The sequence below is a fragment of the Achromobacter arsenitoxydans SY8 genome (genome assembly GCF_000236785.1).
Taxonomy (GTDB): domain Bacteria; phylum Pseudomonadota; class Gammaproteobacteria; order Burkholderiales; family Burkholderiaceae_B; genus Achromobacter; species Achromobacter arsenitoxydans.
On record NZ_AGUF01000038.1, the window covers coordinates 1 to 42,681 of the forward strand.

The window sequence follows — 42,681 nt, forward strand, 5'->3', positions numbered from 1 at the left end:
GTGCAGTCGCAGATCATCCTGATCGTTATTACTTGCGGCCTGGCGACGGTGTCCGTCGCCAGCGGGCTGGACAAGGGCATTCGCATCCTGTCGGAGACCAACCTCGCGCTGGCCGTGGTGCTGCTGTTGTTTGTGCTGATCGTGGGGCCGACGGTGTTCCTGTTCCAGACCTTTGTGCAGAACACGGGGGCCTACCTGTCAGACATCGTCAACAAAACCTTCAATCTCTATGCGTACGAACCCACCGACTGGATCGGGGGCTGGACGCTGTTCTACTGGGGCTGGTGGATCGCCTGGTCGCCTTTCGTCGGCCTGTTCATCGCGCGGATTTCGCGTGGACGCACCATCCGCGAATTCGTGACGGGCGTTTTGCTGGTGCCGGCCGGATTCACCCTGTTCTGGATGACCGTGTTCGGCGACACGGCGATCCACATGATCCTGGTCGACAACGTGCAGGACCTTGCGCAAGTGGTGGAAGCGGATTCCTCGCTGGCCTTGTTCGCATTTCTTGAAAAACTTCCCTGGAGCGGCGTGCTGTCGATTGTGGCGATCGTGATGGTCGCCGTGTTCTTCGTCACATCTGCGGACTCGGGTGCGCTGGTTGTGGACCTGCTGGCCTCGGGCGGACAGGATCGCACGCCGGTCTGGCAGCGCATTTTCTGGTCGCTCTTGATGGGCGCGGTGGCCATCGCCCTGTTGCTGGCCGACGGCCTGACCGCCTTGCAGACGGCCACCATCGCCAGCGCACTGCCGTTCTCCATCATTTTGCTGCTCTCGCTGTGGGGCCTGTTCAAGGCGCTCAGGCTGGATGCGACCAAGCGCGGCATACGCTATCAGTCGCTGACCCTGTCGCGTCCGGCGCGGGGCGGCCAATCCTGGGAGCGCCGGCTGCGCAACATGGTCATGATGCCGCGGCGCGCCCATGTGCAGCGCTTCATCGCCGACGTGGTGCGGCCGGCGTTCGAGGACGTCGCGGACGAACTGCGCAAACAGGGATATGCCGTCGAGGTGCGCGAAAGCGAAGGGGACGGCGGCGTGATCCTCGAGGTCTCGCATGGCGAGCACCTGGATTTCTCCTATGCCGTGCAGCCGCAGGCCTTCGTGCGGCCCAGCCTGACTCCTGACGAGGCCGCCGACGAAGAAGAGCGCAAGTACTTCCGCGCCGAGGTCCATCTGCGCGAAGGCGGGCAGGACTACGACATCATGGGCTGGAGCCGCGACGCCGTCATTGGCGACATCCTCGACCAATACGAAAGGCACCGCCACTATCTGCACATGGTCCGGGGCTGATCCCGCCAGCCGCCTCGAAATCGCCACGCGCCGCGTGGCGATTTTTTTTGCCATAGCGCTTTCCTATCCCGGCCATTGCTTATGCCGCTTTGACGAAAGCGGCCGGATCATGGATTATCCAAGCTTATTATTGGTTAAATAAAGAGATCGGAACATGAAGGCGAAATCAGGAGCATGGGCGGCGGGCGCCCTGGCGTTGGCGGCGGCGCTCGCGGGCGGGGCCCTCTACTGGAAATCCGGGGGCGCGCAGCAAGGCGGGGGCTGGACGATGGCCCCGGCGAAGGTGGCCGTGGCGGCCGCGGTCCAGGCCGATTTCCCGGTGGTCCTGGCCGGCATCGGGTCGCTGGAAGCCACGCGCCAGGTGCTGGTGCCGGCCGAAGTGGATGGCCGGGTGGCGCAGATCCTGTTCACACCGGGCGAACGGGTGAAGGCCGGCCAGTTGCTGGTGGTGCTGAACGACGCGCCTGAACAGGGCGAACTGGCGCGGCTCCAGGCGCAGGCCCGCAACGCGCGGGCCTTGCTTGAGCGCACCCGTCGTCTCGTGCCGCTGCGGGCCGCCACGCGCGAGCAGCTGGATCAGGCGCAGGCCGACTACGAGCAGGCCGCGGGCGACATCCGGCGCGTGCAGGCGCTGATCGACCAGAAGCGGATCAAGGCGCCGTTCGACGGGGTGCTTGGCGTGCGCCGTGTGAACCTGGGCCAGTTCGCGCGGGCGGGCGACCCGCTGGTGTCGCTGACTGATGGCGCTTCCATGTACGCCAACATCACGTTGCCGGAGCAGGCGCTGGGCGTGCTGCGCACGGGCCAGCCGGTCGCGGTCAGCGTGGACGCGCATGCCGGACGCGAGTTCCAGGGCCGGGTTACGACGGTTGAGCCGCAGGTGGATCCGGGCACGCGCACGGTGCGGGTGCAGGCCGTGCTGGACAACGCCGACGGCGCCCTTGCCGCCGGGATGTTCGCGCACGGACGGGTCAGCCTGCCGGACCGGCCCGGCGTGATTACTGTGCCGGAGACCGCCGTCAGCTACAGCGCCTATGGCGATTCCGTCTATGTGGTGGCGCAGCCCGGGCCGGGCGGGCAGGGGGCGGGTCCGACCGTCCGGCAGGCCTACGTGAAAACGGCCGAGCGCCAGCGCGGCAGGGTGGTCGTGACCGAAGGCCTGCAGGCCGGCGATCGCGTGGTGACCTCCGGCCAGCTGCGCCTGCACAACGGCGCGCCGGTCGAGATCCTGCCCGAAGACACCGTGGCGCTGGGCGATCCGCGGCAAGCCGTGGCGCAGGTCCGGTAAGGCGCGGAGGCAGACATGAAGTTCACCGATCTTTTCGTGCGCCGGCCGGTGCTGGCCCTGGTGGTCAGCACCCTGATCCTGCTGCTGGGCATCAAGGCCCTGAGCGGTTTGCCTGTCAGGCAGTACCCGCTGACCGAGAGCACCACCATCACCATCACCACCCAGTATCCGGGCGCCTCGCCCGACCTGATGCAGGGCTTCGTGACCCAGCCCATCGCCCAATCCGTCGCCACGGTCGAGGGCATCGACTACCTGTCCTCGTCGTCCACACAGGGCCGCAGCGTGATCACGGTGCGGATGAAGCTGAACGCCGACTCCAACAAGGCCATGACCGAGGTGATGGCCAAGGTCAACGAGGTCAAATACCGCCTGCCGCAGGACGTCTACGATCCCGTCCTGGTCAAGTCCGCGGGCGAGGCGACCGCCGTGGCCTATATGGGTTTTTCCAGCACGGACATGTCGCTGGCCGCCCTGACCGACTATTTGTCGCGGGTGGTGCAGCCCCAACTGTCGTCCATCGACGGCGTCGCCAATGTCGAGCTTTACGGCGGCCAGAAGCTGGCGATGCGGGTCTGGCTGGATCCGGACCGCATGGCGGCGCGCGGGATCTCGGCCGGCGAACTGGCCGCAGCGCTGCGCGACAACAACGTCCAGGCCGCGCCCGGGCAGGCCAAGGGCCTGTACGTGGTGTCCAACATCCAGGTCAATACCGATCTGGTCAACGTGGCGGAATTCCGCGACATGGTCGTCAAGCGCGACCGCGACGCCATCGTCCGGCTGGGCGACGTGGCCACGGTGGAACTGGGGGCGGCATCCACGGATTCCAGCGGCCTGATGGATGGCGAACCCGCTGTGTACTTTGGCCTGAACGCGACGCCGGTCGGCAATCCGCTGGTCATCGTGAAGCGCCTGAACGAGCTGCTGCCCAACATCAAGCAGAATCTGCCGCCCGGCACGAGCGTGCAGGTGCCGTTCGAACTGGCCCGCTTCATCAGCGCCTCCATCGACGGCGTGACGCGCACGCTGCTGGAGGCCATCGCCATCGTGGTGGCGGTGATCTTCCTGTGCCTGGGGTCGCTGCGCGCGGTGCTGATCCCGGTGGTGACCATCCCCCTGTCCATGCTGGGGGGCGCGGCCATCATGGCGCTGTTCGGGTTCAGTGTGAACCTGCTGACGCTCCTGGCCATGGTGCTGGCCATCGGCCTGGTGGTGGACGACGCCATCGTCGTGGTCGAAAACGTGCACCGCCATATCGAAGAGGGCAAGTCGCCCGTGCGCGCCGCCCTGGTCGGCGCCCGTGAAGTGGCCGGCCCGGTGATCGCCATGACCATCACGCTGGCTGCCGTCTATGCGCCGATCGGCCTGATGGGCGGGCTGACTGGCTCGCTGTTCAAGGAATTCGCCTTCACGCTGGCGGGCGCCGTGGTCGTGTCAGGCGTGATTGCGCTGACACTGTCGCCGGTGATGAGCTCTTTCCTGTTGAACGGCCGGGTCTCCGAGGGCTGGATGGCGCGCCGCGCAGAACATTTCTTTGGCCGCCTGGGCGACGCCTACGGCCGCGTGCTGGACGTGTCGCTGCATCATCGCTGGGTCACCGGCGCGCTCGCGGTGGCGGTGCTGGCCAGCCTGCCATTCCTGTACAACGCCGCCCAGCAGGAGCTGGCGCCGGTCGAAGACCAGTCCACGGTCCTGACGGCCATCAAGTCGCCGCAGCAGGCCAACATCGACTACGTCGAAAAGTTCGGCAAGAAGTGGGACGACGTCATGAAGACGCTGCCGGAACAGAAGGGCCGCTGGCTGATCAACGGATCCGACGGCGTGTCCAACAGCATCGGCGGCGTCGATTTCGTGGACTGGCAGGACCGCAAGCGCTCGGCCGACGAGATCCAGGCGGATATGCAGTCGATGGCGAACCAGATCGAAGGCAGCAATGTCTTCGCGTTCCAGCTGCCGTCCCTGCCGGGGTCCACCGGCGGCCTGCCCGTGCAGATGGTCCTGATGAGCGCGTCCGACTACGCCGTCGTCTACGAGGCCATGGAAGATCTGAAGAAAGCCGCGCGCGCCAGCGGCCTCTTCATGGTGGTGGACAGCGACCTGGACTACAACAATCCCGTCGTCCAGCTGAAGGTGGACCGCGCCAAGGCCAACAGCCTGGGCGTGACCATGAAATCCATCGGCGACACGCTGGCGGTGCTGGTGGGCGAGAACTACGTCAACCGCTTTGGCATGGACGGGCGCTCTTACGACGTCATCCCGCAGAGCCTGCGCGAACAGCGGATATCGCCGCAGGCGCTGGCGCAATTCCACGTCAAGAGCGCCAGCGGGGCGCAGGTGCCGCTGTCCAACCTGGTGACGGTGTCGATGGGGGTGGAGCCCAACAAGCTCACCCAGTTCAACCAGCTGAATGCCGCCACCTTCCAGGCCATCCCCATGCCGGGCGTCACCATGGGCGACGCCGTGCAGTTCCTGACGCGGCAGGCCCAGTCGCTGCCGGCGGGCTTCAGCTATGACTGGCAATCCGACGCGCGCCAGTTCAGCCAGGAAGGCTCGGCGCTGATGATCACTTTCATCTTCGCCATCATCGTCATCTACCTGGTGCTGGCCGCGCAGTACGAAAGCCTGCGCGACCCGTTCATCATCCTGGTGAGCGTGCCCATGTCGATCTGCGGCGCCCTGATTCCCCTGGCGCTGGGCATGGCCACCGTCAACATCTACACCCAGATCGGCCTGGTGACGCTGATCGGGCTGATCAGCAAGCACGGCATCCTGATGGTGGAGTTCGCCAACGAGATGCAGGTCAGCCACGGCCTGGACCGGCGCGCCGCCATGGAGCAGGCCGCGCGCATCCGCCTGCGTCCCATCCTGATGACCACGGCGGCCATGGTCATGGGGCTGATTCCCCTGTTGTTCGCCACGGGCGCCGGCGCCCATAGCCGCTACAGCCTGGGGCTGGTCATCGTGGTGGGCCTGCTGGTGGGCACGCTCTTCACGCTGTTCGTGCTGCCTACCGTCTACACCGTATTCGCCCGCGACCACCGGGCGGCCAATGACACGCCGCGCGCCCGCGAACTGGCGCAGGCCGATGCCGAGGACGTGCGCACAGCAGGCGCGTCCGCCTAGCCTGGAAGAACCGATCATGGAAAAACCTTACTTCTATTTGCTCTTGCGCCGCGGCGCCATGGCGCTGCTGGCCGCGCTGGCCGCCGGCTGCGCCGTCGGGCCCGACTACCAGCAGCCCCGGCCGGCGCCCGTCGCCCTGGCCAGCCCGGAGCAGGCGCTGTTTTCCACCGACCAGCTCCAGCGCGACTGGTGGAAGCAGCTGCAGGATCCCCAACTGGACCGGCTGATCGACCTGGCGCTGGCGCGCAACCTGGACATCCGCATCGCCCAGGCCCGGCTTGCCGAGTCCCGCGCGGTGCTGGACGAGAAGGAACTGGACAAGCTGCCGGCCGTCACGCTGAACGGCGGCTACGAGCGCAGCCTGTCGCAGGCCAACCCCGGCCCCGCCGGCCAACGCAATCTGGCGGAAAGCTATCGCGCGGGCTTCGACGCGACCTGGGAAGTGGACCTGTTTGGCAGGCTGCGCCGGGCGGCCGAAGGCGCCGCCGCCCGCAGCGAATCCCAGGCCGCCGACCTGGCCCAGGCCCGCATCGTGGTGGCGGCCGAAGTGGCGCGCAACTACTTCGAACTGCGGGGGGCGGAGCAGCGTCTGGCCGTGGCGCGCGCCAACCTCGCCAGCCAGCGCGACAGCCTGCGCGTGACCCAGGCCATGGTGTCTGCGGGGAGGGGGGACGAAGGCGACCTGGCCAGCGCGCGGGCCGAGCTGGAAACGGTGCTGGCCAGCGTGCCGGTGCAGGAGACCGCGCGGCGCCTGGCCCTCTACCGCATCGCGGTGCTGGCGGGCCTGAGGCCGGTGGAACTTGGCGAACTGGACGCGGGCAAGCCGCTTGCTCCCCTGGCTGCCAGGCTTCCCATCGGCGATGCCGGCGCCTTGCTGTCGCGGCGTCCGGACGTGCTGGCCGCCGAACGCAACATGGCCGCCGCCAACGCGGACCTGGGCGTGGCCACTGCCGAGCTCTATCCCAGGATCGACCTGGGCGGCTTCCTGGGCTTCATCGCGCTGCGGGGCGCGGACTTCGGCACGGCGGCCAGCCGGGGCTTCAGCGTGGCCGCCGCCGCGGACTGGCCCGCCTTCCACCTGCCCACGGCGCTGGCGCGCAAGCGCGGGGCGGCCGCGCGCCTGCAGGGCGAGGCGGCGCGCTACGAACAGGTGGTGCTGCGCGCGGTGCAGGAGCTGGAGTCGGCGTTGACGGAATATGGACAGACCCAGCAGCGCCTGGGCAACCTGGTCCAGGCCGCCGGGCACAGCGGGCGGGCCGCCGCCCTGGCCACGCTGCGTTACCGGGAAGGAAGCGCGCCGTATTTGACCGTGCTGGACGCGCAGCGTACGCTTTTGCGCGCCCAGGACGCGGTGGCGGTTGCCGAGACCGAGTCCTACACCCGCCTGATCGCGCTGTACAAGGCGCTGGGCGGGGGCTGGGAGGCGCCGCCGGCCGCCGCGGGCGAATCCCAGGCTGAAATCCGGACCGAAACCCGGACCGAAACCCGGGCCGCGGCCGGCGGGCCGCCTGGCGCCGGCTGACCGGCGGGTCCGTCCGTGGCACCATAGGAACTTCTTACCGAGCACCGTCATCGTCATGTCCGACAATCTGTCCCAACCCGTTGCTGCGGCGCCGCACCAGCCCGCCGACCGCGTGCTGATGACGCTGAAGACGCGCGGGCCGCAATCCATCGCGGTCATCGCGCGGGCCATGGACGTGACGGCCGAGGCCGTGCGCCAGCAGATGACGCGGCTGCACACTGAGGGGCTGGTCGATTTCGAAAGCCACAGCGCCGGGCGCGGCCGGCCCACCCAGATCTGGCGCCTGACCGACGCGGGGCATGGCCGCTTTCCGGACACCCATGCCGAAATGACGGTGCAGATGCTGGGCGCCGTGCGCCAGGTGTTTGGCGACGAGGGCATCGACAGGCTGATCCAGGTGCGAGAAGGCGCGATGCTCAACAGCTACGAGCAGGCCATGGCGGGCGCCAGCAGCCTTGAGGGGCGGCTCGAGCGGCTGGTGGACGTGCGCTGCGCGGAAGGCTACATGGCCGAATTGCGCCAGGACGGCGCCGATTTCGTCTTCATCGAGAACCACTGTCCCATCTGTTCGGCCGCGAAAGCCTGCATGGGCTTTTGCCGCAGCGAACTCGAACTGTTCCGCAAGGTCCTGGGCCCGCAGACGCGGGTAGAGCGGGAAGAGCACATTCTGGCGGGGGCGCGCCGCTGCGCCTACCGAGTCAGCGAGCGCCCATGACGCTCAAGCAGCTAGAAGCCTTCTACTGGGCCGCCACCTGCGCAAGTTTCGCCGTGGCCGCCGACCGCCTGCACCTGTCCGTTTCGTCGCTGTCCAAGCGCATCTCCGAACTCGAAGAAGCGCTGGGCCAGCCGTTGTTCGACCGCAGCGGCCACAAGGCCGCGCTGACCGACGCGGGCCAGCGCCTGGTGCCGCAGGCCCGCGCGCTGCTCGCCGCCGCCGACCAGGTCCGCGCGTCCATGGCCGAAGCGCCCGGGCTGCGCGGCCGCTGCCGCTTCGGCGTGGGCGAGCTCACCGCGCTGACCTGGCTGCCGCGCCTGATCGGCGTGGTGCGGGCCGCCTATCCCGAACTGGTGCTGGAGCCCTACGTGGATATCGGCCAGGTGCTGGAGCAGCGCGTGGCGGACGGCGAACTGGACTTCGCCGTGATCGCGGGGCGTTCGTCGCGCCCCGGCATCGCCTCCTCGCCCATCGGCGAGGCGCGCTTTTCCTGGGTTGCGGCGCCGTCCGTGCTGTCCGCGGGTGAAACCCGCATGACAATGGCGCTGCTGGCCCGCCTGCCACTGGTCACCCTGCCCGCCGGCGCGGGCACCACGCGCCTTATCGACGACTGGCTGGGCGGACGCGAAGCCGCGGGCGAACGCCTCTGCTGCAACAACTGGGGCGCCATCGCGGGGCTGCTGATCGAAGGCACCGGGGTGGGGCTGCTGCCCAGCCATTGGGCGGACGCGCTTCAGGCCGAAGGCAGCCTGCGCGTGCTGCCGGGCGAACCGGAGCTGGGCGTCTTGCCCTACACCTTCCAGTACCGGCGCGACGACGCGCGGCCGCTGGTCGCCCGGCTGCGCGACGCCGTTGCCGACGCCGCCGATTTTTCGGCGCCTTGCCGGCTGCCCTGACAAGCGCGTCCGCAAGACGGCCATCCCGGGCGTATAGTTGGCGGCGCGACAGCCGCCGGTCTATACAATCGCCGCGCGCCTGGCGCAGAATCCAACAAGAACGTGCGCAGCGGGGGGATGGGCCCGGCGATGCGGCACGGGTCGGGGTCTGTTTCACCTTGCCGGGCGACGCGCCACAGGCGCGGGTAGAAGCAGGCCCACCTGAATCACGGAGATCATTCATGCGTAAACTTTGCCTCGCCATGGCCATGGCGGGAATGCTGGCTTCCGGACTGGCGCAAGCCCAGTCCACCCTGCGTATCGGGCTGCAGGACGACCCGGACGTGCTGGATCCGGCGCGCGCCCGCACCTTTGTCGGCCGTATCGTGTTTGCGTCGCTGTGCGACAAGCTGGTCGACATCACGCCCGACCTGAAGATCGTGCCCCAGCTCGCGCAGTCCTGGACCATCGGCCCGGACAACAAGACCCTGACCTTCAAGCTGCGCACGGATGCCGTGTTCCATGACGGCACCCCCGTCGACGCCGCGGCCGTCAAGGCCAACCTGGACCGCGCCCGCACCCTGCCGGACAGCAACCGCAAGAGCGAGCTGGCCACCGTCGCCAGCGTCGACGCGCCGGACGCCCAGACCGTCGTGCTGAACCTGTCGGAGCCGGACGCCTCGCTGCTGTCGCAGCTGTCCGACCGCGCCGGCATGATGATTTCGCCCGCCAGCTTCGACAAGGATCCCGGCGGCAAGCCCGTGTGCTCGGGCCCGTACCAATTCAAGGAGCGCGTGCAGAACGACCGCATCGTGCTCGAGAAATTCCCCAAGTACTGGGACGCGGCCAACTACCACTTCGACCGCTTGGTCTATACGCCGATTCCGGACAACACCGTGCGCCTGAACAACCTGCGCGCCGGCGACCTGGACATCATCGAGCGCGTGGCGCCCAGCGACGCCAAGGCCGTCAAGGACGATCCCGCCCTGCGCCTGGCCCCGGTGACCGGCCTGGGCTTCCAGTCCATCTCCGTGAATCTGGCCAACGGCGCGCGCGCCGACAATCCGCTGGCCAAGGACAAGCGCGTGCGCCAGGCGCTGGACCTGGCGATCGACCGCGACGTGCTGAACCAGGTGATCGGCGAAGGCATGTTCCAGCCCGCCCACCAGCCGTTCCCGCCGGCCAGCTTTGCGTACAACAAGTCGTTCGACCGCCCGGGCCGCGACCCCAAGAAGGCGCAGGCGCTGCTGAAGGAAGCCGGCTATGACCGCGTGAAGTTCGAAATCACGTTCGGCAACAACACCACCATGCAGCAGGTCTTCGAACTGGTGCAGGCCATGGGCGCCGAAGCCGGTTTCGACATTACCCTGCGTCCGGTCGAATTCGCCTCCCTGCAATCGTCGCTTGCCCGCGGCGACTTCCAGGTCGGGCAGACCGGCTGGTCCGGCCGCGTCGATCCCAGCGGCAACATCCACCAGTACCTCAGCTGCAAGGGCAACCTGAACGACGGCAAGTTCTGCGACGCCGCCGTGGACAAGCTGCTCAACGACGCCCGCGCCGAAGCCGACACCGCCAAGCGCCGCGCCATGTACGACCAGGTGCTGACCGCCATGCAGGACCAGCGTCCCATCGTGTACCTCTTCTACCTGCCGTGGACGTTCGGCGTGCAGAAGAAGGTGGATGGCTTCGTGCCTTACCCGGATGGCCTGATCCGCCTGAAGGGTGTCACTGTCGCGAAGAAGTAGGGCCCACCCCCTACCCGCTGGTAGTAGGGCCCACCCCCTACCCGCTGGCGCGGGCCCCCTCAAGGGGGCGACGCCAGCGGACCGGCGGAGCCGGATCCGCGGCGTCCCCGATGGCGGCGTTTGCTGGTGTCGGGTGTTTCTGATTCCTCAGGTCTCTGACACTCGGACACGCCGCCCTTCCAAGGTGTCTGACACCCAAACGCGCCGTGCTCCGCCTGCCTCGATGCTTCAAGGGTGTCAGACACCCGCAAGAATATAGTTGTCCCCCGGTGTCATACCTCCCAAGAACCAGGACCCACCATGTTTACGACTCGCCCGGAAATCCTCGGCACCTTTGGTGTCGTGACGTCCACCCATTGGCTGGCCAGCGCGGCCGGCATGTCGCTGCTGGAGCGCGGCGGCAATGCGTTCGATGCCTGCGTGGCCTCGGCCTTCGTGCTGCAAGTGGTGGAGCCCCACCTGGTCGGCCCGGCCGGCGAGGTGCCCGCCGTGTTCTACTCTGCGCGCACCGGCAAGGTTGAAGTGCTGTGCGGGCAGGGCACGACGCCTGCCGCCGCCACGCTGGAACGCTATCGCGCCGAAGGCCTCAAGCTCATCCCCGGCAATGGCCTGCTCGCCACCGTGATCCCGGGCGCCTTCGACGCCTGGATGCTGCTGCTGCGCGACCATGGCACGATGCGCGTGCGCGACGTGCTCGAGCCCGCCATCTATTACGCCGAGCACGGCCACGCGCTGATGCCCCGTATCTCCAACACCATCGCCGGCCTGAAGGACTTCTTCGAAACGCACTGGCCCACGACCGCCCAGGTCTACGTGCCGGGCGGCCAGGTGCCGCAGGCGCGCAAGCTGTTCCGTAATCCGGCGCTGGCCCGCACCTGGACGCGGGTGCTCCAACAGGCCGAAAGCGCGGGCGCCGACCGCGAACGCCAGATCGAAGCCGCCCGCGACGCGTTCTATCGCGGCTTCATTGCCGAAGAGATCGACCGCTTCGCCCGCAACACCGACGTCATGGACGAAAGCGGAACAACCCACCGCGGCGTCATCACGGCGGACGACTTGGCCGGCTGGTCCGCCAGCTACGACACGCCGCTGACCTACGATTACCACGGCTACACCGTGGCCAAGGCCGGCGCCTGGAGCCAGGGCCCGGTGTTCCTGCAGACGCTCGCCATCCTGAAGGACATGGACCTGGCCGGCGTGGGCCCGTCCAGCGCCGAGTTCGTCCACCGCGTCACCGAGGCCATGAAACTGGCCTTCGCCGACCGCGAGGCCTACTACGGCGATCCCGCCTTCATCGACGTGCCGCTCGCCCATCTGCTGTCGGACGGCTATAACGCCGAGCGCCGCAAGCTGATCGGCGAGCTCGCGTCCCGGGAGCTGCTGCCCGGCCAGGTGCCTGGCTTCGAGGCCCAAGTGGCGCGCGTCATGGACACGCTCGAACGCCTGTCCCCAGTGACCGCGCCCGGCAGCGCCACCAACGAACCCACGCTTGCCGACATGCGCGCCTCCGCCAAGCGCGGGGACACCACCCATGTGGACGTCATCGACCGCTGGGGCAACATGATCTCGGCCACGCCGTCGGGCGGCTGGTTCCAGTCCTCGCCGGTCATTCCGGAACTGGGCTTCGGGCTGAACACCCGCGCCCAGATGTTCTGGCTGGAAGAGGGCCTGCCGGGCACGCTGGCGCCGGGCAAGCGCCCGCGCACCACGCTGACGCCTTCGCTGGCGCTGCGCGATGGCAAGCCCTACCTGGCCTTCGGCACGCCGGGCGGCGACCAGCAGGAGCAATGGCAGTTGCTGTTCTTCCTGCGCCATGTGCACCATGGCCTGAACCTGCAGGAAGCCATCGACCTGCCCATGTCGCACACCATGCATTTCCCCACGTCCTTCTATCCCCGGGACCGCAAGCCGGGCCACCTGGCGCTCGAGGCCAGCTTTGGCCGCGACGTCATCGACGCCTTGCGCCAGCGCGGGCACGAGATCGAAGAAGTGCCCGAATGGTCGGTGGGCCGCCTGACCGCCGCCTCGCGCGATCCGGACGGGCTGCTGCATGCGGCGGCCACGCCGCGCCTGATGCAGGCCTACGCCATCGGGCGCTGAGCCCCGCGGCGCACGGTCCCGGTCATGCGGGAGCCGTGCGCCGCGCGGCTTCTTGCGGCGTTTTGCCCGCATGGGGTATGTTTGTCGCATGACGCCATCCGAGCAGAGCCCGGCAACAGCGGCTCGATCCCTCACGGGAAAAGAACCCCTCTTCATTGTCCTCAACACAGGGTCGGGGCGCGGCGACGCCCAGGTCCTGCAGGACACCATCCGCCGCATCCTCGACGAGGCCGGCCGGCGTTACGAACTTCTGCCGGTGGACGATCCGTCCCGCCTGACCGACGTCGCCCGCCAGGCCGTCAGGCGCGCGCAGCAGGAGCAGGGCGCAGTCATCGCCGCCGGCGGAGACGGCACGCTCAATGCCGTGGCGGGCACGGTGCTGGGCCAGGGCGTGCCCTTCGGCATCCTCCCGCAAGGCACCTTCAATTACTTCGGCCGCACCTACGGCATTTCCCAGGACACGGAAGTTTCGCTGCGCGGTTTCCTGCAAGGCAGCCTGCGGCCCGTGCAGGTCGGCATGCTTAATGGCCGGCTGTTCCTGGTCAACGCCAGCCTCGGGCTCTATCCGCAACTGCTCGAAGATCGCGAGGCCTACAAGCAGCGGTTCGGCCGCAAGCGCTGGGTGGCCCTGTGGTCGGGGCTGGTCACGTTGCTGCGCGAGCCGCGTCACCTCGGCTTGCAGCTCGAATTCGAAGGGCAGGCGCGCAGCCTGCGTTCGCCGACACTGGTGGTGGGCAACAACAAGCTCCAGCTCGAGCACATCGGCATCGACTCCCAGGAACTCGACCGCAACCGCCTCGTCGCCATGGCGGCGCGGCCCGTCGGCACCCTGGCGCTGTATGGCCTGCTGGTGCGCGGACTGCTCAGCCGCCTGGGCGACGCCGAACACGTCGTCAGTTTCGCCTTCGACCGGCTGACGGTGCGCGTGCGCGGCCGCCGTCGCGTCAAGGTGGCGATGGATGGCGAGATCTCCTGGATGGACACGCCGCTTGAATTCAAGGTGGCGCAAGAGCGCCTGCCGCTTGTGGTGCCCTCGGACTCCCAATATCTGGACCGCTCATGACGCGGATCCTCCATATATCCGATACCCATTTCGGCACCGAACGCAAGGCGGTGGTCGAGGCCGTGCTGGACCTGGCCCGCTCCTTGGCGCCGGACCTGGTCGTCCTCAGCGGCGACATCACGCAGCGGGCCCGGCGCGGCCAGTTCGCCGCCGCCCGCCGCTTCATCGAACGCCTGTCGCTGCCGGTGCTGGCGGTGCCCGGCAATCACGACATTCCCCTGTTCAACGTGTTCGCGCGGGCGCTGAACCCTTACGGCAACTACAAGCGGGCGCTGGGTCCCATCCTGGAGCCTGTCTTCGAAAACGACGGCGTGCTGGCGATCGGCGTGAACACCACGCGTCCCAGGCGGCGCAAGGACGGCGAGATCTCCGACTCGCAGATCGCCCGCGTCGCCCAGCGCCTGCGCCAGGCGCGGCCAGGCCAGTTGCGGATCGTGGTGGCGCACCATCCGGTGCGCGCCAAGGTGGAGTCGGACCTCTCCAATCTGTTGATCGGCAGGGAGCGCGCGCTTGCGGCCTGGGCAGAAGCGGGAGTCGACCTTGTCCTGGGCGGTCACATACACTTGCCCTACGTGCTGCCCCTGGCATCCGCGTCGGGACCCGCCGGCTGGATCGTCCAGGCCGGAACGGCCTGCTCGCACCGCGTGCGGGGCAGCGTGCCCAATTCGCTCGGCGTGATCACCCGGCAGGAGCAGGATGGCGCCGTGGTGTGCCATGTCGAGCGTTGGGACTACGCCGCCGGGACGCACGCGTTTGCCCCCGTCGACCGGACCCTGATCACCCGATAGATAGCGTTTGGCGCGGCGCCGCCGCGCGTTTTTCTTCTTGATGGCGCATTCATGACCGACATCTATGCGGCATGGGCCGCTGCCCATGCCATGCAACTGTTCATTGTCCTGCCGCTCCTGTCGGGCGCGGCGGCGCTGCTGTTCATGCACTGCTATCGCCGGCTGTCCGGGGGCGGCCGAGCCGTGCTGTTCGGCTCGACCATCGGCGTTTCCCTGGCAATCTTCCTGCTGCTGGCCCTGGCGGTCGAGCGCCGCGGCCACGTGGTGGCGTTTGACGAGGCGCTGGCCAACGCGCTGAGCATGTCGATGTCGACCTCGATGCTGTGGCTGCTTTCCTGGTTCACCTACCTGGGCGACCGCACGCTCCTCACGGTGATCGGCGTGCTGATGACCGCCGGCCTGCTCTGGCGCCGCCTGTGGGGGCTGGCGCTGTTCTGCGCCGTCGCGACCGGCCTGGGCGGCGCGCTCAATTGGCTGCTCAAGCACACCTTCGAACGTGTTCGGCCCGTACATGACCACGGCTATTCCGCAGCGACCGGCTGGAGCTTTCCCAGCGGCCACTCGTCGGCCTCCATGGCCGTCTACGGCACGGCCTGCTACCTGCTGTGGCGCCTGGCGCCGCCGGCCTGGCGCATGCCTTGCGTGGCGCTCATGGCCGCGCTCATCATGGCGATCGGCCTGAGCCGAATCCTGCTGCAGGTGCATTTTGCCAGCGACGTGGCGGCCGGACTGGCGGTCAGCCTGGGCTGGCTGGCGATCTGCATCGCGGCGGTCGAGCGCCTGCGCCTGTCAGACGGCGGCGTTCAGCGCGCCCAGTAGGCGGGCCTCGGGAGCGTCGGCGCCGGCCCGGGGCAAGGGCGCGCAGGTGTAGCGCCCGCCGGCGCTGACGATGGCCCGTCCCAGGCGCTGCGCCTGTTCGGCGGGCGGCGGAGCCAGGTCGACCACCAGCTTTCCGGCGATCGGGGCCGTGACCTGGCCGTCGCTGAATCGCTCCAGCGTGCGGTCGATCTCGCGTTCGCGGGGCAGGGCCAGCACGATCATGTCCGATTCCGCCAGCGCTTCGCGCGCCGACGTGGCCAGCGTGGCGCTGCCCCGGAAGTCCTCGCAGCGCGCCGCCTCGATGTCGTAGAGAGTCAGCGCGATGTCCGGCTCGGCCGCCAGCAGGCGCCGGGCGGCCCGCGTGCCGACGCTGCCCATGCCGACGATGCTGACGCGCAGGCTCATGGCTTGGGCACGGACCACGTGCTCACGATATGGGCCAGCGGCTCGTCCGAGCCTTCGCCGGTCAAGGTGACCTCGCCGGCGGACAGGCGGCCCACTTTCAGCAGGCGGGCGTGGGCGTGGATGGCGCCGGCAGGGCTCTTGCGCAGGAAATTGATGGTCAGGCTGGCGGTGACCGCGTGCGCCTGGCCGGTGGCGCCCACCACCGCCGCATACATGGCCAGGTCCGCAAGCCCCATCAGCATCGGGCCGGCGACGATGCCGCCAAGGCGCTGGTGCATGTCGCGAGCGGGCAGCACCGCGTGCGCCGTGCCCCGGCCGATATGCAGCACATCTATGCCCAGCAGCAGCGAGAACGGATGCTGGTCGGCCAGCAGGATGTGAAAGTCGGCCAGGCTGATCAGGGGTTCGCCGGAGGCGGCGGCAAGCGTGGTCGTGGTCATCGTTGCTCCAGGGCGTGGCAATAGTTGTCCAGCAGCGCTTCGGCCTGCTGGCCCAGCGACTTGAGGCGGCGGGTATGTTGCAGCAGCAGCAGGCCCATCAGATACGTAAAGACATTCATCTGCTCAGCCTCGACCACGGCGGCGTCCCAGGCCTTTGTCCGCGCCAGCGCGTGGCCGATGAGGTCGATGCATTGCCGCAGGCGGGTGTTGAGTTTTTCATCCATGTCGCGCCCCAGGCCGCGCGGCCCCAGTCCCTGGAACAGATACATGCCCAGCGAGAAGTCCGTGCGCCGTTCGGCGTAGTACCCGAAGAAGGCGCGGATGGCGTCGCGCGCGGCCGATTCCGCGGCGCCGGAATTGGCCGCCTGCTCCAGGTGCGCGTGCAGCCGCTGCAGCGATTCGTCCAGCAGCGCGCCATAAAGCGTTTCCTTGCCCGCGAACCAGGGATAGATAGCGCCCGTCGTGCAGCCGGCTTCCTTGGCGATCGCCCGGACGGTGGTCTTTTCCAGGCCATCGCGCTCGAAGACGCGCTGGGCAGCGTCAAGAATGATCTGCCGGCGCAGGGCACTGAGGCGTTCGTTACGGTCGGCGCGGGGGGAGGGGGGAGCCATGGTGGATTCCAGGCGACGCGATGCGTTAGATCATATCGACGATTTTTATTAATAACAATGTTATTTGGCGCGATTGTGTATACGATGATCTTCAAGCTTCAAGCAGTTGCGGGCGGCTCCGTTTGCCGTCGGATCGGGGTGGGGTCATCCCCCCAAACTGGGTTGAAGCGTTGTATTCCAAATTGCCTAAATAATTAGGGGCAGGGCTGAAAGTCGCGTGGTTGCGTGCTCGGGCTTGTTGCTAAGGGAAAGCCCTAGCCTTGATGGCGATGCAGTGGCGGGATGTTGCAAGTTCCCAACAAGGCTGTCGCAAACCTGCACTTTTCTGATGCCGACCGTAGCCAGTCCCCCCGATTTTTGATGCAATAGCGTCAACTTCCCTTCGCGGAGTTAGGGGGGCGGCAGGCTGGTTTGCTGGATTGCTGCTCTTGTCACTCAAATCAACGGAGATTTCTTAAATGAAAAAGACTCTGCTCGCTGCCGCCCTGCTCGCCGGTTTCGCCGGTGTCGCCCAGGCAGAAACGTCTGTCACCCTGTACGGCATCATCGACACGGGCCTCGGCTACAACAAGATCAGCGGTGGTCCCGATGCCATGAACGGCAGCCGTTTCGGCATGATCAACGGCGTCCAAAACGGTTCGCGCTGGGGTCTGCGTGGTTCGGAAGACCTGGGTGACGGCCTGCGCGCTGTTTTCACGCTGGAATCCGGCTTTGATTCGGGCAACGGCAAGTCGGCTCAAGGTGGCCGCCTGTTCGGTCGTCAAGCCACCGTCGGTCTGGCCAGCGACAGCTGGGGTCAACTGGACTTCGGTCGCCAAACCAACATCGCGTCGAAGTACTTCGGCTCGATCGACCCGTTCGGCGCTGGCTTCGGTCAAGCTAACATCGGCGTTTCGATGAGCGCTGCCAACACGCAACGCTACGACAACATGGTCATGTATCAGACCCCGTCGTTCAGCGGCTTCCAGTTCGGCGTTGGCTACTCGTTCAATGCTGACGACAACAACACGGCCCAAACCGGCTGGAGGACTGCGGACAACACCCGCGCCATCACCACCGGTCTGCGCTACGTCAACGGCCCGCTGAACATCGCGCTGTCGTACGACCAACTGAACGCTTCGAACAAGCTGGCTACCGAGTTCACCGACGCCACCCCGCGTATGTACGCGATCGGCGCTTCGTATGACTTCGAAGTCGTGAAGCTGGCTCTGGCCTACGCTCGCACGACCGACGGCTGGTTCGCTGGTCAAGGCGTCAACCACGGCACGGGCTCCCTGAGCATCGGCACCAACATCTTCGCTGATGGCTTCAAGGCCAACTCGTACATGGTCGGCCTGTCGGCCCCGATCGGCGGCGCAAGCAAGCTGTTCGGTTCGTGGCAAATGGTTGACCCCAGCAACGACCGTATCAACGGTGCTGAGACGATGAACGTCTTCTCGCTGGGCTACACCTACGACCTGTCCAAGCGCACCAACCTGTACGCCTACGGTTCGTACGCCAAGAACTACGCCTTCGTGGACGACATCAAGTCGACCGCCGTCGGCGTCGGTATCCGCCACCGCTTCTAATCCAACGCAGGGCGCAAGCCCTGTCTGGATTCAAAGCGAAAGCGCGCGAACGGGCTTCGGCCCGTTCGCATAAACCACCCTTTCGGGTGGTTTTTTTTCGCGTTCCGGGTTGGTTTTCAACCTGTTGTGTGCGCGTGCCGGCGGCTTCCTGTAAGCTACACGGGCGTCATCGAAAACTGCGATTGTTCCATTTGAGGAATGCAGTCTTTCACCTGTTGTTCAAGCTACAGAGTTCAGCCGGAAGTAACCGCGCGAATGCTACAATCCTAAGGTTTGCGCATTTGACGGACGCCTGAATGAACCTGCAACAGTATTTTCCCGTCCTGCTGTTTATCGTAGTGGCCACCCTTATCGGGTTCGCGCTTCTAACGGCCGGCTCCCTCCTTGGCCCGCGGCGTCCTTACGCTGAGAAGCTGTCGCCGTACGAGTGCGGCTTCGAAGCCTTCGAAGACGCTCGCATGAAGTTTGACGTGCGCTACTACCTGGTGGCGATCCTGTTCATTCTTTTCGACCTGGAAATCGCGTTCCTGTTCCCGTGGGCCATCGCCCAGGGTACGGTCGGACTCGTCGGTTTCTGGACGGTCATGGTTTTCCTCGCCGTGTTGACCGTCGGCTTCATCTACGAATGGAAAAAGGGCGCGCTGGACTGGGAATAACCCGCCGGGTTTTTTCACAGCACGCTATCAGAGACGAATATGGCTATAGACGGCATTCTCAAGCAAGGGTTCATCACAACCAGCGCCGACAAGTTCCTGAACTGGGCGAAAACCGGCTCCATGTGGCCCATGACCTTCGGTCTGGCCTGTTGCGCGGTTGAGATGATGCACGCGGGCGCGGCCCGCTACGACCTGGACCAGTTCGGCATCATCTTCCGGCCCAGTCCGCGCCAGTCCGATCTGATGATCGTCGCGGGCACGTTGTGCAACAAGATGGCGCCGGCGCTGCGCAAGGTCTACGACCAGATGCCCGAGCCGCGCTGGGTGGTTTCCATGGGCTCCTGTGCCAATGGCGGCGGCTACTACCACTACTCGTATTCGGTGGTCCGTGGCTGCGATCGCATCGTACCGGTAGACGTCTACGTGCCGGGCTGCCCGCCCACGGCCGAGGCGCTGGTCTACGGCTTGCTGCAAATGCAGAACAAGATCCGTCTGACCAACACGATTGCGCGCTGATGCTTTGCCCGGTTTGACGGCAGGCTCCGCCGCCGCAAGCCAGACGAAACCAGCGTATCGGTTCACCTAAGCGTACAAGATGATGACCAGGCTCGAATCCCTGAAAAACAATTTGCAGACCACCCTCGGCGCGGATATCGCGCTGACCGAGGCGCTGGGCGAGCTCACGCTCGAAGTGCCCGCAGAACAGTGGTTCTCGGTCTGCAACAAGCTGCGCACCGAAGCCGGCCTGCGCTTTGAAACCTGTATCGACCTTTGCGGCGTCGACTACCTGACCTGGGGCAACGGCACGCGCCAGCTGCCCGAGGAATCGAACGCCCGCATTCACCGCTCGCGCTATGCGGTGGTCGCGCATCTGCTCTCCATCGAGAACAACTGGCGCCTGCGCGTGCGCACCTGGGCCGCCGACGACGAATTCCCCATCGTGGCCTCGCTGATGGAATGCTGGCCGGCCGTGGGCTGGTTCGAGCGCGAAGCCTTCGACCTGTACGGCATCGTCTTCGAAGGTCACCCCGACCTGCGCCGCATCCTCACCGACTACGGCTTCATCGGGCATCCGTTCCGCAAGGACTTCCCGCTGTCGGGCACCGTCGAAATGCGCTACGACCCCGAGCAACGGCGCGTCATTTACCAGCCGGTCACGATTGATCCGCGCGAGATCACCCCGCGCGTGGTGCGCGAAGACACCTACGGCATGGGGCGTTGAATCATGGCAGACATCAAGAACTACACACTGAACTTCGGTCCCCAACACCCGGCCGCGCACGGCGTGCTGCGCCTGGTGCTGGAGCTTGACGGCGAAGTTATCCAGCGCGCCGATCCGCACATCGGCCTGCTGCACCGCGCCACCGAAAAGCTGGCCGAGCACAAGACCTACATCCAGGCGCTGCCCTACATGGACCGCCTGGACTACGTGTCCATGATGTGCAACGAGCACGCCTACGTCATGGCCATCGAAAAGCTGCTGGGCGTCGAAGCCCCGCTGCGCGCGCAGTACATCCGCGTGATGTTCGACGAGATCACCCGTCTCCTGAACCACCTGATGTCGCTGGGTTCGCACGCGCTGGACGTGGGCGCCATGGCGGTGTTCCTGTACGCCTTCCGCGAACGCGAAGACCTGATGGACTGCTACGAAGCCGTCTCGGGCGCGCGCATGCACGCGGCCTACTATCGTCCGGGCGGCGTCTACCGCGACCTGCCGGATTCGATGCCGCAGTACGGCGACTCCAGCAAGTTCCGCGGCGACAAGGAAATGCGCGTCATGAACGATGCGCGTTCGGGCTCGCTGCTGGACTTCATCGAAGACTTCACCAACCGCTTCCCGGGCTGCGTCGACGAGTACGAAACCCTGCTCACCGACAACCGCATCTGGAAGCAGCGTCTGGTCGGCATCGGCGTGGTCGATCCCGATCGCGCCAAGGCGCTGGGCTTCACCGGCCCCATGCTGCGCGGTTCGGGCGTCGCCTGGGACCTGCGCAAGACGCAGCCCTACGAAGTCTACGATCTGCTCGATTTCGACATCCCCGTGGGTGTCAACGGCGATTGCTACGACCGCTATCTAGTCCGTATCGCCGAGATGCGCGAGAGCAACCGCATCATCCGCCAGTGCGTGGAGTGGCTGCGCAACAACCCCGGCCCGGTCATGATCGAGAACCACAAGATCGCCCCGCCGTCGCGCACCGCCATGAAGACCAACATGGAAGAGCTGATCCACCACTTCAAGCTCTTCACCGAAGGCTTCCACGTGCCCCCGGGCGAGGCTTACGCCTCGGTCGAGCATCCGAAGGGCGAATTCGGCATCTACCTGGTGTCCGACGGCGCCAACAAGCCCTACCGCCTGAAGATTCGGGCCCCCGGCTTTGTCCACCTGCAATCGCTGGATGAAATGTCGCGCGGTCACATGATCGCCGACGCCGTCACCATCATTGGTACGCAGGACATCGTTTTCGGCGAAATCGATCGCTGATCCGCCCAGACAGTCACGAGCACGCCCGCATAACCCGGATTCAAACTATGCTGCTTTCCGAACAGGCCTACCAGAAAATCGACCGTGAACTCGCGAAGTTCCCGGGCGACCAGCGGCAGTCCGCCATCATGGCCTCGCTTGCCATCGCGCAAGAAGAGAAGGGCTGGTTGGCTACCGAAGTCATCGAAGATGTGGCCAACTACATTGGCGTTCCGCCCATCGCGGTCCAGGAAGTCGCCACCTTCTACAACATGTTCGACGTCAAGCCCGTCGGCAAGAACAAGATCGCCGTCTGCACGAACCTGCCCTGTGCCTTGCGCGACGGCGACCGTGCCGGCGAATACCTCAAGCGCAAGCTGGGCGTCGATTACCGCCAGACCACCGAAGACGGCCAGTTCACGCTGGTCGAAGGCGAGTGCATGGGCGCTTGCGGCGATTCCCCCGTCCTGATCGTGAACAACAAGCATATGTGCGTGCGCATGACCGACGAGAAGCTGGACGCGCTGGTCGCGGCCCTCAAGGTTCAAGGAGAGTCGGAATGAACGCGCCCGACCTGTACAAGCAGTTCGCCCAGGGGCTGGATCCCAACCCCCTGAACGATCTGTCCAACTCGATGTGCCTGCACGGCCGGCACATCCAGCCGCAGATCATGGCCGACGTCGACGGCGCCAACTGGCGCCTGGCGGAATACGTCAAGCGCGGCGGCTACGAAGCCCTGAAGAAGATCCTCACCACCGGCATGAAGCCGGAAGACGTGATCGCCGAAGTCAAGGCGTCGGGCCTGCGCGGCCGTGGCGGCGCGGGCTTCCCGACCGGCCTGAAGTGGAGCTTCATGCCGCGCGCCTTCCCCGGCCAGAAGTACCTGGTCTGCAACTCCGACGAAGGCGAGCCCGGCACGTTCAAGGACCGCGACATCCTGCGCTTCAATCCGCACATCGTGATTGAAGGCATGGCCATCGCGGCCTACGCCATGGGCATCAGCGTCGGCTACAACTACATCCACGGCGAAATCTTCGAAGTCTACGAGCGCTTCGAGGAAGCCCTGGAAGAGGCGCGCGCCGCCGGTTTCCTGGGCGACCGGATCTTCGGTTCGGACTTCAGCTTCCAGCTGCATGCGTTCCACGGCTACGGCGCCTACATCTGCGGCGAAGAAACCGCGCTGCTGGAATCGCTGGAAGGCAAGAAAGGCCAGCCGCGCTTCAAGCCGCCGTTCCCGGCCAGCTTCGGCCTGTACGGCAAGCCCACCACGATCAACAACACCGAGACGTTCGCGGCGGTGCCGTGGATCATCCGCAACGGCGGCCAGGCCTACCTGGAAGTCGGCAAGCCGAACAACGGCGGCACCAAGCTGTTCTCGATCACCGGCGACGTCGAACGTCCCGGCAACTACGAGATCCCGCTCGGCACGCCGTTCTCGACCCTGCTGGAACTGGCGGGCGGCATGCGCGGCGGCAAGAAGCTCAAGGCCGTGATCCCCGGCGGCTCGAGCGCCCCGGTCCTGCCCGCCGACATCATGATGGCGTGCACGATGGACTATGACTCCATCGCCAAGGCCGGCTCGATGCTCGGCTCCGGCGCCGTGATCGTCATGGACGAGACGCGCTGCATGGTGAAGTCGCTGCTCCGTCTGTCGTACTTCTATTTCGAGGAAAGCTGCGGCCAGTGCACGCCGTGCCGCGAAGGCACCGGCTGGCTCTACCGCATGGTGCACCGCATTGAAAACGGTCATGGCCGTCCGGAAGATCTGGAACTGCTGGACAACGTGGCTGCGAACATCATGGGCCGCACCATCTGCGCCCTCGGCGACGCCGCCGCCATGCCCGTCCGTGGCTTCCTCAAGCATTTTCGCGACGAATTCGCGCACCACATCGAGCACAAGTCTTGTGTGGTCCCGCAATATCTGTAGGTCTCAGGAACAGCAATGGTTGAACTAACCGTCGACGGCAACAAGGTCGAAGTGCCCGAAGGCAGCATGGTCATGCATGCCGCTCAGAAAGTCGGGCTTTACGTGCCGCATTTCTGCTACCACAAGAAACTGTCCATCGCGGCCAACTGCCGGATGTGCCTGGTTGAAGTGGAAAAGGCGCCCAAGGCGCTGCCCGCCTGCGCCACGCCCGTGACCAACGGCATGGTCGTCCACACCTGCTCTGAGAAGGCTCGCGCCGCTCAGAAGTCGGTGATGGAATTCTTGCTCATCAATCACCCGCTCGACTGCCCGATCTGCGATCAGGGCGGCGAATGCCAGCTGCAGGATCTGGCCGTGGGCTACGGCGGCTCCTCCTCGCGTTACCAAGAGGAAAAGCGCGTCGTCTTCCACAAGGACCTCGGTCCGCTGGTTTCCGCCGAGGAAATGAGCCGCTGCATCCACTGCACCCGCTGCGTGCGCTTCGGCCAGGAAATTGCCGGCGTCATGGAACTGGGCATGCTGGGCCGCGGCGAGCACTCCGAGATCACCACCTTCGTGGGCCGCTCGATCGAGTCCGAACTGTCGGGCAACATGATCGACATCTGTCCGGTGGGCGCGCTGACCTCCAAGCCCTTCCGCTACAGCGCACGCACCTGGGAACTGGCTCGCCGCCGTTCGGTCAGCCCGCACGACAGCCTGGGCGCCAATCTGGTGGTCCAGGTCAAGGGCGACCGCGTGATGCGCGTGGTTCCGTTCGAAGACGACGCCGTCAACGAATGCTGGATCAGCGACCGCGACCGCTTCTCGTATGAAGGCCTGAACAGCGACGACCGCCTGTCCGCCCCGATGATCAAGGGCGCCGACGGCAAGTGGCAGGAAGCCTCGTGGGCCGATGCCCTGCAGGCTGTCGCCCAGGGCCTGTCGCGTGTGCGCGACAGCTTCGGCGCCGGCCAGATCGGCGCGCTGGCCTCCGAATACGCCACCACCGAAGAATACGCGCTGCTGGGCCGCCTGGTCCGCGCGCTGGGTTCCGAGAACATCGACTTCCGCCTGCGCCAGACCGACCCGGCCTTCGACGCCGCGCTGGCTGGTGCGCCGTGGCTGGGCATGCCCATCGCCGAACTCGACAACCTGGACCGCGTCCTGGTCGTCGGCTCGTTCCTGCGCAAGGACCACCCGCTGATGGCCCAGCGCCTGCGCCAGGCCGCCAAGCGCGGCACGCAGATCCTGATGGTCGACAGCGCCGCCGACGATCCCCTGATGCCCGTGACCGCGCGCATCACCGTGGCGCCTTCCGAACTGGCGCGCGCGCTGGCGGAAGTGGCCGTCGCCCTGGCGCAAGCCAAGGAACAGGCCGTGCCGGCTGAATTCGCCTCGGTCGTCCCGGGCGAGAACGCGAAGCTCATCGCCGCCAGCCTGGCGTCGGGCGCCAACACCGCCGTGCTGATGGGCAACCTGGCCGTCGCCAGCGCCCAGGCCTCCACGCTGGCCGCCAACGGCAGCAAAGTGGCCGACCTGGCCGGTGGCAAGTTCGGCTTCCTGACCTCCGGCGGCAACACCGTCGGCGGTTACCTGGCCGGCGCCATTCCGGGCAAGGGCGGCAAGTCCGCCGCCGCGATGCTGGCCGAGCCGCTCAAGGCCTATGTGGTCCTGCACGCCGAGCCGCTGCTGGATGCCGACAATGGCCAGCAAGCCATCGCCGCGCTGCGCGGCGCGCAGTTCGCCGTGGCGCTCACGCCTTACCGCTCGGCCGCGGCCGAATGGGCCGACGTGATGCTGCCGGTGTCGCCGTTCACCGAAACCTCGGGCACCTTCGTCAACGCGCAAGGCCTGGCCCAAAGCTTCAAGGGCACGGTCACGCCGTTCGGCCAGACCCGTCCGGGCTGGAAGGTCCTGCGCGTGCTGGGCAATGTCCTGCACCTGGCCGGCTTCGACGACGAAACCTCCGAGTCCGTGCGCGACGCCGTGCTGGCCGGCGGCATCGAAGGCCGTCTGTCCAACGACGTCAAGGCCCCGCTGGGCCTGGGCCAGGCCGCTGCCGGTCTGGAACGCGTCGCCGACGTGCCGATCTACCGCACGGACGCCATGGTGCGCCGTTCGGAACCGCTGCAGGCCTCGCCGGCTTCGAAGAAGCCCGCCGCCGCCATGAACGGCCGCACGCTCACCAGCCTTGGCCTGACGGCCGGCGTCAAGGTGCGCGTGTCGGGCGGGCAGGGCGCCGTCGAACTCGAAACCGTGCAGGATGATGCCGTGGCCGATCGCGCCGTGCGTATTTCCGCAGCCTTTGAAACTACCGCTGCCCTGGGCGGCGCATTCGGTCAAATCAGCGTGGAGCGTGCCTGATGGAATGGCTCAATGTTCTTGAAAGCCACGGTCAGGCATTGCTGGGCCCGACGGTCTGGATGGTCCTCTGGACCCTCGTCAAGATCGTGGTCATCGCCGTGCCCATCATCCTGTGCGTGGCGTACCTGACGTACTGGGAGCGCAAGATGATCGGCGCCATGCACGTGCGCATGGGCCCGAACCGCGTCGGTTTCAAGGGGCTGCTGCAGCCGTTTGCCGACGTGTTCAAGCTTCTTACCAAGGAAGTCGTCGTCCCCAGCCAGGCCAACAAGGTGCTGTTCGTCGTGGCCCCGGTGGTCACGCTGATGCCCGCGCTGGCCGCCTGGGCGGTCGTGCCGTTCGGTCCGGACGTCGTGCTGGCCAACGTCAACGCCGGCCTGCTGTACATCATGGCCATCACGTCCATCGGCGTGTACGGCGTGATCGTCGCCGGCTGGGCGTCGAACTCCAAGTACGCGTTCCTGGGCGCGCTGCGCGCCTCGGCCCAGATGCTGTCGTATGAACTGGCCATCGGCTTCGTGCTGGTGACGGTGCTGCTGGTGTCGGGCAGCCTGAACATGTCCGAAATCGTGAACGTGCAGAACCGCGGCTGGTTCGCCGACAAGGGCCTGACGTTCATGTCCTGGAACTGGCTGCCGCTGCTGCCGCTGTTCGTGATCTACGTGATCTCGGCCGTTGCCGAAACCAACCGCCACCCGTTCGACGTGGTCGAAGGCGAATCGGAAATCGTGGCCGGCCACATGGTCGAATACTCGGGCATGGCGTTCGCGCTGTTCTTCCTGGGCGAATACGCCAACATGATCCTGCTGTCCTGCATGGCCTCGATCATGTTCCTGGGCGGCTGGGCTTCCCCGATTGATATCGCGCCGCTGACCTGGATTCCGGGTTGGATCTGGCTGGGTCTCAAGACGTTCGTCGTGGTCTCGTTGTTTGTGTGGTTCCGGGCTTCGTTCCCGCGCTACCGCTACGACCAGATCATGCGCTTGGGTTGGAAAATCTTCATCCCGCTGACTGGCGTTTGGCTGGTCGTGGTGGCGATCTGGATGCAGACGCCCTGGAACATTTGGCGCTAAGCCGCCAAGCAGAGGCAGGATATGGAAGCGATCAAGGATTTCTTCGGCAGTCTGATGCTGACCGAATTGCTCAAGGGCATGCGCCTGACGGGCAAGTATTTCTTCAAGCGCAAGGTCACCTTGCGCTACCCCCAGGAAAAGACCCCTGCGTCGCCGCGTTTCCGCGGCCTGCACGCGCTGCGCCGCTACCCCAACGGGGAAGAGCGCTGCATCGCGTGCAAGCTGTGCGAAGCCGTGTGCCCGGCGCTGGCGATCACGATCGAGTCGGACCAGCGCGACGACGGCACCCGCCGCACCACGCGCTACGACATCGACCTGACCAAGTGCATTTTCTGCGGCTTCTGTGAGGAAAGCTGCCCCGTGGATTCCATCGTGGAAACGCACATCCACGAATACCACGGCGAAAAGCGCGGCGACCTGTATTTCACCAAAGACATGCTGCTCGCCGTGGGCGACCGCTACGAAGCCGACATCGCCCGCCGCCGGGCCGAAGACGCTCCCTACCGCTGAAGCCCAGGGTCTGATCCATGACTTTTACCACTGTCCTTTTCTACATACTGGCCGCCGTGCTGGTGATCGCGGCCTTCCGCGTGATCACCGCGCGCAGCGCGGTCACCGCAGTCCTGCACCTGATCCTGGCCTTCGCCAACGCGGCCATGCTGTGGATGCTGCTGGGCGCCGAATTCCTGGCGCTGCTGCTGGTGTTGGTGTACGTGGGCGCCGTGATGGTGCTCTTCCTCTTCGTCGTGATGATGCTGGACATCCGCATGGATACCCTGCGGCAAGGCATGAAGACCTACCTGCCCCTGGGCCTGGTGATCGGTCTGGTGCTGGTGCTGGAAGTGTCCTTCGTGCTGGGCTCCATCTGGTATGGCTCGGGTCCGCAGGCGCAACTCCCCAGCGACTACAACAACGCCCGCGCGCTGGGCGAGGCGATGTACACGCAGTACATCTACGCCGTTGAAGTCGGCGCCGCGCTGCTGCTGGTCGGCATGGTCGCCGCGATCGCGCTGACCCTGCGCCGCCGCCGCGACGTGAAGTACAACGACCCGGTCGCCGCTGTCCGCGTGCGCTCGAAGGACCGCTTCCGCATGGTGAACATGCCCGCCCAGAGCGAGCGTGCCCAGGCCAAGCGTGACGCTTCGAACGGCGTTGCCGCGCCCCAAGGAGAAAAAGAATGACGCTGACGCTGGCCCACTATCTGATCCTCGGGGCGATCCTGTTCGCCATCGGGATCTTCGGCATCTTCCTGAACCGCCGCAACCTGATCATTCTCCTGATGTCCATCGAGCTCGTGCTCCTGGCCGTCAACATGAACTTCGTGGCGTTCTCCAGCTGGTTCGGCGACACCGCCGGCCAGGTGTTCGTGTTCTTCATCCTGACCGTGGCCGCCGCCGAAGCGGCGATCGGCCTGGCCATCCTGGTGCTGCTGTTCCGCAACCTGAACACGATCAACGTTGACGAACTCGATCGCCTGAAGGGCTGACGGGGTATTGGAAGAAAATGTCTAGCTCACCCAATCTCTACCTGCTCATCGCGCTGGCACCGCTGGCCGGAGCAATTCTCGCGGGCCTTTTCGGCACCGGGTTCCTTGGCCGGCCCATCGGCCGCCGCGCGTCGCACCTCATCACCATTCTTGGTGTGCTCATCTCCACCATCGGTTCGGTGGTGGTGCTGGGCGACGTGCTCAACGGTCTGCGCTTTGACGGCGCGGTCTACACCTGGAGCCTGATCGGCCAGACGAAGCTGGAAATCGGCTTCCTGATTGATCCGCTGTCGGCCATGATGATGGTCGTCGTGACCTTCGTGTCGCTGATGGTGCACATCTACACCATCGGCTACATGTCCGATGATCCCGGCTACCAGCGCTTCTTCTCGTACATCTCGCTGTTCACGTTCTCCATGCTGATGCTGGTGATGTCGAACAACATGGTGCAGCTGTTCTTCGGCTGGGAAGCGGTGGGCCTGGTGTCGTACCTGCTGATCGGCTTCTGGTACACCCGCCCGACGGCGATCTTCGCCAACATGAAGGCCTTCCTGATCAACCGCGTGGGCGACTTCGGTTTCGTCCTGGGCATCGGCCTGCTGTTCGCCTATGCCGGCACGATGCACTACGGTGAAGTCTTCGCCCAGGCCGACAAGCTGGCCGCGATGACGCTGCCCGGTTCGGACTGGATGCTGCTGACGGTCGCATGTATCTGCCTGTTCATCGGCGCCATGGGTAAATCGGCCCAGGTTCCGCTGCACGCCTGGCTGCCCGACTCGATGGAAGGCCCCACCCCGATCTCCGCGCTGATCCACGCCGCCACCATGGTGACGGCCGGCATCTTCATGGTTGCGCGCTTCTCGCCCCTGTTCGAACTGTCGGACACGGCGCTGTCGTTCATCATCGTGATCGGCGCCATCGGCGCGCTGTTCCTGGGCATCCTGGGCATCATCCAGAACGACATCAAGCGCGTCGTCGCGTACTCCACGCTGTCGCAGCTGGGCTACATGACCGTGGCGCTGGGCGCGTCGGCCTACTCGGTGGCGATCTTCCACCTGATGACCCACGCGTTCTTCAAGGCGCTGCTGTTCCTGGGTGCAGGCTCGGTCATCATCGGCATGCACCACGACCAGGACATCCGCAACATGGGCGGCCTGCGCAAGTACATGCCCATCACCTGGATCACCTTCCTGCTGGGCACGCTGGCGCTGGTCGGCACGCCGTTCTTCTCGGGTTTCTACTCGAAGGAAAACATCATCGAAGCCGCGGGTCATGCGAACGTGTGGGGCGCAAGCTTTGCGTACTACGCCGTGCTGATCGGCGTGTTCGTGACCTCGCTGTACTCGTTCCGCGTGTACTTCCTGGTCTTCCATGGCAAGGAACGCTTCGACACCAGCGACCATGGCCACGGCCATGACGCGCATGGTCACGACGACCACGGCCACGACGATCACGGCCACGGCCATCATGGCGGCAAGCCGCATGAGTCGCCCTGGGTGGTCACGCTGCCGCTGGTGCTGCTGGCGATCCCCTCGGTGCTGATCGGCGCCTGGGCAGTCGACCCGATGGTGTTCGGCAAGTTCTTCGATGGCGTTATCAAGGTGCTGCCGCTGCAGCATCCGGCCATGCACGTGCTGAGCGAAGAGTGGCACGGCTGGGTCGCCTACGGCCTGCACGCCTTCCAGACCCTGCCGTTCTGGCTGGTCGTGGCTGGCGCCGTCATCTCCTGGTACTGCTACCTGATCAATCCCAAGGTTCCGGCGGCCATCAAGTCCAGCATGTCGGGCGTGTACAAGGTGCTTGAGAACAAGTACTACGTGGACTGGGTCAACGAGCAGATCATCGCGCGCGGTTTGCGCTGCCTGGGCCGCGGCCTGTGGCAGACCGGTGATCGCGGCATCATCGACGGCCTGCTGATCAACGGCAGCGCCCGCCTGGTGGGCTGGGTGGCCGCCATCAGCCGCCACCTGCAGTCCGGCTTCATCTATCACTACGCGTTCGCGATGATCATCGGCGTCATGGCGCTGGTGACTTTCTTTGTGCTGATTCCCCAATGATGGCAAGCGAGATGGCATCCAACACTTTTCCCTGGCTCACGCTTGCGATCTTTGTCCCGATCGTATTCGGCCTGCTGGTGCTGGCGGTGGGCCGTGACGACCGTCCCGGCCTGACGCGCGGCCTGTCGCTCGTCGGCGCGATCGCCGGTTTCCTGGTCACGATTCCGCTCTACACCGGTTTCGACTCCTCCACGGCCGCCATGCAGTTCGTGGAGAAGGCCTCCTGGATCGAGGCGTTCAACGTCAATTACCACCTGGGCATCGACGGCATTTCGATGTGGTTCGTGCTCCTGACCGCCTTCATCACCATCATCGTGGTGCTGGCCGGCTGGGAAGTCATTACCAGCCGCGTCGCGCAATACATGGCCGCCTTCCTGATCCTCTCGGGTCTGATGGTGGGCGTGTTCTGCGCGCTGGACGGCATGCTGTTCTACGTGTTCTTCGAAGCCACGCTGATTCCGATGTACATCATCATCGGCGTCTGGGGCGGCGCGAACCGCGTGTATGCGGCGTTCAAGTTCTTCCTGTACACCCTGATGGGCTCGCTGCTGACCCTGGTGGCGTTCGTCTACCTGTGGAATGCCTCGGGTGGTTCGTTCGACATCCTGACCTGGCAGCAGACCAAGCTGGGCTACACGCCGCAGATCCTGATCTTCGTGGCGCTGCTGGCGGCATTCGCGGTCAAGGTCCCGATGTGGCCGGTCCATACGTGGTTGCCTGACGCCCACGTCGAAGCGCCCACCGGCGGTTCCATCGTCCTGGCCGCGATCATGCTGAAGCTGGGCGCCTACGGTTTCCTGCGCTTCTCGCTCCCGATCGCCCCTGACGCCTCGCACAGCCTGGCCGGCCTGATGATCACGCTGTCGCTGATCGCCGTCATCTATATCGGCCTGGTCGCGATCGTGCAGGACGACATGAAGAAGCTGGTTGCCTATTCGTCCGTCGCCCACATGGGCTTCGTCACGCTGGGCTTCTTCATCTTCAATACGGCCGGCGTCGAAGGCGCCATCGTGCAGATGATCTCGCACGGCTTCGTGTCGGGCGCCATGTTCATGTGTATCGGCGTGCTCTACGACCGCATGCACTCGCGCCGCATCGCCGACTACGGCGGCGTGGTCAACACGATGCCGCGCTTCGCCACGTTCTTCATCCTGTTCTCGATGGCCAACAGCGGCCTGCCGGCCACCAGCGGCTTCGTCGGCGAATTCATGGTGATCATGGGCGCGGTCGAGCACAATTTCTGGATCGGCCTCCTGGCGGCGACCGCCCTGATCCTGGGCGCGGCGTATTCGCTGTGGATGGTCAAGCGCGTGGTGCTGGGCGACGTCGCCAACGACCACGTGCGCGAGCTGACCGATATCAACCGCCGCGAATTCGTGATTCTTGGCGTGATGGCGATCGCCGTGTTGTACATGGGGATCTATCCCAAGCCCTTTACCGACGTGATGCACGTGTCGGTCGAGGCCCTGCTGCAACACGTTGCCGTCTCGAAACTGTAAGACAAGACAATGATGCAATCCCAAATCGATTTCGCCCTGGCGACACCGGAAATCCTTCTGCTGATTTTCGGCCTGGCTATCCTGCTCGTCGACGCGGTCAGCAATCACCCCGAGCGCAAGCCGACGTTCCTGCTGACCATGCTTGCCCTGGGCGTGCTGACCGTCGTGTCCGCCGTGCAATGGAAGAACGGCGTGGCGGGCGCGACCTTCAACGGCCTGTACGTCACCGACGAGCTGTCCCATCTGCTGAAGATCGCCTCCTATGTGGCGGTCGCGGTGACGCTGATCTACGGCCGCGTCTATGCGCAAGTGCGCGACATGCTCAAGGGCGGCGAACTCTACGTCCTGACGCTGTTCGCCCTGCTGGGCCAGATGGTCATGATTTCCTCCGGGAATCTGATCTCCATCTACCTGGGTCTGGAACTGATGTCGCTGGCGCTGTACGCGCTGATCGCGCTGCGCCGCGACAACGTCGTGGCCACCGAGGCCGCCATGAAGTACTTCGTGCTGGGCGCGCTGGCTTCGGGCTTCCTGCTGTACGGCATGTCCATGATCTACGGCGCGACGGGCCACCTGGACCTGGGCGAAGTGTCCAAGGTCATCGCCGCGGGCAAGGCCGAGAAGATGGCGCTGGTGTTCGGCATCGTGTTCCTGGTTTCCGGCCTGGCGTTCAAGCTGGGCGCGGTGCCTTTCCACATGTGGGTGCCGGACGTCTACCAGGGCTCGCCCACCGCCGTCACGCTGATCCTGGGCGGCGCGCCCAAGCTGGCCGCCTTCGCGATCACGCTGCGCCTGCTGGTTGACGGCCTGCACGGCCTGGCCGCCGACTGGCAGCCGATGCTGATGATCCTGGCGGTGCTGTCGCTGGCCATCGGCAACCTGACCGCCATCGCGCAGACCAACTTCAAGCGCATGCTGGCCTACTCGACCATCTCGCACATGGGCTTCGTGCTCCTGGGCCTGATGTCCGGTTCGGTCGCGGGCAAGCCGGAACTGTCGTCGGCCGCCTACGGCGCGTCGCTGTTCTACATGCTGACGTACGTGCTGACCACGCTGGCCAGCTTCGGCATTGTGCTGCTGCTGTCGCGTCAGGGCTTCGAGTGCGAGCACATCGACGACCTGAAGGGTCTGAACCGCCGCAGCCCGTGGCATGCCGCCATCGTGCTGCTGCTGATGTTCTCGCTGGCCGGCATTCCGCCGCTGGTGGGCTTCTACGCCAAGCTGGCCGTGCTGCAGTCCCTGATCAGCGCCGGCCACATCGCGCTGGCCGTGATCGCGGTGATGTTCTCGCTGATCGGCGCGTTCTACTACCTGCGCGTGGTCAAGGTTGTCTACTTCGACGAGCCGGCGGCCGACGCCGCTCCGATGGCGGCTACTTGCGGCCAACGTGGCGTCCTGTCGATCAACGGCGCCCTGATCCTGGTCCTGGGCCTGTTGCCCGGCGGCCTGATGGCCCTGTGCGTCCAGGCCATCCGCTCTTCCCTGAGCCTCTAAGGGACGGATAGCAGCCATGAACCAGACACTGGCGGTATGGCTGTTGATCGCGCTGGCGCTTGTCAGCGCGAATCTCCCTTTCCTGACCGAGCGCGTGTTCGCCGTCCTGCCCTGGAAACAGGGCGGCGCGGTGGCGGTCAAGCCGTTCTGGATGCGGCTGGTCGAAGTGCTGGTGTTCTACGCCATCGTCGGCGCACTGGGATTTGCCTTCGAATCCACGCTGGGAAACCGCTTTGCCCAGACCTGGGAGTTCTACGCGATCACCCTGAGCCTGTACCTGGTGCTGGCTTATCCCGGGTTCGTGTACCGCTATCTGTTCAAGCGACATCCTCGCTTGCGCGCATAAAGGCGCGCCCAGCCACGCAAACGCCCCGCCAGGGGCGTTTTTTCATGGGCGAATGGATTCGGGAGGGGAAGGGCGCGCGTGCCTTGTAGCGCGTTCTGTGGCCGCTGAGCATGGGACGTAGTGGGCGCATTTCGGGACCGCGAGTCTGGAATTCGCGCGCAGGATCCGACACCGTTAAATGCCGCTATATGCCGGCATATATATCGAAAAATTCGCCAAGTGGTGTTGTTTTTTCATCTTTTAGATGAACCGCATCATGACATTCAGGTTTCATTCAGCGCCTCGGTTCAGAATCGCAAACGCCGAAAAAAACAAGAATCGTTGCTATTCACATTCTGGAGAAGCTGGTTTGAAGCCCCAAGATTCGTATTCGCTGAATACGCTCACCACCTCGCTCGCCGCCGCCATTGCCGCGCCCGCGTTGTTCATTACCCCCTATGCCGCAGCCCAGTCCGCAGACGCGGGCGTGACGCAGCTTTCGCCCGTCCGCGTGGAAGGCGAGGGCTCCTCGTATCAGACGTCCACGGCTCAGTCGCCCAAGATGACCGCGCCGTTGCTGGACACGCCGCGCACCGTGCAGGTGGTGCCGCGCCAGGTGATCCAGGACCAGGCCGCGTCGTCGCTGCAGGACGTGCTGCGCAATTCGCCGGGCATCACGTTCGGCGCCGGGGAAGGCGGCCGTCCGGGCGGCGACCTGCCGATCATCCGCGGACAGAACTCGGCGGGCAGCATTTTCCTGGATGGCATCCGCGATTCGAGCACCCAGGTCCGCGATACGTTCAACCTTGAACAGGTCGAGATCATCAAGGGACCGGATTCGGTGTACGCGGGCCGCGGCGGTGCGGGCGGCAGCATCAACATGGTCAGCAAGACGCCCAAGGCGGTGGACTTCACCGAAGGCACCGCGCAGATCGGCACGGACAACAATTACCGCGCGACGATCGACAGCAATTGGCGCCTGGCCGACAAGGCTGCGTTCCGCCTGAACGTGATGGGCAACAAGGGCGACGTGCCTGGCCGCGACAACGCGGTGGACTTCGAACGCTGGGGCGTGGCGCCGTCGCTGATGCTGGGCGTGGGCACGCCGACTCGCATCACGCTCAGCTACTACCACTATCAAGACGACAGCATGCCCGACTACTCCATTCCGTATGACCCGGCGACGGGCCAGCCGGTGACGGAAACCAAGGGCGTGAGCCGCAAGTCGTTCTATGGCCTGACTGGCCGCGACTTCATGAAGACCCGCGACGATGTCGCGACGGTCGACTTCCAACACGATTTCTCCGACAAGCTGCAACTGCGCAACGTCACCCGCTACGGCCGCGGCACGACGGACTTCGCGGCGACCAACCCGGACGACAGCAAGGGCAACGTGCCCAATGGTTTCGTCTACCGCGCGCTCAAGTCCGGCTACTACGTCACCAAGAGCTTCGCGAACCAGACCGACCTGACCGGCGAATTCGAGACCGGCAGCCTGAAGCACTCGTTCGACCTGGGCTTCGAGTACAGCAACATCAAGCAGGACAAGGACGGCTACACCCAGTCGGGCGTGCCGACCAGCACGAACTGCACGCGCCTGTCGGTGGTGTGCGCGTCGCTGTGGGATCCGGATCCCCACACCGACTACACGGGCTCCCTGCGCCGCAACGAAAACCCTGCTCGCTACAACACCGACACGGTGGCGCTCTACGCCTTCGATACGATCAAGCTGAACGAGCAATGGCAAGCCAGCCTGGGCGGCCGTTGGGACAACTACCGCACCAGCGCCAGCAACCTGACCAGCGTGCCGGCGACCGCCACGGCCAAGCGTGAAGACAACCTGTTTAACTACCAGGTTGGCCTGGCTTACAAGCCGCTGCCGAACGGCACGATCTACGCCACCTACGGCACGTCCTCCACGCCTTCGGCTGTTGCCGGCAGCGCAGTCAGCGATGCCGTCACCGTTACGAACCAGACGCTGGAGCCGGAAAAGAGCCGCACGGTTGAACTGGGCACCAAATGGGAAGTGCTGGACAACAAGCTGACGCTGTCGGCGGCAGCCTTCCATGACGTGCGCAAGAACACCAGCGTCGCGATCTCGGCTAATGAGACCGCCCAGGTGGGCGAAGCCAAGGTGCGCGGCATCGAACTGGGCTTCTCGGGCGCCATTACGCCCAAGTGGAACGTGTTCGGCGGCTACACCTTCATGGACAGCGAAATGACCAAGGGCGCCTACAACAGCGGCGCCGTCGGCCAGGACCTGCCCAACACGCCCCGCAACGCCTTCAGCCTGTGGACCACCTACAAGGTGCTGCCCAAGCTGACCGTCGGCGGCGGCGCCTACTACGTGGACAAGGTGTACGGCAATTCGGACGCCACCAAGAATGCCAACGGCACGCCGAAGGCGCGCTGGGTGCCTTCGTACTGGCGCTTCGACGCCATGGCGGCCTACGAATTCAACGAACACATTTCGGCGCAGCTGAACGTGCTGAACATCTTCGACGAAACGTACTACACCAAGGCCTATGCGGCGCACTACGCGGCGCTGGGTACGGGCCGCGCGGCGCTGCTGTCCCTGCGCATGCGGTACTGATCCGGGTAAACGAAAAAATGCCACCGCGAGGTGGCATTTTTCGTTGGGCGGACGTGCGCGGAAAGCCGCGATCAGCTTTCAAACCAGTTCAGCACGCCGTCCAGGCCCGACACGTTCAGGGCGTAGCGCGTCTGTTGGCGCACGAGCGGCTTTGCGTGATAGGCCACCGGGAAGCCCGCGGCGGCCAGCATCTTCAGGTCATTGGCGCCGTCGCCCATGGCGATGATCTGGTCAGTGGCGGCGCCGTGCGTGCGCGCGAATTCGCGCAGGTGGACGGCCTTGGCGTCGGCGTCCAGGATGTCGCCCAGCACCCGGCCGGTCAGCACGCCGTTTTCGATTTCGAGCGTGTTGGCGTGGGCACTGTCCAGGTTCAGGCGCTGGCGCAGCCGCTCGGTGAAGAAGGTGAAGCCGCCCGAGACCAGCAGCACCTTGATGCCGGCGGACTGCGCCGTGGAGATCAGGCGTTCGGCGCCGGGGTTCAGGCGCAATTTTTCCTCGTAGACCTGTTCCAGCGCGCTGGCGGGTGCGCCCTTGAGCAGGGCGACGCGGCGGCGCAGGCTCTCCGAGAAATCCTTGATCTCGCCGCGCATGGCGGCCTCGGTGATCTCCGACACCTTGTCCTTCACGCCGACCACGCCGGCGATCTCGTCGATGCACTCGATGTTGATCAGGGTGGAATCCATGTCCATGGCCAGCACCTTGCAGCCCGCCAGCTTCAGGCCCGCCGGCACGAAGGCGGCGTCGACGCCGCGGGCGTCCGCCCAGGCCACGACTTCGGCGCGGGTATCGGCGTCGTGCTGCACGTCGAGCAGGCGGGCGGCGGTGTTGCTGATGCGCGCCACGCCTTGCGCCTGGGCCAGCGCGGCCAGCTGTTCCGCGTGTTCGATGGCGAGGCCGGGAGATTGGACGACGAGGTTGTGGGTAGTCATAGGCGTAGGGTAAAGGATGGCGTGGATTACTTCAGGGCGCGCAGGACGGCTCGCACGGCGTCGGCGCGGGCGGGCACTTGCGCCGCCTTGATCTCGACGTGCAATTTATCCTGTCCCGCAAGCTTGATGTGGCGCTGGCGCTGGACGAGTTCGATGATCTTGGCGGGGTCGACCGTGGTTTTGGGGCCGAACTGCAGCAGGGCCTGCGTTTCGCTGGCGTCGATCTTGACGATGCCCAGCGGCTGGGCCGCCAGGCGCAGCCGATGCGTGGCGAGCAGCGTCTGCGCCGCCTCGGGCAGCTTGCCGAAACGGTCGATCAGTTCTTCCTGGATGTGGATCAGGTCGTCTTCGTCGGCGGCGTGCGCCAGCCGCTTGTAGATAGCCAGGCGGGCGTGCACGTCGGCGCAGTAGTCGGACGGCAGCAGCGCCGGCGCATGCAGATTGACTTCGCACGCCAGGTTGAAGGGCGCGTCCAGATCGGGTTCTTCGCCGGCGCGCAGAGCGCGCACGGCTTCGTTGAGCATCTCGTTGTACATCGAGAAGCCAACCTCCTGGATATTGCCGGACTGGGAGTCGCCCAGCACCTCGCCGGTGCCGCGGATCTCCAGGTCGTGCATGGCCAGGTAGAAGCCGGAGCCCAGCTCTTCCATGGCCTGGATGGCTTCCAGGCGCTTCTTGGCGTTGCTGGTGATGGCGTCCTCGCCCGGGGTCAGCAGGTAGGCGTAGGCCTGGTGGTGCGACCGGCCGACGCGCCCGCGCAACTGGTGCAGCTGGGCCAGACCGAAGCGGTCTGCGCGATGGATCACGATGGTGTTGGCGCTGGGCACGTCGATGCCGGTTTCGATGATGGTGGTGCACAGCAGCACGTTGTAGCGCTGCTGGTAGAACCCCTTCATCACCTGTTCCAGTTCCCGCTCCGGCATCTGGCCGTGCGCCACTGCGATCCGGGCCTCAGGCACCAGCTCTTCCAGGCGGGCGCGGCGGTTGTGGATGGTTTCGACCTCGTTGTGCAGGAAGTAGCACTGGCCGCCGCGCTTGAGTTCGCGCAACAGCGCCTCGCGCAGGGTGCTGCCGTCTTCGCGCCGCACGAAAGTCTTGATGGCCAGGCGCTTCTGGGGCGCGGTGGCGATGACGGAGAAATCGCGGATGCCTTCCAGCGACATGCCCAGCGTGCGCGGGATGGGCGTGGCGGTCAGCGTCAGCACGTCGACCTCCGCCCGCAGCGCCTTGAGGGCCTCTTTCTGGCGCACGCCGAAGCGGTGCTCTTCGTCGATGATCACCAGTCCCAGGCGTTTGAACTTGACGTCCTTGGACAGGATCTTGTGGGTGCCGATGACGATGTCGACCCGGCCGTCGTTGATGCCTTCGATGGCGGCGGAGACTTCCTTCGCAGAGCGGAAGCGCGACAGCTCCACGACGCGCACGGGCCAGTCGGCGAAGCGGTCGGAGAATGTCTGGGCGTGCTGCTCGGCAAGCAGGGTGGTGGGGCACAGCAGCGCGACCTGCTTGCCGTTGGCCACTGCCAGGAAGGCGGCGCGCAGCGCCACTTCGGTCTTGCCAAAGCCCACGTCGCCGCAGACCAGGCGGTCCATGGGCCGGCCCGACGTCATGTCGCCGATCACGGCTTCGATGGCGGCGGCCTGGTCAGCGGTTTCCTCGAAACCGAACCCTTCGGCGAACGCCTCGTAGTCGTTCAGGGGCAGATTAAAGGCGAAGCCTTCGCGCGCGGCGCGCTGCGCATAGAGCGCAAGCAGTTCGGCGGCGGTGTCGCGGACCTGCTTGGCCGCCTTGCGCCGGGCCTTGTCCCACTGGCCGGAGCCCAACTGGTGCAGCGGCGCGGCTTCCGGATCGGCGCCGCTGTAGCGGGCGATCACGTGCAGCTGCGACACCGGCACGTAAAGCGTGCTGCCGTTGGCGTATTCGAGATGGAGAAATTCCATTTCGCCTTCGCCCATGTCCATGTTGACCAGGCCGTGGTAGCGCCCGATGCCGTGCTGCGCGTGCACGACGGGGTCGCCTGCGCGCAGCTCGGACAGGTCGCGCACCATGGCTTCGACGTTGCTGGCGCGCTCCTGGTCGCGCTTGCCGCGGCGCCCGGTGCCCGCAACGCCGGGATACAGGTCGTTTTCGGTCAGGAAGGCCAGGTTGGCGCCAGGCAGCTCGAATCCAGTGCCCAGCGCGGACGCGACGATGCCGAAATGCGCGTCGGAGGCCAGGAAGGCTTCGATGGTGTCGGGCTGGGCGTCGGGCGTGACGCCGAACTCGTTCAGCATCTGCACCAGGGTTTCGCGCCGGCCGGCGGAATCCGCGCACAGGAGCACGCGGGTCTGGCGCGTTTGCACCAGCGCGCGCAGCTTGGCGATGGGATCGTCGGACCGCCGGGCCACGCTGACGTCCGGCGCGGCGCGGAAGTCGGGGTGGGCCTGGCCGGCGGCCAGCGCAAGGCGGCGGAAATCCTTCAGCCTGGCGTACAGGGACTCGGTATCCAGGAACAGTTCCGACGGCGGCAGCACCGGGCGCTCGCGGTCGCTCTTCAGGAAGCCATAACGGCTGGCGGTGTCCTGGTTGAAACGCTGGATGGCGTCGTCGATGTCGCCCACCGTGACCATGACCGTGCCTTCGGCCACATAGTCGAACAAGGTGGCGGTGTCTTCGAAGAACAACGGCAGGTAGTATTCGACGCCGGCGAACGGGATGCCGTTGCCGATGTCCTTATAGGGCAACGCCCGCGAAGGGTCGCCTTCGAAGACTTCGCGGAAGCGCGCGCGGAACCGGTTGCGCGAGTCTTCGTCCATCGGGAACTCGCGCCCGGGCAGCAGCTGGACTTCGCGGACGGGGTACAGGCTGCGCTGGGTGTCGACGTCGAAGCTGCGGATGGTCTCGATTTCGTCGTCGAACAGGTCCAGGCGGTAGGGCACCACCGAGCCCATGGGGAAGAGGTCGATCAAGCCGCCGCGCAGGCAGAATTCACCCGGCGAAGTCACCTGGGTGACGTGGTTGTAGTTGGCCAGGGTGAGCTGCGCGCGCAGGGCCGCTTCATTCAGCCTGTCCTTCTGCTTGAACGAGAACGTGTAGGCGGCCAGGAACGACGGCGGGGCCAGCCGGTACAGCGCGGTGGTGATGGGCACGGTCAGCACGTCCACCGACTTCATCATCAGCGAATGCAGCGTGTGCAGGCGTTCGGAGATCAGGTCCTGGTGCGGCGAGAAGGCGTCGTAGGGCAGCGTTTCCCAGTCGGGCAGCTGCCTGACGCGCAGGTTCGGTGCGAACAGCTGGATTTCCTCGGCCAGCCGCTGGGCTTCCAGGGGCTCCGCCGTCAGGATGACCAATGGACCGCCGGCCTGACGCGCCAGGTCCGCGAGCAGCCATGCGTCGCCGGAACCGGGCGGCCGCGGCTGCGCGTAGCGCGTGCCCGGCTTCAGCGCGGACAGGGTGGGAGCCGTGGCGGGGACGGGAGGCGCTGCTGGGGCGGAGGCGGAAGGGGAGGGCATCAGGCTGGAAGCGGACATCAAGCGGAAGATTATAAAATCACCGCACCATGTCTGACTCAATCATTGCGATCGTGCCCGCCGCTGGCGTCGGCGCCCGCGCCAGCCGGCCCGGGCATGAGGCCGTGCCCAAGCAGTATCGTCCACTCTCCGGACAGCCCATGCTGCGGCACGCGGTGTGCGCCCTGCTTGCCGACGAACGCGTGTCTCAGGTGCGCGTGGCGGTGACGCCGGGCGACGGCTGGGTGGATGCCGCGCTGGCCGGCCTGCCGCGCACGGTCTGGCGCGCCTGCGGCGGCGCAACGCGCGCCGATACCGTCGCGGGTGCGCTGGCCGACAGCGGCGTGGCGGATGACGCCTGGGTGCTGGTGCACGACGCCGCGCGTCCGGGCCTGCCGGCCGCGGCGCTGGGGCGGCTGATCGACGCCTGCCTGGCCGATCCCGTGGGCGGCCTGCTGGCCCTGCCCGTGCCCGACACCGTCAAGGCGGGCCGCGAGCGCGTGGAACGCACGTTGGACCGCAATGGCGTATGGCTGGCGCAGACCCCGCAGATGTTCAGGGCGGGCGTGCTGCGCGACGCCCTGACGGCTGCCTGCGTCAACGGCGTGGCCGTCACCGACGAGGCCTCGGCCATCGAGGCGGCCGGTTACGCGCCCCTGCTGGTTCCGGGCGCGATGCGCAATTTCAAGGTGACATGGCCGGACGATTTTGAACTGATGGAAAAATGGCTATGAGCATTCCTTTCCGCGTCGGGCAGGGCTTCGACGTGCATACGTTGGTCGAGGGTCGGCCGCTGATCATCGGCGGGGTCACGATTCCGCACACCCATGGCCTTCTGGGGCACTCGGACGCCGACGTGCTGCTGCATGCGATCACCGACGCGCTGCTGGGCGCCGCGGGCCTGGGCGACATCGGCCGCCATTTTCCGGACACGGACCCGGCGTTCAAGGGCGCCGACAGCCGCGTGCTGCTGCGCGAAGCCATGGCCCGCGTCCGCAAGGCCGGCTGGACGCCCGTCAACATCGACGCCACCCTGCACGCGCAGGCGCCGAAGATCGGGCCGCACGCGCCGGCCATGGTGAAGAACATCGCGGCCGACATCGGCCTGGCCGAGGCCGAGATCAACATCAAGGCCAAGACCAACGAGGGCCTGGGCTACCTGGGCCGCAAGGAAGGTATCGCAGCGACGGTGGTGGCGTTGCTGGCGCGCGCCGGGACCTGATCCGGCTGCATTTACTTTGGAATACATCTTTAACAAATGCATAAGCGGATCGGTTTGATCTGGAATACGCTGCGCGACTTAAATCTGACTAATCAGGGACACTCAGATGTTTTCACGCGGCGCCGCGCTACTTCTCGCTTTCTCCGCATTCGCTACGCCAGCACATGCCGAATATGAAAAGCAGCTAGGGCCGCTGGCTGGCACATTCAGGCAGCAATTGCTGAAGGGATGGGTGGCAGGCGAGCAGGACGGCTGGTTCACGCTGCGCAACAGCGAAGTGCCCGGCGGCGAGCAGACCTTCTACATCAACGCCGGCCCCGCGCCGGAAGCTGGCCGCATCACCGACGTCAACGTCGTCGTCAATTCGAAAAGTCCCAAGGCGTCCGTCGGCATTGCCCTGAATAACAATGCCCGCAAGAGCCTGTGTCTGCTCGAGATCCGGGCCGACCGGAACATCCTGCTGTTCTGTCTGGAAGGCCAGAAGCGCCGCGACATCGCTTCCGTTCCCAATGTCGCCAAGCTGGACGGCTCCGACCGGATCAAGGTGGTGGAGGTGCCGGGCGCCGCCCGTTTCATCGTGAATGGCCAGAAGATTGCCGACGTCGAGAATGAACCCGCGCTGGGCAGCGAGATCGGCATCATGGCCTACGACGAGGGCACGTTTGGCATCGCCGATTTCGTGATCACCACGAATTCGGGTCCCAAGCCGACGCCCGCCAGCCAGCAAGGCGGCGGCCTGCCGGCGCGCGGCGGCAGCGGCGGGCGAGGCGCGCCCCAGC

At 65.8% G+C, this 42,681-nt stretch carries 35 protein-coding genes and 1 pseudogene; 31 read left to right on the forward strand and 5 right to left on the reverse strand.

All coding sequences use genetic code 11. The features are described 5' to 3' along the window. The 11 genes from KYC_RS08870 to KYC_RS08920 all read left to right on the forward strand — a co-directional run. Window positions 1–1,290: BCCT family transporter (locus KYC_RS08870; protein WP_043517965.1), on the forward strand; the 1,290-nt coding region annotated here is incomplete at its 5' end. Window positions 1,291–1,444: 154 nt separating this feature from the next. Next, window positions 1,445–2,578, forward strand: coding sequence for an efflux RND transporter periplasmic adaptor subunit (locus KYC_RS08875; RefSeq protein ID WP_008161151.1), 1,134 nt, complete (start codon window positions 1,445–1,447; stop codon window positions 2,576–2,578). 15 nt (window positions 2,579–2,593) lie between these two features. Continuing rightward, window positions 2,594–5,698, forward strand: coding sequence for a MexW/MexI family multidrug efflux RND transporter permease subunit (locus KYC_RS08880; protein ID WP_008161153.1), 3,105 nt, complete (start codon window positions 2,594–2,596; stop codon window positions 5,696–5,698). Between the two features lie 16 nt (window positions 5,699–5,714). Beyond that, complete coding sequence (locus KYC_RS08885) at window positions 5,715–7,220, forward strand: efflux transporter outer membrane subunit (RefSeq protein WP_008161156.1); 1,506 nt, start codon at window positions 5,715–5,717, stop codon at window positions 7,218–7,220. A gap of 55 nt (window positions 7,221–7,275) precedes the next feature. After that, window positions 7,276–7,935: a helix-turn-helix transcriptional regulator gene (locus KYC_RS08890; protein ID WP_008161158.1), complete on the forward strand. Its 660-nt coding sequence runs from the start codon at window positions 7,276–7,278 to the stop codon at window positions 7,933–7,935. Next, complete coding sequence (locus KYC_RS08895; RefSeq protein ID WP_008161160.1) at window positions 7,932–8,831, forward strand: LysR family transcriptional regulator; 900 nt, start codon at window positions 7,932–7,934, stop codon at window positions 8,829–8,831. Before KYC_RS08890 ends, KYC_RS08895 begins: the two co-directional genes overlap by 4 nt. Window positions 8,832–9,052: 221 nt before the next feature. Beyond that, on the forward strand, window positions 9,053–10,555 hold the full coding sequence (locus tag KYC_RS08900) for an ABC transporter substrate-binding protein (protein WP_043517967.1): 1,503 nt from the start codon (window positions 9,053–9,055) through the stop codon (window positions 10,553–10,555). Window positions 10,556–10,855: 300 nt separating this feature from the next. Then, on the forward strand, window positions 10,856–12,655 hold the full coding sequence (locus tag KYC_RS08905; RefSeq protein WP_043517969.1) for a gamma-glutamyltransferase family protein: 1,800 nt from the start codon (window positions 10,856–10,858) through the stop codon (window positions 12,653–12,655). Between the two features lie 88 nt (window positions 12,656–12,743). Further along, the gene (locus tag KYC_RS08910; protein WP_008161166.1) at window positions 12,744–13,718 is read left to right on the forward strand and encodes a diacylglycerol/lipid kinase family protein; all 975 of its coding nucleotides are present in this window, start codon (window positions 12,744–12,746) and stop codon (window positions 13,716–13,718) included. Further along, window positions 13,715–14,506 carry a metallophosphoesterase family protein gene (locus tag KYC_RS08915; RefSeq protein WP_008161169.1) on the forward strand — a complete coding sequence of 264 codons (792 nt, stop codon included), beginning with the start codon at window positions 13,715–13,717 and terminating at the stop codon, window positions 14,504–14,506. The genes KYC_RS08910 and KYC_RS08915 overlap by 4 nt, the downstream gene beginning before the upstream one ends. 51 nt (window positions 14,507–14,557) lie before the next feature. Further along, window positions 14,558–15,325: a phosphatase PAP2 family protein gene (locus KYC_RS08920; RefSeq protein ID WP_008161171.1), complete on the forward strand. Its 768-nt coding sequence runs from the start codon at window positions 14,558–14,560 to the stop codon at window positions 15,323–15,325. Here the strand turns inward: KYC_RS08920 and KYC_RS08925 are convergent. The 3 genes from KYC_RS08925 to KYC_RS08935 are packed head-to-tail and all read right to left on the reverse strand — an operon-like array spanning window position 15,296 to window position 16,781. Continuing rightward, window positions 15,296–15,730: an NAD(P)-binding domain-containing protein gene (locus tag KYC_RS08925; protein WP_008161173.1), complete on the reverse strand. Its 435-nt coding sequence runs from the start codon at window positions 15,728–15,730 to the stop codon at window positions 15,296–15,298. The two genes, KYC_RS08920 and KYC_RS08925, sit on opposite strands and share 30 nt — an antisense overlap. Then, a complete protein-coding gene (locus tag KYC_RS08930) occupies window positions 15,727–16,170 on the reverse strand; it encodes a PaaI family thioesterase (protein ID WP_008161174.1) in 444 nt (147 codons plus the stop codon). The genes KYC_RS08925 and KYC_RS08930 overlap by 4 nt, the downstream gene beginning before the upstream one ends. Next, window positions 16,167–16,781 (reverse strand): TetR/AcrR family transcriptional regulator, encoded by a 615-nt coding sequence (locus KYC_RS08935; RefSeq protein WP_008161176.1) that lies wholly within the window; start codon window positions 16,779–16,781, stop codon window positions 16,167–16,169. The genes KYC_RS08930 and KYC_RS08935 overlap by 4 nt, the downstream gene beginning before the upstream one ends. A 458-nt stretch (window positions 16,782–17,239) precedes the next feature. Between KYC_RS08935 and KYC_RS08940 the strand changes: the two genes are divergently transcribed. From KYC_RS08940 to KYC_RS09020, 17 genes are all read left to right on the forward strand, one after another. Continuing rightward, window positions 17,240–18,349 (forward strand): porin, encoded by a 1,110-nt coding sequence (locus KYC_RS08940; RefSeq protein ID WP_008161177.1) that lies wholly within the window; start codon window positions 17,240–17,242, stop codon window positions 18,347–18,349. 296 nt (window positions 18,350–18,645) lie between these two features. Continuing rightward, window positions 18,646–19,005 (forward strand): NADH-quinone oxidoreductase subunit A, encoded by a 360-nt coding sequence (locus tag KYC_RS08945; protein ID WP_006217959.1) that lies wholly within the window; start codon window positions 18,646–18,648, stop codon window positions 19,003–19,005. Window positions 19,006–19,044: 39 nt separating this feature from the next. Continuing rightward, window positions 19,045–19,521: a NuoB/complex I 20 kDa subunit family protein gene (locus tag KYC_RS08950; protein WP_006217960.1), complete on the forward strand. Its 477-nt coding sequence runs from the start codon at window positions 19,045–19,047 to the stop codon at window positions 19,519–19,521. Between the two features lie 79 nt (window positions 19,522–19,600). Next, window positions 19,601–20,227 carry an NADH-quinone oxidoreductase subunit C gene (locus KYC_RS08955; RefSeq protein WP_008161185.1) on the forward strand — a complete coding sequence of 209 codons (627 nt, stop codon included), beginning with the start codon at window positions 19,601–19,603 and terminating at the stop codon, window positions 20,225–20,227. A 3-nt stretch (window positions 20,228–20,230) separates the two neighbouring features. After that, the gene (locus KYC_RS08960) at window positions 20,231–21,487 is read left to right on the forward strand and encodes an NADH-quinone oxidoreductase subunit D (protein ID WP_008161187.1); all 1,257 of its coding nucleotides are present in this window, start codon (window positions 20,231–20,233) and stop codon (window positions 21,485–21,487) included. A 47-nt stretch (window positions 21,488–21,534) separates the two neighbouring features. Continuing rightward, window positions 21,535–22,029, forward strand: coding sequence for an NADH-quinone oxidoreductase subunit NuoE (gene nuoE, locus KYC_RS08965; RefSeq protein ID WP_008161189.1), 495 nt, complete (start codon window positions 21,535–21,537; stop codon window positions 22,027–22,029). Continuing rightward, window positions 22,026–23,393, forward strand: coding sequence for an NADH-quinone oxidoreductase subunit NuoF (nuoF, locus tag KYC_RS08970; protein WP_008161191.1), 1,368 nt, complete (start codon window positions 22,026–22,028; stop codon window positions 23,391–23,393). The genes nuoE and nuoF overlap by 4 nt, the downstream gene beginning before the upstream one ends. A gap of 15 nt (window positions 23,394–23,408) precedes the next feature. Next, window positions 23,409–25,736, forward strand: a complete 2,328-nt coding sequence (gene nuoG, locus KYC_RS08975; protein WP_008161192.1) for an NADH-quinone oxidoreductase subunit NuoG — start codon at window positions 23,409–23,411, stop codon at window positions 25,734–25,736. Continuing rightward, window positions 25,736–26,809 (forward strand): NADH-quinone oxidoreductase subunit NuoH, encoded by a 1,074-nt coding sequence (nuoH, locus tag KYC_RS08980; protein WP_008161194.1) that lies wholly within the window; start codon window positions 25,736–25,738, stop codon window positions 26,807–26,809. Before nuoG ends, nuoH begins: the two co-directional genes overlap by 1 nt. 21 nt (window positions 26,810–26,830) lie before the next feature. Next, window positions 26,831–27,319: an NADH-quinone oxidoreductase subunit NuoI gene (nuoI, locus tag KYC_RS08985; protein ID WP_008161196.1), complete on the forward strand. Its 489-nt coding sequence runs from the start codon at window positions 26,831–26,833 to the stop codon at window positions 27,317–27,319. 17 nt (window positions 27,320–27,336) lie between these two features. After that, window positions 27,337–27,990 (forward strand): NADH-quinone oxidoreductase subunit J, encoded by a 654-nt coding sequence (locus KYC_RS08990; RefSeq protein WP_008161198.1) that lies wholly within the window; start codon window positions 27,337–27,339, stop codon window positions 27,988–27,990. Then, a complete protein-coding gene (nuoK, locus tag KYC_RS08995; RefSeq protein WP_006217969.1) occupies window positions 27,987–28,295 on the forward strand; it encodes an NADH-quinone oxidoreductase subunit NuoK in 309 nt (102 codons plus the stop codon). The genes KYC_RS08990 and nuoK overlap by 4 nt, the downstream gene beginning before the upstream one ends. 17 nt (window positions 28,296–28,312) lie before the next feature. Then, window positions 28,313–30,352: an NADH-quinone oxidoreductase subunit L gene (gene nuoL, locus KYC_RS09000; RefSeq protein WP_008161201.1), complete on the forward strand. Its 2,040-nt coding sequence runs from the start codon at window positions 28,313–28,315 to the stop codon at window positions 30,350–30,352. Next, on the forward strand, window positions 30,349–31,851 hold the full coding sequence (locus KYC_RS09005) for an NADH-quinone oxidoreductase subunit M (RefSeq protein ID WP_008161203.1): 1,503 nt from the start codon (window positions 30,349–30,351) through the stop codon (window positions 31,849–31,851). The genes nuoL and KYC_RS09005 overlap by 4 nt, the downstream gene beginning before the upstream one ends. 9 nt (window positions 31,852–31,860) lie before the next feature. Further along, window positions 31,861–33,345: an NADH-quinone oxidoreductase subunit NuoN gene (gene nuoN, locus KYC_RS09010; RefSeq protein ID WP_008161205.1), complete on the forward strand. Its 1,485-nt coding sequence runs from the start codon at window positions 31,861–31,863 to the stop codon at window positions 33,343–33,345. Between the two features lie 16 nt (window positions 33,346–33,361). Then, window positions 33,362–33,691, forward strand: coding sequence for a DUF2818 family protein (locus KYC_RS09015; RefSeq protein ID WP_008161208.1), 330 nt, complete (start codon window positions 33,362–33,364; stop codon window positions 33,689–33,691). A 349-nt stretch (window positions 33,692–34,040) separates the two neighbouring features. Continuing rightward, window positions 34,041–36,263, forward strand: coding sequence for a TonB-dependent receptor (locus KYC_RS09020; protein WP_008161210.1), 2,223 nt, complete (start codon window positions 34,041–34,043; stop codon window positions 36,261–36,263). 71 nt (window positions 36,264–36,334) lie between these two features. On the opposite strand, the gene serB is transcribed toward KYC_RS09020, so the two are convergent. Then, complete coding sequence (serB, locus tag KYC_RS09025; RefSeq protein ID WP_008161212.1) at window positions 36,335–37,192, reverse strand: phosphoserine phosphatase SerB; 858 nt, start codon at window positions 37,190–37,192, stop codon at window positions 36,335–36,337. Between the two features lie 26 nt (window positions 37,193–37,218). Then, window positions 37,219–40,701 carry a transcription-repair coupling factor gene (gene mfd, locus KYC_RS09030; protein ID WP_008161214.1) on the reverse strand — a complete coding sequence of 1,161 codons (3,483 nt, stop codon included), beginning with the start codon at window positions 40,699–40,701 and terminating at the stop codon, window positions 37,219–37,221. A 29-nt stretch (window positions 40,702–40,730) separates the two neighbouring features. Here mfd and ispD point away from each other — a divergent pair, with 29 nt between their 5' ends. The 3 genes and pseudogenes from ispD to KYC_RS09045 form a co-directional block, all read left to right on the forward strand. Then, window positions 40,731–41,414 carry a 2-C-methyl-D-erythritol 4-phosphate cytidylyltransferase gene (ispD, locus tag KYC_RS09035; RefSeq protein ID WP_008161216.1) on the forward strand — a complete coding sequence of 228 codons (684 nt, stop codon included), beginning with the start codon at window positions 40,731–40,733 and terminating at the stop codon, window positions 41,412–41,414. Then, window positions 41,411–41,902: a 2-C-methyl-D-erythritol 2,4-cyclodiphosphate synthase gene (gene ispF, locus KYC_RS09040; protein WP_008161217.1), complete on the forward strand. Its 492-nt coding sequence runs from the start codon at window positions 41,411–41,413 to the stop codon at window positions 41,900–41,902. The genes ispD and ispF overlap by 4 nt, the downstream gene beginning before the upstream one ends. Window positions 41,903–42,119: 217 nt before the next feature. Then, window positions 42,120–42,681: pseudogene (locus tag KYC_RS09045) on the forward strand (DUF4344 domain-containing metallopeptidase); the annotation flags it as partial.

What these genes read in the sequence shown, in the direction of transcription:
- KYC_RS08875 (WP_008161151.1), top strand. Translation starts at nt 1,445, where the DNA reads ATGAAGGCGAAATCAGGAGCATGGGCGGCGGGCGCCCTGGCGTTGGCG.
- KYC_RS08880 (WP_008161153.1), top strand. Translation starts at nt 2,594, where the DNA reads ATGAAGTTCACCGATCTTTTCGTGCGCCGGCCGGTGCTGGCCCTGGTG.
- KYC_RS08885 (WP_008161156.1), top strand. Translation starts at nt 5,715, where the DNA reads ATGGAAAAACCTTACTTCTATTTGCTCTTGCGCCGCGGCGCCATGGCG.
- KYC_RS08890 (WP_008161158.1), top strand. Translation starts at nt 7,276, where the DNA reads ATGTCCGACAATCTGTCCCAACCCGTTGCTGCGGCGCCGCACCAGCCC.
- KYC_RS08895 (WP_008161160.1), top strand. Translation starts at nt 7,932, where the DNA reads ATGACGCTCAAGCAGCTAGAAGCCTTCTACTGGGCCGCCACCTGCGCA.
- KYC_RS08900 (WP_043517967.1), top strand. Translation starts at nt 9,053, where the DNA reads ATGCGTAAACTTTGCCTCGCCATGGCCATGGCGGGAATGCTGGCTTCC.
- KYC_RS08905 (WP_043517969.1), top strand. Translation starts at nt 10,856, where the DNA reads ATGTTTACGACTCGCCCGGAAATCCTCGGCACCTTTGGTGTCGTGACG.
- KYC_RS08910 (WP_008161166.1), top strand. Translation starts at nt 12,744, where the DNA reads ATGACGCCATCCGAGCAGAGCCCGGCAACAGCGGCTCGATCCCTCACG.
- KYC_RS08915 (WP_008161169.1), top strand. Translation starts at nt 13,715, where the DNA reads ATGACGCGGATCCTCCATATATCCGATACCCATTTCGGCACCGAACGC.
- KYC_RS08920 (WP_008161171.1), top strand. Translation starts at nt 14,558, where the DNA reads ATGACCGACATCTATGCGGCATGGGCCGCTGCCCATGCCATGCAACTG.
- KYC_RS08925 (WP_008161173.1), bottom strand. Translation starts at nt 15,730, where the DNA reads ATGAGCCTGCGCGTCAGCATCGTCGGCATGGGCAGCGTCGGCACGCGG.
- KYC_RS08930 (WP_008161174.1), bottom strand. Translation starts at nt 16,170, where the DNA reads ATGACCACGACCACGCTTGCCGCCGCCTCCGGCGAACCCCTGATCAGC.
- KYC_RS08935 (WP_008161176.1), bottom strand. Translation starts at nt 16,781, where the DNA reads ATGGCTCCCCCCTCCCCCCGCGCCGACCGTAACGAACGCCTCAGTGCC.
- KYC_RS08940 (WP_008161177.1), top strand. Translation starts at nt 17,240, where the DNA reads ATGAAAAAGACTCTGCTCGCTGCCGCCCTGCTCGCCGGTTTCGCCGGT.
- KYC_RS08945 (WP_006217959.1), top strand. Translation starts at nt 18,646, where the DNA reads ATGAACCTGCAACAGTATTTTCCCGTCCTGCTGTTTATCGTAGTGGCC.
- KYC_RS08950 (WP_006217960.1), top strand. Translation starts at nt 19,045, where the DNA reads ATGGCTATAGACGGCATTCTCAAGCAAGGGTTCATCACAACCAGCGCC.
- KYC_RS08955 (WP_008161185.1), top strand. Translation starts at nt 19,601, where the DNA reads ATGATGACCAGGCTCGAATCCCTGAAAAACAATTTGCAGACCACCCTC.
- KYC_RS08960 (WP_008161187.1), top strand. Translation starts at nt 20,231, where the DNA reads ATGGCAGACATCAAGAACTACACACTGAACTTCGGTCCCCAACACCCG.
- nuoE (WP_008161189.1), top strand. Translation starts at nt 21,535, where the DNA reads ATGCTGCTTTCCGAACAGGCCTACCAGAAAATCGACCGTGAACTCGCG.
- nuoF (WP_008161191.1), top strand. Translation starts at nt 22,026, where the DNA reads ATGAACGCGCCCGACCTGTACAAGCAGTTCGCCCAGGGGCTGGATCCC.
- nuoG (WP_008161192.1), top strand. Translation starts at nt 23,409, where the DNA reads ATGGTTGAACTAACCGTCGACGGCAACAAGGTCGAAGTGCCCGAAGGC.
- nuoH (WP_008161194.1), top strand. Translation starts at nt 25,736, where the DNA reads ATGGAATGGCTCAATGTTCTTGAAAGCCACGGTCAGGCATTGCTGGGC.
- nuoI (WP_008161196.1), top strand. Translation starts at nt 26,831, where the DNA reads ATGGAAGCGATCAAGGATTTCTTCGGCAGTCTGATGCTGACCGAATTG.
- KYC_RS08990 (WP_008161198.1), top strand. Translation starts at nt 27,337, where the DNA reads ATGACTTTTACCACTGTCCTTTTCTACATACTGGCCGCCGTGCTGGTG.
- nuoK (WP_006217969.1), top strand. Translation starts at nt 27,987, where the DNA reads ATGACGCTGACGCTGGCCCACTATCTGATCCTCGGGGCGATCCTGTTC.
- nuoL (WP_008161201.1), top strand. Translation starts at nt 28,313, where the DNA reads ATGTCTAGCTCACCCAATCTCTACCTGCTCATCGCGCTGGCACCGCTG.
- KYC_RS09005 (WP_008161203.1), top strand. Translation starts at nt 30,349, where the DNA reads ATGATGGCAAGCGAGATGGCATCCAACACTTTTCCCTGGCTCACGCTT.
- nuoN (WP_008161205.1), top strand. Translation starts at nt 31,861, where the DNA reads ATGATGCAATCCCAAATCGATTTCGCCCTGGCGACACCGGAAATCCTT.
- KYC_RS09015 (WP_008161208.1), top strand. Translation starts at nt 33,362, where the DNA reads ATGAACCAGACACTGGCGGTATGGCTGTTGATCGCGCTGGCGCTTGTC.
- serB (WP_008161212.1), bottom strand. Translation starts at nt 37,192, where the DNA reads ATGACTACCCACAACCTCGTCGTCCAATCTCCCGGCCTCGCCATCGAA.
- mfd (WP_008161214.1), bottom strand. Translation starts at nt 40,701, where the DNA reads ATGTCCGCTTCCAGCCTGATGCCCTCCCCTTCCGCCTCCGCCCCAGCA.
- ispD (WP_008161216.1), top strand. Translation starts at nt 40,731, where the DNA reads ATGTCTGACTCAATCATTGCGATCGTGCCCGCCGCTGGCGTCGGCGCC.
- ispF (WP_008161217.1), top strand. Translation starts at nt 41,411, where the DNA reads ATGAGCATTCCTTTCCGCGTCGGGCAGGGCTTCGACGTGCATACGTTG.